This window comes from Nocardia rhizosphaerae, assembly GCF_042650365.1.
Taxonomy (GTDB): domain Bacteria; phylum Actinomycetota; class Actinomycetes; order Mycobacteriales; family Mycobacteriaceae; genus Nocardia; species Nocardia rhizosphaerae.
This window is the reverse complement of record NZ_JBHSBA010000012.1, coordinates 1-48,963: the sequence shown is the minus strand read 5'-3', so window position 1 is coordinate 48,963 and position 48,963 is coordinate 1. Positions and strand designations below refer to the sequence as shown.

The following is a 48,963-nucleotide window of genomic DNA, read 5'->3' as shown; positions in this document are numbered from 1 at the left end:
AGCGGCTCGATAACCGCCCACAACTCATCATCCACGACCCACGGTGCTGCCACGGCGAAACATCCTGCACTACAACATGTCTCACTGCCACCTGACCGAACCCGTTAGGAGCTCTTATCTCGCTGATCGTCCAACGCCGCTCTACCACTCCGACCAAGAGGGATTGATCGCTCGCAGGTCGACGACGCGCTACGTTGATGCTTCCGCGGGTTCGACACGTCCGCAGCGGCCACCACGGTAGTGAACTGCCCATCCTTCCCAAGAAGGCGGTGGGCGCCGAACCCGGGCGGTTCACCTTCGCACACCCGCACTTGTCGGATGGTCCTCATACATTCGCCCCATGATCCGCGAAGAGTCCGGCAACCTCCTCGATGCCGATACCGAAGCTCTTGTCAACGCAGTCAACACCGTCGGCGTCATGGGCAAGGGGATCGCGCTGCAGTTCAAGCAGGCTTACCCGGACATGTTCCGAGAGTATGCCCGCGCAGCGCGAATGGGTGATCTCCACGTCGGCCGGATGTTCGTGTGGGAGACCGGTGCTGCCCGCGGGCCGCGATTGATTGTCAACTTCCCAACGAAGCGGCACTGGCGCTCGGCCAGCCGACTCGATGACGTGTCCGCCGGCCTACCCGTCTTGGCCGAGACGATCGAGCGGTACCGGATTCAGTCGATCGCGATCCCCGCACTCGGGTGCGGGCACGGCGGACTTACCTGGGAGGAAGTGGGCCCGTTGATCAAGAAGGCATTGGAACCGCTGGCCGCCAAGGTCGAGATCAGGCTCTACCCGCCCGTGCCATCCAAGTGACGGCAACCTCCCAGGATTTTTCGCCTTTGCTCAGGTAGGACAGGGTGAACAAAGCTTGCCGACCGGGGGCAGAGCACCCGCCCCACGACCTCAGGCCCTACGGTGGCGGCGGCTGCGTTCAGTGTTGCGGTCGTCCCCGTCTCCGACGAATCTGGCTCAGAGAACTTCCACCTGTGCTGGGTCCGGCAAAGATTGCGGGCGCTCGTCGGTATACCAGGCGTACTCGATGCCGCTGAGCCAACCATTCTCGACCCACAAGATGAGCTCGCCCACAGGAGATCCGTTGGGATCGGTGACAGCGCCGTTGGCGAGAATCCCGTTAGCGGACCCGGCCGCCTGCGGAGCACCCGGGCGCACAACGAGATCGACACTCGGAGATCCTGGCCCCCACGTAGCGACGACCTCGGCATAGGGGATCTGCAGCAGGTACTCACCGACTCCTGCCCCGCAAGCTGACAGCAACTTGGTGACGATGTCCGATTCGATGCCGGTCAGCCCTCGCGGCTCGACAGGTGTGTTGCTCATGACTCTCCTCGGATCCGGTGGTGCCGTTAGGGAATGTATGCGGTGCCAATTTTGAACACCCCGTCAATCATCGCTCCGCGAATATGCACTGTCTCGCCATTAATCGTGCGCACCAGCGGGTTCGAAGCATTGTAGACTCCATTCGGCACACCCTGGACGCTTTCGATGATCTTGGTCATTGTCGCCTCTTCACCGCCCAGCGACTTCACTAGATTATCCAGCTTGTGCTTCGGCACGAAGACATGGCCCATCGCCTCCTTTTCGAGCGCGTAGTCCAACGAACTCTTGAGCTTGTCGCTTGCAGCCTTGGCAATATCGGCTGTGCGTTGCGCGAGAAGGTCGGCGATTCGCTGCATCTCTGCCCGACGGCCCTCCAGATCACCGCCTGTCTGGGCGACCTTGTCAACGAATTTCGCTGCACGCTTGGCGGCGAGGACGCGATCGACGTATGCCTTCATCTTCAACGCCAGTTTGCCCGCCTTTGCGGCAGCAATAGCCGCTGTCCCGAAGCCGGCGGTCAACGCACCTACGATGATTCCGAGAACCACCGTTTCCGTGATCTCCTGCGCAAGATCTTTCGCCAGATCCGCGAGTAGTTGGCCGAGCTGCGCCCGGAACTCGAGAATCGCGGACCGGTGCTCACGGCAAGAAGCGGCAAGATCTTTGTAGAGAGTGAGGACACCTTCTGCGGACTTCTTCAGTTCACGAATATCCTCATCCACGTGTGCGGCGTCGGGAGCGGTTTCGCTCTCGAAGGTTTTAGCGAGCTGGTCCAGCAAGGACGGCAGATTGCCCACGCCCGACTCACCGCCGAACTTCTCCCAGGTGTCGGCGGCGATCTGCAGATCGTCCGGTTCACCGTCAGGCATCGAAACGCCGAAGTCCTCCAGCGCTGACACGGCGAATCCGACATCGTCGAACAGGCCGCTGCCGGGCCCGCCCGCAGCAGGCGGCGGCACCAAACATGGCGTCCACGCAGGAGCGAGTTGAGTCGGCTTCACCGGCTCCGGCCGTCCGGTGCCGGCGACGTAGTCGGCCAGCGCATGGTTGTAGCCGAGCTCTTGCAGGATATTCGAGTAGTTTCCCATCGCAGTGATGAGCAGTTCGGTCATGCTCATTGCGGTCGCGACGGTCGAATCATAGGAGTCTGCCCACGCTTTGGATTCACCGACGTTCCCGCCCATATTGGCGGTCTCGTTCAGGTCCGCTATCCGCGCGGAGTACACCCTTTGGTATTCGGTTGCGTAGGAATGTAGTGATGCCCCCGCCAACGAATATACGGTCGGGTCGACTACCAAGGTTGCCATCGAGTTCTACGCCCTGCCCAGCATCGCCAAGTTCGCCGCGATGGCTGCGTTGTATCTGTCGTGCGCATCCTGGACTACCTGCCGCATAATTTCGATCCCGTCGGCAACATCTGTTGCGCCAGTGTGCCATTCGCGAAACGCAGCAGCTTGAGCATCCGCGGCTGCGCCAGTCCAGTTCTGCTGCACCGCGGACATACGCTGCTGCAACCCGTCGAGACTGTCGTTGAGAAAACCGATGAATCCGGCCACACGGGTAACGATCTGCTCGAGTTCCTCGAGATCGACGCGAAAGGGTTCGGCATTCTCGACCATCAGAACCCCGACAGATTGAGCGTCGCGGCCAGAGCCGAGGTTTCCCCAGCTAGTGCGCGATCTTGCCCATCGAGTGCCGCGCTTGTGACACCAAGTAGCTCGGCCATGGCGGCCAGCGCATCAAGGACGGTGTCGGCCCCCTGCTTGGTTTCGGTCCATCCAGCGCTGAACGAATCAGCGGAGATTCCGCGCCAGTTGGACAGCAAGGTCACTATGTCCGTGTCCAGCGAGGTCAGACCGCTGACGAGAGATTCTGCGACCTGCTGCAAATAGCGTCCCGCGTCGGTGACCTCGTCGGGGACCAAGGCGAAGTCGGTGCTGCTTGCATCGGGCTGGCTAGTCATGGGCAATTCCTCGAATATCACTGCAAGTCATCATAGTTTGACGCGACAAGAGACCCTCCGGTTCCTGCCAGCGATGGTGTCGGTAGTCACAGTGCCGCGTATGACCTCACCGCAGCGGGTCCGCTGCTCCGAACCCGCTGCGGCTCACCCGGCCTGTACCCAAGCCACGGCCATCCGAGCCGCCGGACGGCTCGGTCCTGCGCTTCAACATCGGCAGGTTGAGCATCGCGGATTTCGCATCCGGCGTCACCGATACAAGATCGCGTTGCACTGCCCGTGCGGACCTGATGGACGGTTCATCACCATCGGCGGCACGGTTCAGGATACCGATACCGCGGCCAAGCGAATCAGACGTGCGGCCGATCGCCGCCCCTGTCAGGCCGCGCCAGGCAGGGGCGGCTACGAGGCTCGGCGCTGACCTGTTGGCTATTACACGACGCTGTTGGACGCAGCATCGCCCAGCGCGATGGCAGCGCGTGTGTCCCAGCGATAGCAGCGTCCCTTCCGACGGAGGACTACCAGCTCAACAGTGTCCACCCGGACTGAGATCCGCTCTGGTGTCTGCCGCAGTGCGGCGACCGCGGCGATAACGTCTGCTGCGGCACGGTCGGTGTTGTTGTACGCGATCCCCAGGTGGGGCCGGAACCGTGACGGCACCCCGGGTACGTCGCGGGACGTCGGGTCCGGCGATACCTCTCCTGAGCACACAGACAGGGCTCGATGCAGGTCAAGCAGTGGATCCCACGGGGCGACCGAGAATCTGATCGCGCTTCGAGATCCACTGAGCGGGCCAATGGTCAGGTCGAACGGCTTCACCTCCGAAAGCCGCTCACTGGCACACGAAACCAGCGTCTCGACTTGCTCGTCGGTAACGGCAGTTGTGTCGCCGACGCTTCCGAGCGTGATGTGGAGGCCGTCCGGTGGCACTGCGTCGATTCCGGTGAGGGCGAGTCCGCGCTGACATTCGGCGGCGAAACTGACCAGGTCCGGGTCATCGAAGGTCAGGTACCAGTAGTACCCCGCGCGTCCGCCTGGCCACTGCTTAACGCTCCAGTGGTCGCGCAAATGCTCGATCTCTGCGAAGGCCTCCCAGTCGTTGCGGGCAATGGCCTCCGGATCCGAGGTCGAGTCGGGCAGATGCCGGGGAAATGGGCCACTGGACGTCATCCTTGGTCGGCCTGCCTCTCGATGTGGAACGTTCAGGAGCGGATCCTACGGACCGCCGGCCCGGGCACAAGGGAGCTGCTGGACTTGGCCGAGTGGAGATCCGTCGTCGGCTTGTGTGGACTCCAAGACCATTCGAAGTCATCTGCGCGGCTGCGCTTTAGCCGAAGTCGAACAGCGGTTCCGTAACAGCCGCACGGTGTCATGCGAGATCATGGCAGACCAGTGCAGGTACACCGCTCCAGGAGGTTATGGAACCCGTGACGTCACCGAAGCTGCTGCGCGGACAGAACGTCCCACTTCCCGCCGACGTGCACCGCGTCGACGCCGTCATCGGTTGGGCCGATGCGGCTGCGGACGTGGATGCCTCTGCCCTACTGCTTGGTGTCGACGGGAAAGTCCGCTCCGACGCCGACCTCGTCTTCTACAACCAGCCACGGTCAGCAGATGGATCGGTGCAGTTCGACGGCACCAGCAGTGCGGGCGAGGGCATGCGGGCCCGGATCGTGGTCGAGTTGTCGAGGGTTCCCGCCGATGTTCAGACAGTGGCGCTCGCGGGCAGTCTCACCACGGGGAACTTCGGCGCCCTCGGCGGCCTGAGGTTCGAGATCCGCGACGCGACCGGACGTTGCCTGGCCGAGTATGTCGCCACGGACGCGTCAACGGAGACAGCGTTCGTCTTCGGTGAGATCTATCGGCGCGGCGGCGCATGGAAGGTTCGGGCAGTAGGCCAAGGCTGGGATTCCGGGCTCGCCGGTCTGGCAACGGATTTCGGAGTCGAGGTGGACGACGCGGGTGATGCGCCAGCTGCCGACCCGGCCGGATCTTCCATCGCCCCTGTGGCGTCTGCGCATGCAGCAGGCTCGCCGTACCAGCTGTGGAGTCGGCCGCGGAGCTGGCGCGACTGCGAACTCGAGGTGGCCGACGAACACCTGCCCGCGATCCGAAGCCTCCTGCCAGACTCCCTGCCTGAGGACGGAACCACCCTGACCCCCGAGGTTGAGCTGATCCCCGAACCCGCTGGGCCACGCGGCCCCTGGGCAATCTCGGTGCGCACTGCTGGGCGCACGATCGGATATCTGGACGCCGACACCGCTCGCACATGGGCCGGACCCATCAGGCGCATCGTCGCAGCCGGATTCGTCCCGACGACCTCCGGCAGGATCTGGTACACCGAATACGATGGATGGGACGGAACCGATTCGAGGGCGGCTGTACAGCTCGGACTCGGCGAAGCGTTCGACGCGATCCCGCTGAACGAGCCACCGACGTCCCCCTACACGATCCTTCCGCGCTCAGCCGTCGTCCAAGTGACCAAGGAGCACGAGCACTTCGACGTGCTCCGGAAATTCGTACCGGAGTGTGGGCACGGCGTACTGATCGTCACCCTGCACGAGAACGCGCCCGACTCCGGGAAAGCGAAACCCCACGTGGAAGTGCGCATCGAAGGTCAGCGAATCGGTCAATTGACCCCGCAGATGAGCCAGCGTTTCGCACCGCTGATCCAGCACCTCGAGGCACGCGGCCTCGTCACGGCCTGCTGGGGCGACATCACCGGATCGCCCGTGGCTGCGAAGGTGCGCATCGACGCCGTCAAAGCCAACGAAGCAACGTCGCAGACACTGGACGGGCCGCCCGTCACCTGCCCGCAGCTCGGCCCCGAACTACCCGACCCGACTGCCTACGACCTCACTGCCGCGGGTCCACTGCTCGAACCGTTGCCACTCGTCCAGCCCGTATCCAGGCCACTGCCGCCCGAGCCGCCGGACGGCTCGATCCTGCGTTTCAACAGAGGCAGGTACAGCTATGTCGCGGTACGCCGCGGTGAGCGCTGGGAGACCACGGCGTCCGGGATCGGAGGTGCGATAGACCAGGTGATGCGGTGGGCCGACCTCGGTGCGCGAGTACGGGGCTTCGAAGTGGCTACGGGATTCGCTCCGGTTGCCCGCCGCGACGATCCCCGAGTGCGCCAGTCGCTCGCTGTCGTCCGGTTCACCATCGGCGCCAACTACCTGGCGGCGATCAACATCTGCTCCAGGGGCAGCGAGGAAGGCGACTGGTACACGACGGTGACGGAGTCGACATCACGCCTACTACCCATTTCGGACTATGCGGACTGGTCGGACATTCTGAGGTATGGACAGCACATCCAAGTGGTGTCCGAGTGGACTCCACTCCCCTGATGGACCATCCGCGAACGAATGCCTATCGAACAGTGTGGATTTCGATACCGACCTACGCGGCAATAGCCTCGTATGGCGACGACCTCACCGCGCACAGCCCGTTTCGACTGCTCGCCGACATCCACGGGCTGCGGTGACTGCCTTCGCTTTTGTCTCGGTCCAACGCCAGTGAGAGCGCGGCGGACCAGGTCAGTCTTCGAATAGCGTGCCTACGCGGTGAGGTTCCGCGGACGTGGGGATGGGAGGCGTTGTAGGTGCGACAACGCTGCCAGGCCGCGCCGCTCACGGTCACACCGATCACCGCGACGAGCCCGGCGTGGGCGTAGGAGGTGACCAGCTCGGCGTTCGAGGTCCTGGCGGCGGACCGACGGCAACGGGCATAGTTGCCGAAACTGTCAGTGGCACAACGTATCTTGACCCTATGCAGATGCCTCCGGAACACGAACTTCGAGACTATCTCGTTCATCATCTTGATCTGATCGAGCCCGGCCTTCGCCCGGTCCAGACCAAGGAGTATCGCCTGCCGAACTCGGTCGGCGCCCACGGCCAGGTTGACATCCTGGCGAGGGATCGGCATGGCGTGTGGGTAGTAATTGAACTGAAGCGCTCAACGACATCGTCACGTCAGGCGTTGCATGAGGTCGCGAAGTACACAGAACTACTCCGCAGGGAGAAGCAACTGGCCGCTGACCGAATCCGCGCGATCATTGTATCTACGGACTGGCACGAGTTGCTCGTTCCTGTTAGCAACATGGCGAGAGATTGGACCCACGACTTACGCGGCTACCATCTTCAGCTGAATAGCCAAGGAACGCCAGCCTGCGCCGAACGTGTTTCGCTGCTTCAACCGTCATTCGAGCACCGCATATCACCTATTCATGTGATTTACACCTGTTCGACCGAGGCGAGCAGGAGAGAAGCCTGGCAGCTAATCAGCAGTCACGCGCGAACAATCGGCGCTGACGACATTCTTGCCGTAGAGTTCGCAAGGGTTGCGAATTTCAACTCTGCGGCATACCACTACGGAATATATTTCGCAATAGGAAGGGTCGATCGAACTGTCGAGAATTACACACTTGACGACCACTACGACGGACCTGAACCGTTCGCGGCCGAGAACCCAGCCGAGTACGACGCGCTCTGCAAAATTTGCAACTACCTTTCATATCATCGAACCGGATTCGGCGAGCTCGAGGGAGCTGTACCCGGCAGCCTCAGAACGATTGCCGAAGACCCATCGTGGAAACTTGAAAGATATCATGGAACTGGCGCATTCAACACACTCGACGCGTATGAGGAGAGCGATCTGTTCCGCCTTCTTACCGGCGACGATCGAGGACAGAGCCAAATCCAATTCAGTAGCACTGCAAGCCCCGCGATCCGCTCACGTTGGAACGGATTCAAACAGGAGGTCGAAACCAGTCTCTCCGGAAATGCCGCGTGGCACGCCATCTTTACCAGCTGGCTGAGCGATGCGGCTAGCCACGCCGGGGAGGGCGACGTAGCGTTGCACATATACAATCCTTGCGACCTTCTGCAATCCATTGTCACAGGCTGGCCGGACAATCTGGACAAGTACTTACCGATGGTTCAGGGAGTCGTCCAAGCCGAGAACGGATACTCCAATTTCATCTACGGACACCTGGCCTGGGACGGCACATCAACGGACCTACGAGACGCCGTCAAGATCGTCTACGGCGAAAGGCTAAATTGGATTGCCAAACAGTTTGGAGGTGTTACATGGATTGACGATGAACTACTATTAGAACTCGTAGGCCTTCGCTATGTGGCAACCGAGTTGGTAGGCGTCAACCCCTCAGGCGATCTAGCAGCCGAGAAGCGGATCTGGTTATTCGACGGCAAGAGCGCCCAGGTCTATTCGTCACGTCACCAGCCGCAGCACTTCGGACGGGCCCTCAATGAAATCAGCCGCAGCGGACGCCTCTTCGGAGCTAAAGATTTCCTTAGACTTCACCATGCCAGCACCGAAGAGATCTTTCTGGATTACAAAGGCTGAGCCTGATCAACGGCGATCCTCATGAAGCAGACCCGGGCTACGACCGCGCCGCGGCTCGTAATCAACATCCGGCGAACCGGCACGAGCGCTCAGCCAGCCGCTTCAAAGAACATACGACATAAGGGTGTACGGTTGATGCAACATTTCGATGCGCTCAGGTGTCCACATATAGTCGGCTGAATTTATTTCTAGACAGCCTGCACGGCGAATCGCCCAAACGTCGCCGGATTCCAAGAAGTATACGATCATGCCGTCGGATGTAGCCGCAAATAGTTTGGTCGCAATGAACAACATATCGGTAACTTGAGCATCGAGGACTTCGGTCTTATCCAATCTTAAAAATATTGACACCGTGGGCTTGAATCCGAATTCCTCCTCTATGGGGTCACCCCACGTTGGGGATCGGGCCGTGCTTACGCGAATAAATAGCCCACGCCGAACCGAAACACCATCAATGAGGCTGGTCGCAATTGCCTCACCGGAAATATCGCCTGAGAAGCAAGTCGAGTTCACCAATGCGGAAATTTCGGACACGCTTCGATCTGTTGCGAGCGCCACCATGTAGTCGAGTGCCATCTAGGGCCTCATCAATCGGGGCCGGCCCACCGGTAAGTGACCCCAACTTCTCTGGTGCCACCGCAACTCCAGTGCGTGTTGGAGAAACGCCAGCAATGACTTTGCAAGCATCCTGACCTCCGGGTGACCTTCCTGATACGCGAATACTGCGGAGGAGTTGGGTTCGAAAAAATACACCTTGTAGCCTTGATGATGGCCAAAGAAGAATCGATTTTCGAGAGAGAGCGACTCGCCGCCCTGGCTGGCGACATCGATCGCAGCTTCTCGAGCTTCCAGCAATCTGGGATAGAAGATGTCGGTACCTTTGAACAGGTTTCCGGCCCTCCTGCCCATTACCTGCAAGAATGCAAGATACTGATCTGGTAAACGGAATGAACCGGCACTGGAAGATACATCTTCCATTTCGCTGGCCGAACATCCCACGATCTCATCTTCTGACGCGACTCCGGAAGCAAACAATTCTTGACGCAGGTCCTTTATGTCTTTGACACTCCTACCACTGCACACTGGTTACTCTACCTTCACTCCGGGAATTGTTGTTCACCATCGCGAACTCCGGGTCGCTGCTGGCCTTCAACCGGGCAAGTTTGCGTCCCTCTTCTGGCGTGAGAGGCCTAGCGAAAACATCCGACCTCCGACTTCCGAGCCACCGGCACCACCTCCACCGGCAGCGTCACCGATCGACCGCAGATAAGCAACCCGCCGCCCGGTGCAGGATTTCCACATCAACCTTATCGGGGGCGGTCCACATTCAGCCTCTCCAGCACTCCATCATAACTATCTATGTACACTAGATACGCATTTTCCTTGGGATCCCCCAATAATGTCATCAGATCAGCCAGTGCGTCACGCTCGGCCAGGCCGACCAAGATTTGATCTTTCACTAGGCTGGCGCACAGATTGTCAACCAACAGCGTCCACTCACCGACCTCACTGAAAGTTCGGCACTGCGCCAGCACTCCGGGCCGCAAACGGTCCGCGAATTGTTCTAGTAGCTCCCGGGAATCAGCACTAATCTTCGCAAATTCGGCCTTCTGCTCCGGAGTGAGTTTTCGCCGTTTACGCCTCGCGCTAGGTCTATCAGCAGAGTCCATCTGTGGCACTTAACTCCTACTTGATCGGGTCGACATTTTCGTCATTCTTTTACACCGCCGGGACCACTTTCCGTATCCGAATTCTTAACAACATCCTGAACCATCGCCGTCGAGGGTTCGGCATCGACCAGTGGCCTGGCCCCGCTGTGATGGGCCGTGGACACGGACTGCTACTTCTCGCGGGTCGGCGTCACCAGCTTCAGGAGGTCGAGCAGCTCCCTCGCATCAGCCAGCTTCTGGGGCTCGTTTTCGGGCGCGTCGATGTTCCAGTGTGCGATTTCGTTCCGGTACTTGGCGACCGCGCGCAGCCGTTCGACGAGGCGCGGCTGCTCGAACGGCCAGCCCAGCCACTTCCATACCTCCGCCCTATCGAGCAGGTACGAGTAGTTGCCCAGTGTGAGATCCTCGGGCTTCTCGACCTTCTTCTTGCCGCCGGACTGAAGAAGCTGCTGCGGCAGACCGTGGATCGCCTGCCGCAAGCGACGTTCCAGCTCCTCGAGCACCATGAACGGGGTAACCCGCGCTTCGAGCTCATCAGCCAGGTCCGCCGCGGTCACGATGCCGGTGACCACGTTCTCGGAGTCGACCACGATGACGAACCCGAACTTGCGGATATCGTCCATGCGGCTGAACAGTTCTTGCTCACTGTGCGCGGCCGGCGGGTATTGGGCCGCCCGCGCGTTCCACAGGTCGTTGGCCGCACCGGTGATCGACTTGTGGGCGATGCTCTCCCAGGTCACCACGCCGACCAGTCGGTGGTGTCCGTCGACAATTGGCAACTGCGACAGGCGTTTCGTCACCATGAGCTCGATCGCCTTGTGGAGCGAGTCGGTCTGCTGGACCGCCACCACCGCCATCTGCTGGCGAACATTGCCGACCCGCCAGGTGAGGTCGTTCTTTCCTGTCTCGACGACGTCGCTTCCGCTCACCGCGGGGGCAGCTTCGGCGTCTTCGGGATCGTTCGCCACCACGGTGACGATGCTGTCGAGCTGGACGGTCGTGAAGTCCGGGCGTACGGCAAGGCCGTTCTCTTGCAGCGCCGTGCCGACCTCTTCGAGCGCGTCGGCGGTTCGGCGACCGAAACCCCACAGGCCCAGCAGGTCTCGTACCGACAGCTGACGCGAACCGGCCGTGTCCACATCCGATACCAGCGCAGCGATGTCGGAGGGTGCTGCGATGGCGCCGGAGTATCCGGGGTCGATCCCGGTCTCGGCCAGTGCCTTCACGCGCTCAGCCGCGTCGCGGCGGCTCAGCTCGCTGACGGTGAGCAAGGTGCCCATGCTGTCTCGGAGGTCACCGGAGATGGCTGCTCTTTCGACGGTGTTGAGCCACTTCACTGGCCGGATATGCCGGTACCCGGCGGGCTGGTCAGCTCTATAGCTGTAGCCGCCCATGATCTGGCCGATCTCTACGACATCCCGGTACTTCCGGGGCATCACGACGAAGTCCCCGACCGCGATCTCGTGCAGGAAGCGCCAGATCTGATGCGCCCAGTTCTTCCGTGTCCGCTCGCTCTCCGCGGGATAGCACTGATCGAGGAGGGTGCAGAGGTCGTCGAAGGTCTCCAGGTCCGACAGATCGTGACGAACTTCGGACCACCCTGCGATCGCCGCGCCGATCGCCAGTGCCGTCTCCTCACGGTGACCGTCCCATCCACCGCGTACTGTCCATGCCCGCACTGTGTTCCCCTCCGGTCCACCCTGTGATGCGCCTATCATTCCATCTCGGCGGGGCATTTGCGTCGAGCCTCCCGCATTCACAGATCACCGATCAAGCTGTTCAGCACCGATTCCTCATGCACCGCTTGTTCGGCGCGTTCCATCGCAGCCTGCAGATCTGGATCCCACGGCGTCGCGACTGAGCGTCCCGCGAGCGGAATGCGGGGTATTCCCGCTGAGACCGCCTCCTGATAGTCCCGCGAGCCCATCCGCCACGGCTCAGCGCCGGCCGCGATCATGCGAGCAGCGATCGCAACACCGGGCCAATCGAAGTCGCCGTGATAGCGGAGTGCGACGCGAGCGGCCAACAGCTGCCCCGCCGACGAGGGGTTCCCACTGAAGCAGGCCACCGGCCGATCGATTCCGGATTCGGCGATCCGCTGCAGGACCTGCGGGTTCTCACAGCCACTGACGATCTCCCGAGTGGGGACGAGAGCGTTCGGAGCGACGGCGAGCTCCGCCATTGTCATGTGGCTGATCAGACCGAGGTCGGCGCGCATCTGCATCATCCGGGACCAGGCGTCTCGCCCTGGCGGCCGGAAGGCCCAGATCAGGACGGTACCGGAGATCCTGTCGACCGAAACCCCTACCTGTTCCCACAGTTCGATTCTGCCGCGGGGTGTCTGCGGGTCCTCGACGCCGAGTGCGAAGCCCAAGCCGCGCAGAGCGATTCGACCGGCGAGCTGGTCGGCGTCGAGTGCGTGCGAGGATCCGCCGACGGTGTTGGCCAGTTCGCCGAGCATTCGGCTGGTCCCCGGTTCGGCCAGCACAATCGCCAACGCTCGTGCGGCCACCTCGAACTCCGCGACCGCGGCGTCGCCTCCCCGGACGAGCAGCGTCGACTGATGCAGCCAGGAAATCCAGGATCGGGCCCAATCGGCGGTGCCGAAGCCGTTCGCATGCAGCGCCCGCTCGACGCCATCCCACAGCTGTCGCACCGTTTCGGCGCGCTCGAGGCGTTCCGAGGGGCGGTCACGGAGTGGCCCACCGGTGAGGTCTGCGACGACCGGAACCAAACCCGCCTTCGCCGCGCTCCTTCTCAGCGCTTCATCGAGCTCGGCCAGCTTCAGGCGGCGCTGTCCAGGACGGACAGCTATCCCCGGCAGGCCCGACAGTCGCTGCGCTGCAGCACTATCCAGCTCGACAGTGACTGTGCCGACCGCGCGGTGGCCGTTGGTTTCCAGCCGCTTTCGGACCTTCTGCCAGACCTCGGCCAACGAGGCGTCGGCCAAGTAGGTCCTGGTCTTCGCGGGCATACTCATGCGGACGGCACCATCTGCATATAGGTCTTGTTGCGACCGTTCCATTGGATCCAGGTCGGGATCACCGCGCTGCCGCCGATCCTTCGGATCTCGTAGATATCGAGTGCGGGGACTTCGGGCACGGTGCCCCACAGCGCGTGCCCGGTCATCACGAAGTCGATATCGAGGCGCACCAGCAGCCCCATCAACTCTCCGATCGCTCGCTCGTCGACCTTGGCGAACGCATCGTCGAGGAGCACCAGGCGCAGAGCGCGATCGCTCTCCGGGAGGCCGGACAGGAAGCCGTCGGCAGCGACGAACAGGGCCACGTACGACACGAACCGTGTTTCGCCTTGGGAGATCTTGGCTCGTCGTGAGATCTGGCGCCGCTGCCCGGGATCGGGTCCGAGGATGGTCACCTGCACGGTGTGCCAGGACCGGTAGTCCAGTGCGGCACGGAGATGTGCCGCGTAGCCGGCGGAGGAATCGGCCGTGTGGAGTTGTTCGACGCGGCGCCGGATCAGCCGGACGAGCTCCTCGTCGCTGTCTTCATCGCGGAGGTCGTCGACGATCCGGATGAGGTCCATGACGCGCCGCAGCTCGGGGTCCGTGGTGTCGAGTGCCCAGGCGATGGATACCCCGATGCCGTGACTGGTGCGGGTGCCGGACAAGCTCTTGTCCATTGCCGTCATCAACTCATCCGCCTGATCGACTCGACGCCGGAGCTCATCGGCGACGCCGCCGAGAACGAACTCGGTGAAGACCTGGCGCTCCCGCTCGGACAGGGCAGCACGTCCCTGTTCATCGCGTTCGGTCAGGTACCTGAGCACAGACGTGCAGTCGTGGTGTTCCTCAGCCCCCTCGATATGCACCAGATACGCATCGGATTCGACCGATGTGGCGATATCCAGTTGGCCGCTGACTCCGGCCTCGAACCGCTTCAACGCGGTGATGAGCGCGTTCAGGTCGGCTGGTTTAGCCACCTTCCATGCGGCTCGGGCACTTCTGACGACCTCTCGAATGCGGTCCAGGTCCGTGAGGTCGTCGATGCGTTCCACTGAGGTCGCGGAGGCGGCGGCGGCCAGACCGGGCAGCCGCAACCGTGCGTCGTATGCGGCGGTGGCCGCGCGCAGTTCGCTATGACGCCGCTTCACCGTGGCAGCCGACTCTTCTCGGTCACGTTCGGCCACTGCCAGCCGGCGAGCGATCTCGGTTTCGCGACTGCGCTGATCAGCCAGCCTGCTTTCGGTGTCCTTCAGGGCAGCCGTGCTTCGTTTGAGTTCATTCGTCAGCTCCTCCACGGTGAGGTCGAGTGCGGCGTGTCTGGCAGCGATCTCCGCCGCCTCGACCACCCACTCGGATCTGCACCGTTCGGCCTCGCTCTCGGCCGCGATCCGCTGCTCTCCCGCCTCGGCGAACCGCGATGGGAGATCACTCAGCCTGCTGACGGCATCGACAACATAGGCGATCGCGCGTTCCAGTTCCCGGCAAGCTTCTCGGGACTGCGTGCACAACTTCCCGATGCCTGTCAGCGCGTCGGCCGCGACCGGCAGGTCCGCGCTCTCGCACAGCTGACTGTGCGTGTGGTACTCGCCGCTCCACACCTGGCGTGCCGCTGCGGCCGCCTTTCGCTGAGCCAGCGCGTCGGCTTCGGCCTTGGTCGCTTCCTCCTCCGATGTGCGCGCGGCCTGCCGCTTCAGCTCCAACCCGAGCGTGCGCGGAGCGGTGACCAAGTACGCATCGAGAGTGGTGCGATGCGCATCGAGCTCGTCGATCAGCGATGCGCGGTGCGCCTTCGCGGTGTCCAGTTCGGCGAGCTCTGCTTTGATCTCTTCCAGTTCGCTCGCGCGTGCGGCAGCTCTCGCTGCAGCGCCGATGTATCTGGCGGCGAGCTGACTGTGTCGGCCGGTAAGAACCCCGTTTCGCCAGCTTCCGTCAGTGCCGATCGACGCCACACTCTCGGGATCGTGCAACCCGACACGGCTGAGTACTGCGGCGATCACATCTTCCGAAATGCTCGCGGCTGGGTCAGGGCGCAGGACTGCCGATATCGGCGAGCCGCAGACCGCTGCCGACGTTGTCAGGAGCACTTCGCCGTCCGCGGCGCGGACCGTCGCATCAGCTGTGACCGTTGCGGTGAGAAGGCCCGAGGCGAGCAACGCTGCCTCGATACCGGCGCGGTCTTCCGGGTTCACCTGCGGTTGGAAGTCGACGCCCACCCAAAGCGGAACACCGGAATGCCCTGTGTGCCACGGCGCGTACGGAGGTTCCGGATCGCGTTTGGCCTCGAGGTCGGTGCGACGTTGCGCCAACTCGTCGTGCCTGCTGTCGTCGGCGCGCTGTTCGTTGGTCAGGGTCTGGCGGCGCAGCGCCAACTTCTCCTTGACCTGCCCGGCCACGCGCTCAGCGGTAGACGAGAGCTCCGACAGGACAGCGTCGTCAGGATCGGCATCACCGCAGAGCACTTCGTCATCAGTGGCGAGCACGTCGCGAATCACTGCGGGCCAGGTGACGTCCGGCAGCAGGCGAGTGGTTTCGGATGCCGAAACCCATTCGCGCCATCGCTGATTCAACAAAATGGCCAGTTCATCGCGGGCGTCGGCATCTGCGATGGCCGCGGCCCTGCGCTCTTCCGCTGCTCGAGCAGCCTGCTCGGCGCGATCCTCCTGATCATTGACCCGACCGAGATCACGGTCGAGCCGATGTGCCTCGTCGGTTCGACGTTCGATTACTTGCCCTCGCTGGAAAGCCGCCTCACCGCAGCGCGCGGCCGCATCGGCAACCACCCGAGGGTCTGGCGGGTCCAAGGCCATTGCACGCAGAACAGGCCTCGCTATCGAGACCGGCGGACCATCCAAAGTATTCTGGATGGTCGCAGTCGGCGCGGGCCCACTCTCCTGGTCGCAACTGATCACGTCGGGAAGTTCACCGAGGCCGAGCCTCGAGGCGATCAACCGGTCTTTGGCGATGCCGAGCAGCTCGGCCGCTGTACCAACGGTCTCTGCCACCTTGTCGATCTGCTGCGTCATGACGTCAGCTGCTTGTTGCTCGGCCGATCGAGCCGACTGGGCCGCGTTCAAGGCGGTCTGGGCGGTGGAACGAAGCAATACGAGCCGGTCATCCCGCAATTGCAGCTTCTCGGCATCGGCGAACTCCGGTCGTTCGCGCAGGACCTCGATGGCGCCGACGAGTGTTCCTCGCTCCTCTTCGTGCTCGCTGATCTTCTCGGCGACCGTCGTGGCGTTCTTTGCCAGGGTGGCGACCTCGTCGTCCGCTTCTACCCGTGCCGCCTCCGCCGTGTGGACCGCGGCCAGGCACGACTCCACTACCGCGGCACCCTTGCTCAGCGTCGTTGCCGCATACCGCTGATAGACCTGGTGAAAGGCTCGCACATGCTCGAGTGTTTCCGACAGCCGTTGCTGGGCGTACCGGGTCTCGGACAGGTCGTCGAGCCGCTCGCCTGCGGCATCGAGCATCTGCTCGCTCAGCGGCGGTAGCGCATCGGACAGAATCTGTGGGAGTTTGCCCTCGTCGATGCGGTTGCCGACGTCCGGTGATCGCAACGTGTGCAGCAACTGCATCAGGCCGGTGAAACGGTCACGCCCGGTTTCGCCATGGAGGCCGAACACCTTGGTGCGCACAGCTTCCCGATGAAGATCGGCGTCGCCGACCCTGGCGGCTCCGACGAGCTCGATGAGCTTCTCCCTGGGCAGTGGATCCCGGTTCTCCCCGATGAGAATCAAGTCGTCCCCGACACGCAGATCGGTCGTGAAGAACCTGACTTCACTCCGACGCGCGGAGGCGCTGTATTTGATGTGCGCACCGAGGGTGAGGTATTCGCCAGGGCGGGACAGTTCCAGCCACAGATAGCCGACCCGGTTGGTCTGAGAACCGATACCGGTGTGCATGAGCTCGTCCAGGCTCACCTTCTGCGAGCCGGTGGCATCCATGCGACGGCGGTCGGCATCGAGCAGGAACGGAAGCAGCATCTCCAATGCTCTGGACTTTCCGGAACCGTTGCTGCCGCGCAGGATCAGCCGCCCACCTGACATTATGAATTCGGTGTCGATGTAGTGCCAGACGTTCACCATCCCGGCGCGCGAAAGCCGCCACCGGTCCTCGAAATGCTTCATGGCCAGTGCGTTCATGGCATGCTCCTCATTCGAACGCCAGCTGGGTGCCGGTGGAGTTGGGCCTGGGCCGATAGCGTGCCGCAGCAGCATGGAGTATCAGTGTGTCCGGAGTGGTCTCGGCCAGCCGAAGCGAGACAAGCAGCTCAACAGCATCGTCTCGCAAAGTTCTAGGTACTCCGGCATATTCACTTCGCCAAGCCCGTCCATGTGCACGCAGTAGTCCGGACACCACAGAGTCGACCAGCAGCCAGGTGAACTCCATCGCCGCCGCATCGTCATCGACCGAATCGAGCAACCCACTGATCAGCAGCAAGGCAGCCTGCTTGACCGTCCCAGACCCCGGAAACTCTATGTCCGACAGCGCACCACCCGGGTCATAGCCGAGCGCGCCCTCGGCCCGCACCTCCAGCACCAGGCCGAACGCGTCGCTCAGCATCCGGGTGAGCTCGGATCGTTCGCGCGAAAGGACATCGAGCTCTTCCGGTCCGAGATCGGACCGCAGCACGACCGGTTCCTCCACGAGCCGCCGCCGGAGCGACCGGCGCGGCGCATCAGGTTGGGGCGCAATCACATCCGCGGATGCGGTACCCGGTCCAATCGACTTGACGAGCAGGTGTGGCAGGAGCGGGCGACAGATCGTCAGCAATGCCTCGTCACCCGATTCTCCCCATTGCGCCAACGTCCCGTCTACCTCGGTCAGCACACCCCACTCGAGCAGAACCGCCAAGGCGGCCACCAGCTGCCGGCGATCACCGATCCCATCCGACAAGGGAATCCCCTGCTGGGCGGCGTCGGTGCGGATCTGCGTCACCAACGTCGACAACAGGATCTGCTCCCCAACCCCAGGAGCCAACAGCGCTGCTCCCGCGAGTGCGATCAAGGTGTAGCCCCTGGCGCCGAATCGCGTTCCATTCCGACGAGCCAGGCTCCGGGCAGCAGCGTGTGGTTCCGGCGGCAGTTTGGCAAGACGCGCGAACCCCGACTCCACCACCAGGTGATAGCCGATATTCACCGCGAAAAGCCGACGCAAGGCAGTCGCATGCTTGCGGATCAACGCCATCGCTTCCGGGGCACGTGCCGCAGTCACGATCGGTGTCCGCAGCAGGATCCGCGCGGCTTCCCGTGTTTCCGCCGCGTCCTGCTTGTCCGTTGCGAGAGATCTATCCGACGTCACCATCGCGTTCTTCCACCCAGGCCGGTGCTACCGGACGGCAGCTGAGCTGATACCCACGGACGATCAATGAGCCATCGGGCGAGTCGACCGTCGTCGACCCGCCCGGGGCAGCGTGCAGCACCACACCGAGGTCGTGATTGGTGATGGTGGATGTGTCGGCAGCGAGCAGGCGAGCAAGCTCATCCAGCAGTGCCGTTCGGGCCTGTGGTGACAGGTGAGCACCGTCGAGGTGCCCGGCCGCGGACAGTTCGGCGGCGACCAGCGCATTGCGCTCTGCCTCCATTCGCGCCGCGGCTTCGACGACCGCGCGGTCTCGGCTGATGTCGGGCACTCTCGCCGATCGGCCCTTCGCAGCCCGAGTACCACGCTCCCGCAGAGAAACCGGGACATCGATCGGATCGGCGGAGATCCACGATGTCATCGGACCCACGCGGGGGTCCGGCTCGTCCGGGCCGAGGGACAGGTGTCGGGTCGACCAGACGCCGAAGGCCGCGGTGAACAACTGGTGCGCCTCGTCGTCGCTGGAGTGCTGAAACCAGCCGGCCAGACGCAGCAGATCGGCGCGGCGGGAGAATCCGGTGGAGGTCGAATGGAGCATTCGCTTGGCATTGGCCAACAGCTGCCCCAGCGCCTGCCCCGCCGCGGCCCGCAACTGTTCCGGCCCGGAGTCCTGCCCCGAGCCGGTGTACCACTGCTGCAGTTGTGCCCAGTCCGATCGGCTTCGGCCGCCTGCCCTTTCGACAGTCGCCAGATCGCCCAGTTCGAGCCGTGCCACCGAGTCGAGGATGGACAGGAGTTCGTCGAGGCTGTGCGACACGATCGCGAGACGTTCGGCGATCAAGGGCGCGTGACGGTTCACATCCGCGGTGATCAGATCGACGTAGTCGAGAAGCAGGCCTTTGAACTGCGCGTACTCGTCGCCGTGCAGGTCGAACCGGCTGAGCACGCCGGCGATATAGGCGTAGAAGTCGGTGACGCTCGCGGTGAAGAGCCGCTGGTTGTTGAAGATCGTCGTGACGACGCCGGCCAGCTTGTCCGCCCGGTCCGCCGACCGCGGCAGTGTCGTGATCGCGATGACCTCCGCCAGCGAGTCCGCGATCTCACCCAACAACTCCCGAGCGACTTCACGAGCGCCGTCTGCGGCTTCCATGATCTCCACCGCACCGCGGTGCACGCGGCCACCCAAACTCGAAACCTGATATCGGGAGCGAGCGCGGAGGTAGTCCCGCACCGAGCTCACTCGCGCGTCTCGCAGCGAGGGCACCAGATTCCCCCAACGGACGAGCTGCCTGCACCTGGCCTCGACCATGTCCGAATCCAGCGACAGACCCTCACGATCGAGCAACTCGACCACAGTCGACGCCGACATGTCGGCCAATAAAGACGCGGTGAACCGCGACATGATGGCGATGTAGTCCATCCGTTCGTCCGCGGCGAGGTAGCGGAAGAGATCGAGATGCGCCGCGGTGTCGCGTTGATCAGTCACGAGCTAAACCTGACCGCGCGTTTCGTCCAGGCAATCCGATCCGGACGATACGTCCAGTCGGAGCTGGCGAACCAACCGCTCCATCTCCTTCTCCCATCCGGGAGTCCCACCACCAGCACTATGGATCGCAGTGCGCACCGCGGCGGTACCCCGGGTGCAAGCCTGGAGCAGGTCGTCTGCCCGGACCTGCAGTTCGACCATGATCTGGCCCTCGCGGTGATCGAGCCGGGCGGATGAGATGTGGTCCAGTGTCTGCAGATTGGACCACAACTCCTCGATATGGGCAGCGAAGTCGGCCCGATCCTTGATGCCGTCGGCGCTGATCGAGGCCCGGAAGCACACCGACCACGCCCGCTCGGGCGATCCACCTCGATCCATGAGGTGGCGCTTCACCCGCGTGCCGACGGCGTCGAGTCCGGGTGCCCCACTGATCGTTTCGGAGTCGAGCCGCACGCGATAACCGAGTGCGTGCATCATGCGAGCCAGGCTTCGCAACGTCAGGTTGCGTCTGCCACTGAGTCGCTGGCTCACTTCCGTCGGCGTCACCTCGAGCAGTTCGGCCAGCTGCTTCTTACTCATGCGCTTCGCGTCCAGCGCGCCGTGCACCATTTCGGTCGCCGACAGCAGCAGACGCTCCTCCGCGAACAGCGCCTCTGCCTCCGGCGTCCGCCGGAACCATGTCGTCATTGTTCTTGCGCCTCCTTCCAGATCCCCCGTGCCCGCTCGGCCTGCGTGCATACCTTGCGGTCGGACGGCTTGACGGCGCCGTGGGTCGCCACCCAGTCCTGCCTCGACCTGATGACGTAGAGCCGATGTCCCGACCTTGTCTTGATCTCATGAACTGGTGGCTCGCCGTGGCATTGCAGCGGGCGCATCTCTTCTGGGCTCCGCAGGAAGCCCACCTCCGTCAGCCTGTCCAACCTGGCCCGGAACTGAACCTGCGGTTGTAGCGGTAGGCCGGCCAGCCAGGCCGAAGCGAGGCATCCGCGACCAGGCACCACTACGCCGAACACTGTCAGTGCGCGACCTTCATAGATGACCTCCAGCTCAAATGAAGACATAACTTCACTTTCTTGGCAGTGTACTGCCCCGATCCAGAAACGCGTGAACTTTGACGCAAAGATGTGACTGGGAGCGAAACCCGCTGCGATCCCCCGCTGCGATCGATACCGTACTCGAACTCGACCGCCCCGACCAGTGCCCGTTGCCGTCCAGTTCGACCCCGCACTGCTCGACGGTCTTCACCGCGATGCACCGCACCCAATCACCCTGGATGTCACCGGAAGTCGGGCGGCTCACCGCAGCGAGGGCCACATCGGTCGGCGCCGAGGCCCTAGGAAGACGCCCTTCATTCGTACCACTCCAGCTTGAGCAAGCGCAGCTCAGTGAAAACATCGTCAATCATTGACATGCCTTCGCGAGTCGGTTAGCATCGACCCCGAACCGGCGGCCATCGTGTCGCAAGATCTTCCGGCCGGAATCATCCGGTCGACTAGCATCCGACAGACGTGGCGAACAGCGACGACCAGCCACGACAGCTGACCGAACACCCGAGGAGCACACGTGGGGGCCTTGCTTCCGACCCTGCAAGCCGAGCGGCTGCGGGAAGGGTTGACCGACTATCTGACAACGACCTTCGCGCTGACCGACCCGGATACCCGGGGCGCCCTCACCGACTTCATCGGACATCCACGCGACGGCATGTTCAAAGGTCCCTACGTCCGGCTGCGCCTCCCTTTCGCCCCCGCACGCGGCAATTGGGGCATGCATCTGAACTGGTGGCCCAAATACTTCGAGCCCTATGGACATCAGGCAGCGGCGTTCGAACGGCTGTCGAGCAAGTTCCATCCGCGACCGCAGCCGACGCTGGTCACCACGGGTACCGGCTCCGGCAAGACAGAGTCGTTCCTGATCCCGATCCTCGATCATGTGCTGCGAGCCAAGAAGGCTGGCGTATCGGGGATGAAGGCACTGGTCATCTACCCGATGAACGCGCTGGCCAACGACCAGGAACAGCGGCTCGCGAAGATGATCACCAGCCACCCGGAGCTCGCGGGAGTCACGGCCGGGCTCTACACCGGCGAACAGTCCTCGGGTGGGCGGACGCTCGTCTCCGAAGCGGGCTTGATCACCGATCGGCGCCTCATGCACGATTCGCCGCCCGACATTCTGCTCACCAACTACAAAATGCTCGACCACATGCTGCTGCGTTCGGATCGGGCGCCGATGTGGCGGCAGTCGGCGACCTCGTTGCAGTACGTGGTGCTCGACGAGTTCCACACCTACGACGGCGCGCAGGGTACCGATGTGGCGATGCTGTTGCGCCGGCTAGGACTCACGCTCAAGTCTCATTGGACGACGCAGTCACCGGTCACCACGGAGGACCGGGCGCGGCCGCTGGGCAAGATCACCCCGGTGGCGACGTCGGCGACGCTCGGGTCGAAGGGCGAACCGACCCAGATGCTGGACTTCGCCGAAACCGTGTTCGGCGAGCCGTTCAGCAAGGAAACCCTGATCGGTGAGACACGGGTCGATGTCGAGGAATGGCTGGGCAACCGGAGCACCGCGCTCGACCGAACCTTCTCGCCGGTGGAGCCGGTCCTCAGCGAGGCTGTCGCCGAGCTGGATCGGGCCGCTGCGAAGGCGCTCACCAACAAGCGACTCACCGCCGCGGTGCTGGCCACCCTGTTCCGCCACACCTCCGACATCGACGATACGCCCGAGCGGATCGCGGCCGGGCTGCACAAGCTCGACGAATCCGAGATGCTCGATCTGGTCAAGAGACACGGAACCGTCGCGCGCATTCTGCGCAGTGCGCTCGACGTGATCTCGGTGAAAGAGCTGGCTGCGACGGCGCTGCCCGCACTGACCGGCGAGCGGGATCTCGGACGCAGTCTCGCGCACCGTGAACGCTATGTCGGGTATCTCTTCGCCGCGCTCTCACACCTGCGCGCCGAAGTCGGGCGGTCGGCATTGAATGTCGATGTGCACCTGTGGTTTCGGGAACTGTCCCGGGTCGACAGGGCCGCAGCGGCGACGCCGATGTTCCGCTGGCCCGACGACGGCGCTCTCGACGACACCGGCACCGACTACTACCCCTCGCTCTACTGCCGGCACTGCGGCCGCTCTGGTTGGGGCGTGCGGCTGGCACCGACGGGTACCACCCTCGACACCAGCGATGAGGACATCCGCAGCCACCACGCCTCGGGCGGTCTGCGGTTCCGCGCGCTGATCTCCGCACCCACCGAAGCTGAACTGGACGAATCCGTCGAGGGCTTGCGGTGGTTCCGGGTCGACGACAGGGAAATCGTCGATCAGCGCCCCGAGGCCGACAGCGCGGAGCTGCTGGATGGCCGGGTTCTGCCGGTGCTCTTCCTCAGCGGGCCCGATGCCGACGAGAACTCGCGCAAGGATCTGTGCCCGGCGTGTGGTGCCGACGACGGAATCCGGTTCCTCGGTAGCGCGATCGCCACTCAGCTGTCGGTGGCCCTGTCGAATCTTTTCGGCGACGCGCACCTCGACAACGGTGAGAAGAAGGCCCTGGTCTTCACCGACAGCGTGCAGGACGCAGCTCATCGCGCCGGGTTCGTCCAGGCCAGGTCACACACCCTCAGCCTGCGCTCGACACTCCGAAATGCCCTGGGTGACAGGGTCAGTGGCGAACAGATGCTGACCCTGTCAGAACTACGCGACGCCGTACTCGAACGCGCGGGCGAGGATTCCGGTCGGCGCTATCACCTGCTCGCACCGGACATCGTCGAACACGAGGCCTTCGCCCCGTTCTGGCAGCCCGATACCCCGGCGGCTCTGCGGCGCAAGGCCGCGAAGACGGTGGCCCGGCGCGTACAGTTCGACATCGATCTCGAATTCGGTCTGCAGTCCAGGCTCGGTCGCACCCTCGAACTGACCGGCAGCGTGGTCGCGGAGGTGGATCTCGGTTCACCGCAGCGGGTTGCCCAGCTCGGCACCACGGCGCTCGAACGGACCGAGCATCAGCTGGCTTTCTCCGAACCCGACCCGACCGCCGTCACGCAGTGGGTGCGTGGTGTCGCGGAGCGGATGCGCACCCGCGGGGCGATCGCGCACGAATGGCTCACCACCTATGTCCAGCGAGATGCCAACCGGCGGTGGGTATGGGGCGGCCGACCGAGAGGTCAGGGGATGCCCGCGTTCCCGAAAGGCCGACCGGCACCGGCCTTCCCCGCTGTCGGCGGACGTACCGTGCCCGAGGGCTTCGACCCGATCACGGCGTCCTCGTCGTGGTACGCACGGTGGGCCGCGCAATGCCTGAATGTCTCGCCCCACGAGGGCGGATTCCTGGCCAGGGCACTGTTCGAGGTGCTCGCCGAGGAACGGGTCGTGAACACTGTCAGCACCGAGAAGTCGCTCACCGCCTACCAGTTGACGCACGACACGGTGATGGTCGGCGTTCCCGACGCCGACGGGCTGAGCGGGATGAAGTACCTGCTCGTGTGCGATGTCTGCCAAACCCCGACGCCGGGCAGCGCGGCCGTGATCACCCAGCTCGACGGAGCCCCATGCCTGCTCACCCGGTGCCCCGGCCGCCTCGTCAGGGCGGCCGAACACAACAACTTCTACCGCGACCTCTACGACAGTTCGGAGATGAAGCGTGTCGTCGCGCGCGAACACACCTCGCTGCTGCCGACCAAGACCCGCCTCGAGTACGAGACGAAGTTCAAGACAACGGCCGCGGACCCTACGGCACCGAACGTGCTGGTCGCGACGCCGACGCTCGAGATGGGTATCGACATCGGCGACCTGTCGACGGTCATGCTCGGATCGATGCCACGGACCGTGTCGTCCTACCTGCAGCGGGTGGGCCGCGCGGGCCGTCTCACCGGCAACTCACTCGCGTTGGCGTTCGTGCGTGGCCGCGGCGAACACCTGCCGAAGCTGGGTGACCCGACCTCGGTGATCCAGGGCGAGGTGCGCCCGCCCGCCACCTTCCTCACCGCCGAAGAGATCCTGCAACGGCAGTACGTCGCACACATCGTCGACCGGCTCGCGCGAAAGGCCGGTGCCGAAGATCCCGGCAGCGCGACCAATGTGCTGTCGAGCTTCGACGACGGAACATGGATGGGCACCCTCATCGAGGTCGCCGACGACGACGCCGATCTCCTGCTCGACGAATTCCTCGGGCAGTTCGGCGATCTCCTCGGGGAGGCCACGACCACGAGCCTGCGCACCTGGGCGACGCCACCCGGGCTTGGCGAGCACAGCGGGCTCGGAACCCTCCTGCGTGAAGCGGTCCATCGCTGGAACCGCGACGTCAACGAGCTGCGCCATCGGCGTACGGCCGTCGACGCGGCCCTCCCGGATTTCGAGCAGCGCGCCGCCTCCCCCGCCGCGACCGACGACGATCGCCGCGACCTGCGCACCGCGCGCGGCACCCTGCGGCTGCTGTCCAAGAGCATCAATGACCTCACCACCGAGCACTGGGTGGGCGTGCTCGAACGCTATGGCGTGCTACCCAACTACACCCTGCTCGACGACGCCGTTTCCCTCGATGTCGGCATCACCTGGATCGACCCGGATACCAACGAATACGCCGAGGACACCGCCAGCTATCAGCGCGGGTCGCGGGTCGCGCTGACCGAGCTCGCACCGGGCGCGACCTTCTACGCACAGGGTCTGGCCGTCGAGATCGATGCGGTCGATCTCGGGGCCGGGGAATCCGCGATCCACACCTGGCGGGTGTGCCCGTCCTGCGGCTGGGCCGGGATCAGCCATGGCGCCGACCCCACCCCGCCACCGATCCAGTGCCCCCGCTGCCACACCGCCGCGATCGCGGATGTGAGCCAGCAGCTGCGGGTGGTGGAGATGGCCAAGGTGTCGGCCGAGGTGCGGCGGGACGAAGCCGCGATCAATGACATCAGAGACGAGCGGCGCCAGGAGTCGTTCACCGTGCTGACCGCCGCCGATATCAACCCGGAGAACATCACCAAACGCTGGTTCGTCGCCGAGCAGGACTTCGGCGCCGAATACTTGCGGCGCATGGATATTCGCTGGCTCAATATGGGCAGGCGTAACTCTCAGGGCAGCAAACGCCTGGTCGCGGGCAACTCCACCACCGGTGGGCTCTTTCGCGTGTGTTCGGGCTGCGGACAGCTCGACAAGGTGGCGGGCCGCAACGAGCCGCACGAGCATCGGAGCTGGTGCAAGTACCGAAAGGCCGACGACGAGAAGCACGTTCGCGAGATCGCGCTGGCGCGGACATTGCGGACACAGGCCGTGCTGCTGCACCTGCCCGGCTGGCTCGAATACGACTCGTTCGCCCATCCGAGCCTCAGCGCGGCCATTTTGCTCGGATTGCGGCAAGTGATCGGCGGCTCGCCGGAACACCTCGATGTCACCGCGATCACCGATGCGCTGCATGCGCCCCATCAACGAGCGCTGCTGATCCACGACACCGTGCCCGGCGGCACCGGCTACCTCGCCGATTTCGCCGACCCGCGCAAGGTGTGGGAAGTGCTCGCGGCCGCTCGTGTCATCGTCAAGAACTGTGACTGTACGGACCGGCTCGCCTGCCACAAATGCTTGCTGCCGTTCGCCCCGCCGCGCGAACTCGACAAGGTTTCGCGCGTCACCGCCGCCAAGGTGCTCGACGACCTGCTCGCCTGCCAAGGAGGAGAACCGGATGCGGGCCGGTGGCTGGAGTCCATCACCGAGGAGACGCCGGCGAGCCCGATCGGCAGCCCTGAGTCCCCGCTCGAGCGCGAGTTCTACAAGGCGTTCACCGAGCGGCTGACAACCATGGGCGCGACCATCACCGAACGACCAGGCACCTACGGTCCCACCGCGACGATCACCTTGCCCGGCACCAAGATTCGGACCTGGCAGCTGGAACCGCAGGTTTTGATGGGCAACAGCCAACCCGACTTCCAGCTCCGCACCGGCGACCCCGACATTCCGATCATCGCGCTCTTCGCCGACGGGCGGAAATACCATGCGGCGCCACCCAACAACCGGGTCAGCGATGATGCGCGCAAACGCGAGATCCTCCGCTCCGGCGGTGTGCTGGTGTGGGCGTTCGGTCACGACGACCTGCGCAGGTTCATCAGCGCCCAGCCCGAACAACCCAGTTGGTTCACCGAGAAACTCGCGGGGCTCACCCGGAAACAAGGCAATCTGCGGCCCGCACTGTTCAACCTCCTGCAGGCCGATCCGATCACCCAGTTGATCGAGTTCATGGTGGACCCGGACCGGGACGCCTGGGCTGCCGTCGGCCGGTGGCTCCCCTTCATGTTCTTGCAGAACGGAAGGACCAAGGGCGACAGTGCGGCGATCGGCGACTGGGCGCTTGACCTGATCAATGGCACCGGCACCCCGATCAGCGAGGGCGAGTACCACTGCTGGTCCTACACAGACGGACCATTGACCGTCACGGCTGCCGTGCCCGCGAAAATGGAGACCATCGATGCGGTCCTGGCGCTGGACGACCGCGACGAAGCATTGGAGATTCGCGAAGGCCACGCATGGAAGGAATGGCTGCGCCTGTCCAATTGGTTCGGCCTCGACGGACACACCATCACCACACGCACACTGCTCGATTCCGGCAACGGCAATATCCGCGCCGACGCACCGGGCACCTCATCGCGCACCGGTAGCTCTCGTGCCACCGCGACGGAACTCACGCCGCAGTGGCGAGAACTCTACGACGACACCATTTCCGACGCCGAGCGCGAGCTCGTGCTCGGTCTGGCGTCGATCGGTGCACCGGTGCCGGTGCTCGGTGTCGAAACCGACCGTGGCGATGTCATCGACATCGGCTGGCCGGATGCCCGGATCGGGGTCCTCCTAGGCGATCCCGACGCGGCTCCTACGATGACCGAACAGGGGTGGACGATCTGCCCGGCTGATCCAGCCGAACTCGTCGACGCGCTGAAGACGAACGGGGTGATGTGATGGCGCACATCGTGATGACCAGCCAGCGGAAGTCGGGTAACGATCTCGACGGTCCGGTCAAGCGGCGAGCATTCGATTTTCTCGACACGCTGCAGAACAATGAATCGGCAGCGATCCCCCTGATCGAATCCGTTCCGGGGGCTCGCGACGACCGGGTCCGAGTCAGCCGAATCGGGCTGGGGCACACAGCGATCCTCTTCTCGGTGACGCCAACGGGCGGCGGCGAAGCCTCCTTCGTCTACATGGGCGCATGGCCGGACGAAGCAGCTGCGAGATTGGCACCCCGTGCCGGTTTGCAGGTGAACCCGGTCAATGGTGTGCTCGACCTCATCGTCCACGAGGACCAGCCCGCCGCAGTGACCTCCGGTCCCGAACATGCTCGCCCCCAGGTCGATTCCGGGTACCTGCGGCGATTGGGGTTCACCGCCGAACAGCTCACCCAGGAACTCGGCCTCGATGCCACCCTCGTCGATCGTGCGCTCGCCGCCGCGGACGACCACGTGATCAACGCGATCGCCGCCGATGTCGACGGGTGGCAGGGCGACGCACTGCTCGAACTGGCCTGCGGCCTCGGGATCGACGACATCCGGGAGAAGCTGCGTCTCACCGAGAATCCGGTCGACCCGACGCTTGCCGAGGACGACCAGATTCTGCAGGCGCTCGAACACCCCGCCAGCCAGATCCAGTTCACCTACATCGGCGCCGACGCCGACGAACTCCGGCGCGTTATCGAAGGCGGCAGCTTCGCCGCGTGGCGCACGTTCCTGCACCCCGAACAACGTACCTATGCCGAAAAGCACTACAGCGGCGCATTCCGGCTGTCCGGCGGCGCTGGCACCGGCAAAACCGTGGTCGCGCTGCACCGAGCCCGCAATCTGTGGCGACGTAATCCGAACGCCCGCATCGTGCTCACCACCTTCAACCGAACTCTCGCCCGCCAGCTGCACGCCGACCTGCAGACCCTCGAACCCGGCATCACGATCGCCGCGAAGCCCGGCGACACCGGCGTCTACATCGACGGCGTCGACAAACTGGCCAGTGATGTACTCCTCCGTGCCCGCGAGCTGGCACCGGTTGCCGAAGCGGTGCTCGGCAGTGCCACCGAGCTGTCGCCGCGACGGACCGACACGGTGAAAGTGTGGCGAGAGATCACCAAGTCGGTGGATACCGACCTGGATCCGCGCCTGGCCACCCCGGCTTTCCTCGACAACGAATACACCGCGGTGGTGCTGGCGAACCAGGTCACCACGGTCGCCGACTATGCGAAGGTCGCCAGGGCGGGACGGGGAGTACGGCTGAACCGCTCGCAGCGCATCGCCGTCTGGAAACTCGTCGAGGCATTCCGGCGCCGCAGCCGAATGGACGGTACCGTCAGTTTCCCGGAGGTACTGGCGCTGGCGGCAGAGTATCTGCGTCGACGCGGCAATGCGGGCGAGCCTTTCCTGGCCGATCACGTGATCGTGGACGAGGCCCAAGACTTGCACGCCACCCACTGGGCGATGCTCCGAGCGCTCGTCGCCGAGGGACCCGACGACATCTTCATCGCCGAAGACTCCCACCAGCGCATTTTCGGACAGCCGGTGGTACTCGGACGGCTCGGCATCAAGATCGTCGGACGGTCGCGACGTCTGACGCTGAACTACCGCACCACCGCACAGAACCTCCAATTCGCCATCGCCATTCTCTCCGGCGCCGAGTACCACGACCTCGAAGAGGCCGCGGAATCCACGCACGGATATCGCTCGGCACGCACCGGACCCGAACCCAGGCTGCTCGCCTGCACCTCGCTGTCCGATGAGCTCGACCAGGTGGCCACCCGCGTTCGTTCCTGGCTCGACAAGGGAGTCGAGCCGTCGAGCATCGCGATCCTGACGCGCGGCAAGAACGATCGCAGCCAATTCGTCCGGGCATTGGGTGAACGCGGCATCGAGGCCCGCGTGCTCGACGACAATCCGGCCGGGCCGGGGCACGTACAGGTACTGACCATGCATCGCTCCAAGGGCATGGAGTTCGCGAAGGTTGTTCTCGCCGGTGTCGACGAGGCCCACGTGCCCGCCAGATCGGTTCTGGCCGAGGCGCCCGAGGAGGAACGGGCCGAAGCCGAGTTGCGGGAACGGTCGCTGCTCTACGTCGCGGCCAGTCGCGCACGCGACGAACTCGTTGTGACGTGGAGCGGGCGGCGATCCGTGCTGCTCCAGGCCGTTCCGCGATAGTCGTCGGCCGACTCATATCGACCTGCAATAACTTCGGCGAGCGGTCGCCGATCGAAGGAACTGAGGTGTGCCGTGGCAACCGTCGTGTTGGCGACGAACAACAAGTCGATGCCGAAGCTCGACGGATCGGTCAAAGACAAGGTCTACGACTTCTTCGAGAAAGTCCGCGCGGACGATACGGCCCCGGGGCTCCACATCGAACCCATCAAGGGCTCAGCCGATCCCCGAGTACGCACCGGGCGTGTCGACCTGAACTACCGAGCGCTCATGTTCCGCATCGCTGACAAATTCGGCGACGCCACCTACATCTACCTCGGTACCTGGAAGCACGACGTAGCCAACAAGCTGGCCGAGAAGTCCACCCTGCGGGTCAATCCCGTCAACGGCGTACTCGAAGGCATCGTCGGCGAACTCGACGGCAACGCCGATCGCAAGAAGCGATCGGTCGTGCCCGATCCCCTCGGCGTACTCGCGGCCATGGCCGCACAACCAGCTGTCGGCTACCTGAGCCACGCCGGGTACGTCCTCGAACAGCTCACCGACCGTCTCGGTCTCGACGAGACGCTGGCGAGTGACGTGCTCACGGCGCCCGATCAGGACGGCGTATTCGCTGTGGCGCAAACCACCGAGGTGGCCTGGCAGCAGAATGCCATCCTCGAACTAGCGGTCGGCCGTTCCATCGACGACATTCGCGACACGCTCGGCTTCACCGAGCGGCCGGTCGACGAAACCCTGGACGAGAACGAACAGATTCTCGCCGCCCTGGAACATCCCGCCACCAAGATGCAGTTCACCCTGGTCGACGACAACGACGAGCTCCGCCGCGTGATCGAAGAAGGCGATTTCAAAGCCTGGCGGACCTTCCTGCACCCCAACCAGCGCCGGTTCGTCGAGAAGCATCAGCGGGGCGCCTTCCGGCTCTCGGGCGGAGCCGGTACCGGTAAGACCGTGGTCGCACTGCACCGTGCCCGCTACCTCGCCAAGCAGAATCCGGATGCACGGATCGTGCTGACGACCTACAACAAGACTCTCGCCAAATCACTACTCGATGACCTGCAGGCACTCGACGCATCCCTCACCATCGCCGAGGAGCCCGGCGACCGCGGTATCTACGTCGCCGGAATCGACAAGCTCGCGGCCGCGCATCTGCGACGCAACAAGGATTGCGACGAGGCGTTCGCCATGATCTTCGGTCCCGGAACCTCGACCCGACGTGGACGTACGGTCAACGCCGACTTCGGCTGGTCGGACGTGGTGGCCGGAGTACAGAACACGCTCGATCCACGGCTGAAGCATCCCGCCTTCCTCGCCGCCGAATATGTCAGCGTGGTTCTGGGGAATCGAATCACCACCCAAGCCGAGTACCTGAAAGTCCCACGCGCTGGACGTGGCGTGCGATTGAGCCGACCGCAGCGGGCCGCGGTGTGGCAGCTGATCGAGGAGTACCGCAAGATCGGTCGCGGCGCGGGTCGCGTCAGTTTTCCCGAGATCCTCGCCCTGGCCGCGGCGGACCTGCAGTGGCGAGCCGAATCCACCGGTCACACCGTCGCTGATCATGCGATCGTCGACGAGGCCCAGGACCTGCACGCCACTCACTGGGCGTTGCTCCGCGCGCTGGTCGAGGAGGGGCCCAATGATCTTTTCATCGCTGAAGATTCGCATCAGCGGATCTACGGCCAACCAGTAGTCCTCAGTCGGCTCGGCATCAATATCCGCGGCGGACGATCGAACAAACTCACCCTCAACTACCGAACCACCGCGCAGAACCTGCATTTCGCCGTGAGCATCCTCGAAGGCGCGACCTATCGCGATCTGGAGGAAGGCGAGGAATCGACCGCGGGCTACACCTCCGCCCGCCTCGGGCCCGCGCCACGACTGGTCCCCTGTGCTTCGCTCCTCGAAGAACTGACGGCAATCGCCGATCAGCTCGGCGAATGGATCGCAGACGGCATCTCCCCAGTGGACATCGCGGTCCTCACTCGCGGCGCCCGCGAACGCGATCTCCTGGTTCGCGCCCTGAAGGACCGGGGCGTCTCCGCGCAGGTCCTCGATGACGACCTGCCGACCGCAGGGCACGTCCAAGTGCTCACCATGCACCGGTCCAAGGGAATGGAATTCCGATGCGTGGTTCTTGCCGGCATCGATCGCGACCACGTGCCGTCACAGCACCAACTTCGTGGTGTGCCCGAAGAGGAACTCAGCGAGGCCGAGCAGCGAGAGCGCTCGCTGCTCTATGTGGCGGCCAGCCGAGCGCGCGATCAGCTGGTGGTGACATGGAGTGGCCAGCTTTCCGAACTATTGAAGAAGTGATTCTCGCGATAGACTTCGGCAAACGCTTTCTAACACAAAGCTCGTCGCGGTGCTCGGCGTGGCGGTCGCGGTGACGGTTTCGCTCTCCGGTTGCAGCACACCGAAGCCGGCCACCCAGCCACCGACGACCACCACCGTTGCCGCACCCTCGACCACCGACCCGGCTACCGTCGGCGGGTCCAGAATCGGTCCTGGTCCCTACCGAGTCGAGGCGACAATCGCCGTGGGTGACGACCCGCGCAGCGTTGCGATCGATCCCGGCACGCACAGGGCATATGTCGCCCACTTCGCAGACTTCACCGATCAGCAGTCAGTGTCGGTGATCGACACCCGCACCCGGGACGTCACCGCCGACATTCCGGTGAGCCAGGTGTTTCCACAAGGGCCCCAGTCGATCGCGGTGGACCCAGTCACCCATCTCGTCTACCTGGTCTGCGGCAACGGGGCTGGCCGGCTGTTTGGTTATCAGTCCCGATACCAACACCGTTACCGCGACAATCCAATTCGACGGTGACCCCAGCGCAGTCGTGGTGGATCCGGCCCGCAGCACTGCCTACGTCGCCAATCGCTTCTCCAGAACTGTGACCGCGATCGACACCATCACTCGAACCGTCCGCGCAACGATTCCAGTGAACGGCCTTCCCAGCGGCCTGGCGGTCGATCCGAACACGCACCACCTGTGGGTCGTCAACGGGGACGACGTCTCGATCATCGACCCCACAACTTACACCGTCAGCACCACTCTCCAGGTCAGACACCGCCCCGCGCACATCGCGATCGACCCGCACACCGACACCGCCTACCGTAACCCACTTCAATGGGCACTCGGTCTCACTGGTCGATACCGCAAGCCGCACGCTGACGGGCAGCGTCTCGCGGGGCGAACGAGGGACCGGCTACGCGGCCGTCATCGATCCGGCCGAGCACACCGTCTATCTCACCGGCCTGGCGTTCAGAACTGTGTCGATGATCGATACACGCAGCCGCAAGCTCACCGCCGAGCGCGACTCCGGCGTCACCCCGTCGACCGAATACGGTTCGACCACCTGGGGAGCCGCCGTGGACCCAACCACGCACCGCCTCTACGTGACCAATTCTGATATCGGCCGGATCGAAGTGATCGCTCATCGGTGAACGACCGCCGCGTTGGCGCCGACCATTGTTCTCGCTCAGTCCGCCCGACTCGATGTGCCGCCAGGATCGATCCCGGCCGACCGGCGAAGGCTGGCCAATCCGTAATCGGGACGCATCAAGCCGAGCGGTTTCGTTTCACTGGGAGGGTGTAATCCGCTCGTGCCGAATCGGTTTCAGTATCGATTCCAGTCGGTATCATTCTTGCATGACGGGCGGGGCGGCGGCGCTGTTGAGAAGGCCGATTCCGAAGGCCCACTAACGATCGGCAACCGGGGGGTCCGACCGGGCGGCAGCCATGGAGGCATTGGCGAGCCTGCCGCCGCCGAAGGACTTCGAGCTGGCGCACGCTGACGACATCGCATCCGAGACAGCTCGAACCGGGATCAACTGAAAACATCGTTAACCTATTGCAGGCTTGACATCCTACTGCTAACGTCTAGTCGTGGCAGCGTCATCTTCCCGACGCCAACGCCCTGCAGCCGTCTCCGGACCGCGTCCGCAGCACCCCACCCCACAACAGCTCAACCCACTGCGTCACTCCAACGAGAAGGGTTTCACTGGCATGCACGATCCCGGGACCGACACCATGGACCTCGCACCGTGGGTCGCCGAACAGCTCGACAGTGCCGCACTCAGCGATGACGTCGGGCTGCTGATCCTCAGCGCGCTCGAAGGCGACGACGCCCTCGACGAATTCCTCGGCGGCTCCGGACGACTCAGCCGCCCGGAGCGGGCACTCGACGCGGCCGGGAACGAAGCCCGCGGCACCTTCCTCACCTCCGTGCGGGTCGAAGGTTTTCGTGGCATCGGTCCGGCCACCACGCTCGACCTGCGCCCCGAACCCGGCCTGACCATCGTGGCCGGTCGCAACGGGTCGGGAAAGTCGAGCATCTCCGAGGCACTCGAATTCGCGCTCACCGCGAGCGCTTTCCGGTGGGCAGGCAAGAAGTCCACCCAGTGGCGCGAGCAGTGGCGCAATCTCCACCACGACACCGCGCGCATCGCCGTGCAGCTGGTGGAGGAAGGCAGCGAACCGGTTACCGTCGCGATCGAATGGTCGGACGACGAGTCCGAGGTGGATCGGCACCGCACCCGAACCCAGCGGCGCGGCGAGAAGATGCACGACGGGCGCGGCGATCTCGGGTGGGACGGCCCGTTGCAGCGGTTCCGGCCCATCCTGTCCTATGACGAGCTGGGCGCGATGCTCAACGGCACCCCGAGCGACCTGCACGACGCCATCTCACGGGTACTGGGAGTAGAGCAGCTCACCACCGCGATCAACCGCATCGCCACTCGGCACCGCGAACGGAAGGCCCCGGGGGACGAGCTCGGCAAGCTGCGGCGCGAGCTTGCCGAGGCGGCAGCCGCGCTCGACGATCCCCGTGCCGCCGCGGTGGCTCCGCTGCTCAAGAAGACAGCACCCGACATCGCAAAGCTACGGGGGTTGTTGCATGAGAACGAAACCGCCGACGGTGGTCGGATGGCCCGGCTGCGCGAGCTCACCGGCCTGCGCTCGCCGGTCGACGTCGAGGGCGCCCGCGCTATCGCGAAACGACTCCGCGAGGGTGTGGACCTGTTGGTCGAGCTGGGTAACACGGCAGACCAGGGCCGGTCGGCTACCACACACCTGCTCGAGCAGGCGCTGGCCGTGCACGCCGAACACGGTGACATGGCGTGTCCGGTCTGCGGTACCGGCGCCCTGGACGCGACCTGGGCCGCCGCCGCCCGCGAGTCGGTCGCCGAGGACCGCGCGCGGCTGACCGCGCGCACCGACGCACGCACGTTTATGGAACTGGCGCATGCCGAAGCGCTTCGTGCGCTCACTTCCCCACCTGCGCTTCTCGACCATTGCCCGGTAGCGGAACTCGAACCCGCGCTGGCTACCGCGCGCACGGCCTGGACGCATTGGGCGGCCATCACCCGTGGCTCCGAGGCGCCGACGATGACGCAGCTCGCCACGCACCTCGACACAGGTGTCGGCCCCCTGTGTGAGTCGATAGACGCACTGACCGCCGCCGCCACCGCGCATCTCGCCGAGGCCGAAGACCGGTGGCAGCCGCTGAACTCCCGTCTGCACGACTGGTGCACTCGGTGGGAGGCGTGGCTGGCGGCGAAACCGCTCATCGACCAGCTCGCAGAAGCGAAGAAGTGGCTGCAGGACAACGACCTTCGGCTGCGCAACGCACGGCTGGCGCCCATTCGTGACGGTGTCCGCCACGCCTGGTCGGTCTTGCGTCAGGAAAGCAATGTCGAGATCAGCGATCTCAGCCTGGAAGGCTCGGCCAACCGGCGCAAGCTCCGCATCGACTCGCTGATCGACGGTGTCGCGGCGGGCGGGCTGACCGTGCTCAGCCAGGGCGAGCTGCATGCGCTGGCGCTCGCGCTCTTCCTTCCTCGGGCCACCATGGCCGAATCCCCGTTCCGCTTCCTGGTTCTCGACGACCCGGTCCAGGCGATGGATCCGGCGAAGGTCGACGGTCTGGTTTCCCTGCTGAGCGAACTCGCCAGGAACCGGCAGGTCATCGTGCTCTCCCACGACGATCGACTGCCCGCCGCCGTGCGGCGCGGGAACTACGCGGCGACCATCATGGAGGTCACGCGCAGCAAGGACTCCGCCGTGTCGATCACCACCCTCACCGATCCGGCCCGCCGCTACCTCGACGATGCCAGGGCGCTGGTCCTGGAATGTGAGAACGCGAAGCTGCCGCCCGAGGCGATGCGACGCACCTTACCCGGCATGCTGCGTTTCGCGGTGGAAACCGCGGCCAAGCACGGCTACCTCAGCCACAACATCCAGCGGGGTCGCTCCCTCACCGAACTCGAAACGGAATGGGACCGAGCGACGACAACACGGGCGAAGGTGGCGCTCGCCGTCTTCGGCGAACCGCGCGAGAACCACGCGCTGGACCAGTGGGCGCGGGCGGAGTATCAGAAGGCGGCCCTGCGCACCGTCGGGCCGAAAATGCACGACGGACTCCCTGTGGCGGTCGATCCCCGGCTGGCTACACGCCAGGTGACCCAGCTGGTCGACGACATCGAAAGGACCGCCCGATGACGCTGCTCGAGCTCGCCGCCATTCAGATCACCGGGAAGTCCCCGCACAGCAATCGGATGGCCGCCTGGCTGACCCGCACCGCGCTGGAACAGACCGTGAGCGAGCTGCTGCAGGCCCGCGGTGTGGAACCCGGCCGGGCAAGCGGCCGAGCCCGGCTCGCCTGCCTCGAAGTGGCCTACGACGACAGTCCCGACATCGCCGCCCGCGCCCAATACGCGTGGACCCGGCTGTCCGAGGCATGCCATCACCACGCATACCAGCTCTCCCCCACCTACCAGGAAGTGCAGCACCTGCTCGAGTCCGTCCGTGTGCTCCGGGCGACGCTCGACCCGGAACCCGAGTGAAAGGCTCCCGATGCGCGGATTCGCCATCATCGATCGGCAACCCACGGCGGACGCCACCGCGGTATGGCTGACCAGTCGCACCGACGCCACCACGGTCGGTCACACCAACGCCGTCGTGCTGGCCGACGACGATCCCGGATATGTCACCAAGGTCCGGTCTCTCGCGACCGGCCGTTCGGTGATCCTGACCTCGGGGTCCGAGCCACCGTTGCCCTTCGTCACCGTCAACCATGTCGATGTGTTCGACGAGTTGATCGCACTCACCCGCAGGTATCAGGAACGGATCGGTGCCGCCGTCCAGGAGTACGCGGGTCGCACGCGAGGCAAGCTCGTCACGCCGCGCTTCCTGCCGGAGCCGGAACTGGCACAGCCCGAGGGAGATGAGCCGCGGTATCGCGCGCTGGCCGTCGCCGACTTCGCCGCCGCGGTGTGGTCGGCCTGGTTGTTCACCGACGAACAACGGCTGCGCCGTACGGTGTCGCCGAAGACGCAAGTCACCCCGTGGATCATGCCTCCAGATCTGAATGATGCCGCCATCACCGATTTTCCGGCAGAGTTCGCGTCTCAAGTGAAGCCGGAACCACCCGCGTGACGGGCCGTCCACTCACGATCACGCCGGAATTCGCCGAGGGCCTGACCCGCCTCGGCAACGGCGAGAACGTCTTCCTCACCGGGCGGGCGGGCACCGGCAAGTCGACGCTCGTCCGTCAGTTCCTCGCCACCACGCCCCGGCGCGTGGTGGTCGCCGCGCCGACGGGGATCGCGGCGCTCAATGTCGAGGGATACACGATCCACCGGCTGTTCTCATTTCACGCCGGGACCACCCTCGACGAAGTCCGTTCGGCGAGGTACTCCCCGCGCCGGTTCGCGAAGACACTCGGCAACCTGGACACCCTCATTCTCGATGAGGCATCGATGGTGCGCGCCGATCTGTTCGATTGTCTGGCCGTCGCACTGGAAAGGTTCGGACCGAAACCCGGCACCCCGTTCGGCGGCGTGCAGGTCGTCTTGGTCGGCGACCTGTTTCAGTTGCCGCCGGTGGTCACCGAGGGCGAGAAGGAGTTCTTTCAGACGCGCTATTCGTCGCCGTACTTCTTCGCCGCCGACGCCTTCGACCATTTCCCGGTGATCGAACTGACCACGGTTTTCCGGCAGATCGGCGACACCCGCATGGTCGAACTCCTCAACGATGTCCGCGAAGGGGCGTTGCTGGACGCCGCACGCCAAGAGTTGAACGCCCGCACCGAGCCCGACTTCCGGCCACCGATCGACGAATTCTGGTTGACCCTGACCACCACCAATCCGATCGCCGCCGCGCGCAACCGAGAAACGCTGGCGCTACTGCCGGAACCCGAGCTCAGCCATCGCGGCATCACCGCGGGTGAGCTGGACGGCTTCGAGCTGCCCGTCGCCGAACAGCTCACCTACAAAGTCGGTGCCCAGATCATGCTGGTCACCAACGATCCAGCGGACCGGTGGGTGAACGGCACGATCGGTCGCATCACCGCGCACCGGATCGACCAGGGCCGACCCGTCGCCCGGGTGCTCCTCCCCACCGGCCAGGAAGTCGAGGTCGGTCCTCACACCTGGGAGATCACCCGGCCTGTCGTCGAGGGCGCCACGCTGCGGCACGAGATCGTCGGCACCTACACCCAGCTGCCGTTCCAGCTCGCGTGGGCGATCACCATCCACAAGAGCCAGGGTCAAACACTGGACCGTGTAGTCGTCGACCTCAGTGGCGGTACCTTCGCCGACGGCCAGCTATATGTCGCCCTCAGCCGATGCACCTCACTCGGCGGCCTCGTGTTGCGGCGTCCAGTACAGCCGCGAGACCTCAAGACCGACCATCGCATACGGAGGTTCCTGCTCGCCGGGCGCCCGCGCGCACGATCGGTGGGCAACGCCTATCTCGCTGTCTGCGTGGTCGGCGAGGAGGGTCGCATGTGGCGTCCGCGACCGGTCGAACTCGCGGTGGTCACCGACGACGGGCTGGAGCTGACCACACTGATCAACCCCACGCGGGATCTCGGAACCGCCCGAACGGAATTCGGGATCAGCGCCATCGATGTGCGGCTCGCCCCGCTCTTGACCGAGGCGTGGGCAGCGCTCGCGCCGCGGCTGGCCGGGCGGGTGCCCGTCGGAGTCGACATCGACCGCCAGCTGCGTGATGTCGACTACGAGTTCAAGCGCAACGGGTCCGTCGTCACCATGCCGTTGGGAGTAGAGCTCGAAACCCATGGCGTGTCAGCAGAGAACATAGCGAGATCGGCGGCAGGAACCGCACTGGAACGCGCCAAGGCCGTCCGCGATATCGCCCGAAGCACCCACCCCTATATGGGTGAGACCGTCGAGGTGTTCCCAACTGTTGACCACGGCGGCGGATACCTGCTCACGCGGGGTGGGAGGGCGGACTGCTTCCACCCGGGCGCCACAAATGACGTGCTGATCCACGACCTTCGTGCGAAGGCGGGTGGCGGCCCACTGGACCGCGAGTCGACAGCATTGCTTCGAGACGTCGAGAACCGCCTCGGTTGCCAGCTGATCGACCCCGACATCGTGGGCGAGGCCGCCGACATCGCCACCGTCCTGATCCCGGGAGCCCGAATATGCTTCACCGGCACCGTGCTCGATGACGCGGGACGCGAGGTCACTCGTGGCGATCTGGAGGCACTCGCCGAGAGATGCGGTCTGCAGCCCGTCGCGTCGGTGACCAAGAAGCGCTGCGACGCATTGATCTGCGCGGAGGCCGGGACGATGTCCGGCAAGGGCCGCAAAGCCGCCGAGTACGGCAAACCCATGTTCACCGCGAAAGAATTTCTCTGCTGGGCCGACCCGCAGTGAGCAGACGCGCGACGGCACGCCGTCAGGCGCCGCCGTCCGTAGTCGGTGCGAGCACACCCGCGGTCAATCCGGTGCCGATCAATTCCGCTGCCCGCAGCGCGGCCTCGGACGTTTGCGTGGCCGCCACCCGCAACAGGTGCAGCTTCCGGAAGGCCCGGCCGTAGTGCTGTTGTTCGTCGAGGCGCAGGATGGGGATGCGCAGGCGGGCGGGGTCGAGGCGGATCGTCGTCGAGCCGAACATCGCGGCGGCATTGTCGGGGCTGCCGATGAAGCCGGCGAAGAACCAGGGGTCCATGCGGGTGGGGTCGGTGCGGAACACGATCACACCGGCACCGGGGACGGCTCCCACATCGGCGCCGTCGGCGACCCTGGCACCTCGAGCCGCGCCGTGATCGTCACGGAAACGCGAGACCAGGACATCACCCTCACGTATCAGTTCGGTGGGCAGAGACGCGCCCGCCGTGGTGAGGCCGGAAGGGCCACGGCCGGAGAGCAGGTCACGCCCGGACAGGACCGGACGTTGCGGCGCGTCGGCGGCGGCGGCCTCGGTTGTGGTCGCGACCAGGCGGACCGCGCCGCCGCGCTCGAGGTCGCCCACGGTGGCAGTGTGCAGCGCTGTGGGCTTCGTGGCGGTCCAGTCAGCGACGGTGTCGGCGACGGCACGCAAGCCGGCGAGGTGTTCACCGAGTAGGTCGATCGCCGCGTGTGCGGCTGCGGCAACACCCACGGGGTCGACGGCGGCGCGGACGCGACGGGCGGGAGTGAGGTCGATGTCATCGTCGAGAATGTCGACGATGCGCACGACGGCGGCGAAGTCGGCGACCGTCGCCGCGTCGGTGTCACCGTGGTCGAAGGCGCGCCACGAATCGACGACACGTTCGGCCAGGACCGACCAATCCTGTTGCGCCGCACCGTGTCCGGACAGACGCGCGGAGTCGATGAACAGCACCGACTCGGCGTGCGCGGAGTCGGGTTTGCACAGTACCCAGATCTGCAATCCGACCTGCCGGGGCGTCGAGGCCCCCGCCGGGAGTGCGATCACCGCGCGGAGTGCGCCTGCCCGCAACAGTTCCATACGGATGCGGCGGCCCGATGTTCGTGCCGCCACCGCGGGAGGTAGCAGGGCGATGGCGAAACCACCGGGCCGCAAGTGGGCGAGCATGTGCTGAACCCAAGCCAGCTCGGATTCACCGCGCGCCGGTACCGAGTACTCCCAGCGCACATCGAGAGCCAGCTCGGTGGCCCCCCAATCACGTTGCGCATAGGGCGGGTTGGCGAGAACAGCGTCGAACTCCATGCCGGGAAAAGCGTCGGCCAGCAGGCTGTCGCCGGCGCGGACGTCGACCTTCGTGTTCGGCAGAGACGAGCGAAGTAACACCATGGTGCGTGCGGCCTGCACGGGGAGGACGTCCTGGCCCGCGAGCGAGGTGGCGCCGATCCTGGCCGCCTCCACGAGCAGGGTGCCGCTACCGCACGCCGGGTCGAGCACGCTCACCGGCGTTGCCGACGCGGCGAGGAGATCGGCCATCAGGGCGGCGACCGGCCGCTCGGTGGCATACACACCCGTGGTCGGCACGGCGTCGAGTCCACGCTCGGCGAGCACGTCGAGCACCTGCCTGAGGTCGGTCGCCACTACGGCGTCGCGCACGGCGGACTGCAGGGCGGTGGGCTTGCGCACCGTGCCGTCGACCGTCTCGATCAGCTCCGGCACAGCGGTTGGGGCGACCTCGATGCGCAGCAGCGTGCGCAATCGCTGCAACGGAGAGTCCGCAGCCTGCACACCGTGGCCACGAAGCCAGGTCTGCACCTCGCCGAGATCGAACAACGGACGCGCTTCGGAACCGCCGGTGACCGGCGCCGGGAAGTCCGCATGCCTGCGGCGCCAGTTGCTGACGGTGGCCCGGGTGACGCCGGCGAGCCGGGCGATCTCGGCGGCGGCGACGGTGGGTGTTGAGTCCGACATGAGCCTCCCTCTCGACCGACACGCAGCGGCGCGGGTCGTCAAAGCAAAAGTAGCACGGTGCACTGTTGACGATGTTTTCAACATGATCTACCACCCTCATCATGTCGCCAACCGGGATCGGCATTGAAAACATTGCCAATCTGTTAACAACAGATTGGCAATGTGTACTTCTAGGTATCGGCGGAGCTTCACGTCGAACGTGGGGACGCATCACCCTCCACGCCGATCCCCGACTTCCCGAACGGCCTTACACGGCCGCTATTCGCCATGCCGCGCGACAGGAGAGCGTAGGTCCACCCACCGACAGACCCGGCACCGTCGGCGGCGTACCCGAGCTGCCCGCACGCTCACCGTGCGCCACGGCAACCAGCTACGCGGTACATCGCTGCGGACTCCGACGACGCGGTGCTTGCACGGCAAGCGCAGGTACTTCACGCAGGCGGACGCAGAGCTGGTCCTCGGCGCGTTGCACACCTCTCGCGACCCGCGGCGACGCGAGGTGCGCAGCTATCTGTGCTCGACGTGCCACGGATGGCACCTCACCAGCACGACCATCGAGCAGTACACCGCCGCCCGCACCGCTCGACGCGCACCGATCACGCTAGCGGTTCCCGAAACTCGCGACCCGATCCCGACACCGGCCGAACTCGCGGCCCGCCTCGGCGCCCACCCCGCACCGGCGACGCCCGCTGCGACCGGACGTCTGCTGACCGCTCTCACCCGCCTGCGTCGCAGGCTCGCCCGCCTGCGCAAGCGCTGACCACCCAATCCACCGACGCCGGGCCAGCTCTGTCCGGCGCGATCCCGCACGCCTCGTGTCCCGTGGAGGAGATCCGATGATCTTGTCCTTCGCCGCTTTCGATGTGGAAACGGCCAACCCCGCCAGGGGCAGCATCTGCTCGCTCGGTGTCGCCGTCGTTCGCGACGGCGTGCGGGTTCGCACCCATTCCCTGCTGTGCAGGCCCCCGGCCGCCGTCGGCGATTTCGCACCGTTCAATGTGCGGATCCACCGAATCACCCCCGCCAGGGTCGCCGATGCGCCGACATTCGCCGAACTCGCTCGGCGCAACGGCTCGCCGCTGACCGTGCTCGGCGGCATCGCCCGCTGACAACCCTGACCCGTTCTCTCCAGGAGCAAACTCTCATGACACAGCCTTACGAAAACGACACGCTGCCTGCCGCGTACCCGCCGCCTACGGCACCGGAGACGAATCCGCCTGCGCTGCCCGACCCGGCGAATTTCGCACCGCCGCGGCCGGTCTATCCGCAGCCACAGTTCCAGCCGATGATGCCGGTTGTCAATGTCACGCAAAACAATATGAGCGGCGGCGGGTTCGTCAACATTCGACGCGGACCCAACCATGGCCTGCATCTCGTCCTGACCATTCTGACGTGCGGAATGTGGGCGCCGGTGTGGATCGCGGTGTGGATCATCGACGCTATAGGCTGCAGATAGTGCTGATCGTTGCAGCAAGCGATCCTACCGACGGTTCAGTGACCCACCACGGCCATCCACAACCTCGCTACCAGCAGCGATAGAACGCGGATCACCAGGAACCGGAATTGCCTGTGCAATTCAGGGCAGACCCCAAGTTCCGGTTAGCGGTGGGAGAACATGCGTACCAAGAATCCCGTGTCCGGATTATCGTAGAGTGGGCGTAATGAGCTACGTATTCGATGTCGACGACCAGACGGTATGGAGTCCGTCTTTGCGAGTGGGCGATCTGTTCGTTCGTATGCACACCGACATCTGCTCGGTCTTGAACTTGATGACCGGAATCACAGCCGTCGCCGGCGATATGTACGAGATAGATATAGATATCTTCGAGGAGACCACGCTGGCAGTTTTCAACGAATATTTCTCATCGCAGAACACCGCTTTCAAGGCGATGTTGGGGGCAACACTTGGGCCGGCTGTCAACATCCTCAACTACTGCGGGCGTCCGCCGACGCCGAGGTCGAATGACGAGCAAGTCTTTATCGCCTGGGCGACGAGTATCGGAATGCCGAGGTAGCACTCGCCACGCCCGGCCAGCATGATCCAGCGGCGGGCAAGGTCGTCGGCGACGTCATAGAAGCCACCCGCAGCCAGGCCGAAGCAACCCAGCTCGCGCGAACTCGTCCCGCTGCCCGCGCCCGGGTGCGAACCCGCTGCCCCAGCGACGTCGACCAGCGCAATTCCGAGGTCACCTGCTGCTCGAGAACTCAACGGTTACGGGATCGTTTGCACCCTGACCAGCATCCGCAGGTGAATCGCCTACCTGACCGAGGAGATCATCGCGGCACTGGCAGCAAGCCATCGTGTCACCGACGCGGTCGAGGCGGCCATCGCGACGCCGCCTCATGGTTGTGGTTCGTGCCCACGCGTCTACGAGAACCGTCGGCAAAGACATGCGACGATGACACCCGTGCCTACGATTGCCACGATCACTCCCACCGAGGGCGGATGGCTCGTCCGTGTCCCCACCGGCGCGGAAGCGGTGGTCGATGACATTCGTTACGCCGCATTCGATGCCGCCAAGCTGATCGATCCCGATCGCTGGTTCGAGATCACGCGTGACCTCGTGTTCGTCGATGCGAGCGGCACACAGGTGCACGCCTTCACCCTGTTCTTCGACTGGAGCAACGACGAGGCGGACCTCGGCGCGATCGCCGAGGACCTGCCACAGGGCTGCCGGTGGTATCCCGAAGGACCGGGCCTGCACTGTCTACGACCCGGCGCAACCAGATTCGACGCGATCGCCACCCTGGCCGCCGAGATCCGCGGAAAATTCGGTATCACAGTCGATTTCGGCTACGAGAAGGATGAGTGGGACAACGAGCCGGATCGGATCGCGCACCTGCTGCTGAACGCTGTCAACCGGGCAGGTTCGAGTGGCGTCGATGAGCATCAACTGCTCCGATTCGTCACGCAGGCACTGGGCGGTACGGTTACCAGCGCTACCACGGACGCGGGCGAGAAGTTCACGAGTTGTCGGCTGCCCGACCGGTAGCAGCAGGCCTGCCGATCTGACGACCTTCGCCGTCCACCGCGCAGTCTGCCTACAGGTCCGCGGTGGACTCCAGCCAACCCACCGATCACCGCGACAGAGCCGACCCGACGCGCACGGCGTGCCATGTAGTGAAGTTCGCCCAGCGACACCGCCGCTCGCCGTTCAGCCGAGACAGCTCACGACGAACGTCTGCCGTGCCTCGCTAGTCGAGAAAGTATGCGTCGATCTTATCCTCGGAATCCAGGATCTCGTCCGATGCCACTCCGAGTGTGACCGCCAGCTCAACCGATCCGGCGAGCGCGACCTGCACGTCAGGAGAGAAGGCTCGCTCGAGCAATCCGAGGTAGTTCGACATGCCCCGGTCCAGTTTGGCCAGCAGCGCCTGATATTCGGTGGCAAGTTGCTCGTCGAGCGCACGCTGCTCATCGAGATAGCGCTCGATCAGCGCTGCGTCGCGCTTCGTCAACGACGACGCGACCGCCTTGTACATCACAGTGCCGACCGTGTTGCCGATGATGGCGCCGAGGATCGGGATAGGGATGGCTGCCTGGCCGACGAAACAGGACAGTGCGCGTACCGCGGCCTCCAAGGCGATCAGCTCTGAGTTCTCGATGAACTCCAGTTCATCGATCTCGTCGCGGCGCAGCTTGTTCGCTTGCTCGGCGATGCTGAACGATGTGGCGACGATCGAGCTGGCGACCGCCGCAGAGGTTGCGGTGAAGTTCGTGAGCGCATAGATGCTCAGGCCGCGGACACCGCCCTTGCCGATACCGACGCCGGTATCGGCTGCGATATCTTGCCAGTCCTGCCCACTGAACTCGTTGAGCCTCTTACCTTCCCGGCGCTTCGCGAACACGGCCAGGACGAAGGCAGTTCCGCCCGCGGTCGCGGCAGCCGTGAAAGCGACCGTGCCACCTTCACGGAGCGTCGGCCGACTCAGCTGGTGAGCATCGTCGCGTAGGGACCGATCCGTCGCACGGAGCGAGTCCTTCTCCGCCGCCATGGTCGAGGCGTAGACATCGCGCTGCACCTCGTCGTATCTGAGCGTCGAGGGTTCGAGCGATTCGATCCCGACCGATCCGTCCTGGAAGAACGTCTGGACCCGCTGCCAGTCTCGCAGGGAAGGTCCATCGCCGCCGCGGGAAAGCAGCTTGCTCGCCTCGCCATGCGACAACGCACGCATCCGCTGGATCATCTCGAAGTGATCGCTGGGGATTTGATACATGCCACCATTGGGCACGTACTCGGGGTATTTCTGGGAATGCTCGGCGATCGCGCTCAAGGAGAATCTACCGCCCGCTGCGACGAACTTCTGCTGGATCTCGACACTTCCGCGCATCAGGTCGACGGGTCCGTTGTCGTTGACCCACCGATAGTCTGCCTCGTGACCGGCGATCAGCCTGCGGGCGTTGCCGATTCCGACCTCCGCTATCTCGGCGATGAAGCCGTGCATCCCGCGCTGCCCGCCGCGGTTGGCGGCGACCACCTCCAGGTCGATCCTTCCCATGGCTTCGTCAACGCTGGTGAGTGCGTCCTGAAGGTTCTGGTCCTGTCGGCAGAGCGAGCTCAGGAGATTATCAATCCGGAGCTGATTGAGATAGCTCACCCAGGATGCGAGTGCCTGCTCCTGGGTGCTCGTGACGAGCTCGGCAGCATCACTCACCGTCGGAGTCCTGTTCGATGCGCATGCTCAGCATGGCCGCGCAGGACTTCGTGTTGTTCACCAACGTAGCGAGTGTCAGCCGCTCGGCGGGAGCGAGCGCGTGGAAATCGGCACGGAAATGCACCAGTGCTTCGCCGTAGCCTTGGACGAGACCTTCGCGAAGCGAGGTCGTACGCTGGAGCAGGTCCGCGATCTGCGCGTCCATACCGTTGACGAGGGCGGTGTTTCGTTTGATCGCAAGCAGCGCTTCGTGCTTGGCCTCCCGGTTCTCGAACTTCTTCTTCGCGAACAGCGCGATCGACGCGAGCAGGGTTGCGCCCGCGATACCCCAGCCGATCGGGCCCGCCAGTGCCAGCAAGGTGCTCCCGGCAGCGGTGCCGCCGCCACCGGCCGCCAGCGCACCACCACCGAGCCACGCCAGTGCTGCCTGGCTGGCCGCGGCACCGGACAGGGTTGAGATCGCGGAGCCGGTCGACGCCGTCCCGAAGGTAGTGGCGACCCACATCGCCGCCGACGGCCCCAGGCCCGCTACCGCGGTGCCCGCCGCGAACCCCGCGCCTGCGCCGGACGCTGACAGACGCGCTGCTTCCAGCTCCTTCTGGGCGAACTCCTCCGCGTTCAGGAAACGCGCCCGATGCACCTCGACCTCGTCGAAGTCGGTGTCGAACGATTTCGGAGTGTTAGCGATGCTGTTCACCAACTGCTCGACCAGCTCGATCAAGTCGGTCGACCGTTCGCGCTGACGCAGCAGCGACAGACCACGGTCAGCCATCGCAGTGAAGGCGCCGTTGTATTCCGCCACGGCCACTTCGTACGGGTCCGGCTTTTTCACAGTCAGCTTCTCGACTCTGCCTCTGGCGGCGTCCTTGACACTGCCGACCTGTCCGACGAGCTGGGTCGACGCGGTTCGCGCGGCCTTCCCGATGCCGTCGACGGTCCTGCCAATGCCTTCCTTGGCACTACCTACCGTGAGCTGTTCTGCCATCGCACCCTCCGAGATCGTCTCAGTCCGACTGCGTATCGGAGGATATCGACCAGTTGTGACACATCGCATGGAGTACCGGCTCGCGCTATCACCGGATGAATCGTAGACGAGCTGGTGAACTGTTCTGATAGGCAGCCAGTTCCACATCGGACAGTCCCTGTCATGGTGCGCGATCCGAACGTTCGGGTGTCGACACCCGTACCACGTCATGGCCGGGAGCGACGCAGCTCATTTGCGACAACGACCAGAGCATCGGCACACCTGGGCATCGTCGGGATCGCTCGGCCGTCGCGGAGGACAGTCGGTGCGGTGGTTTGGCCGCTGAACTATGTTGGTAGATCGCGTGTTCCACAATCTCGCCTGATGGGCAGGATCGGGGCATGGGTGAGGACGGTCGTGCGTGGCATGCGTGGCTGGTTCGGGTCGGAAGCAGTGGCAGCGGAGCGGGTAGCGGAGCCGGTGACAGAGAACCGACACGACTCGCCAATTCGGCACGCTGGCAAAACCGTTCGTGCTCATCGAGGAGGCCGAGAACCGATTGCGGCGGCGGCGCGGATCACCATGCCGAGGACTACAAGGCGGCGGCGCCGAAGAGCCGGCGGGAGTTTGTGAGCGAGCCGGAACATCTGACGTTCGGTGGGTACGTGCATCTGCTGCAGAGTCCGGCGAGCTGGCGCAAGCTGGGGTGGCGGCTGGATCAGAGTCAGGTGATCGAGCTGGTCGAGCAAGTGCGAAAAGTTCGGAACGAACTGATGCACTTCGCGACTGATCCGCTGTCGGCCGGGCAGGAAGCCGCGGTGCATGGGCTGCTGCAGGTGTTGCGGACTGCGGAACCCAACCCGTGATGCCGAGTCGAACCGCGGCCAACCGCTGACGGAGAACGGAAACAAGGACGGCTCGCACGCAGTGGTGCGAGCCGCCCGAACCCCGGACACAGCGAAGCCTCAACTCCGCACCGTGGGTCTACTCGGAGCTATCCTCGCTGGAACCGCTCAGCAGGTAGCTCAGGATATTCGGGCACGGGCTCGGGGAGCAGGAGCCGTCGAGGGGGATTTCGACGGAGCCGAGGTCGATCGCAGGGTTGGCCACGTCGGCCAGGGTCCCGGAGCTGCCTGTCAGCAGTCCCGAGACCGGTGCGGCGGAAGCTGCACCTGCGATGACGAACTGGGCTGGTGCCACCACTGTGGCGGCGACGACGGCAGCAGTGGCTAGAACGCGCTTCATGGGGACCTCTCGGAGTGGAATCAGCGTTCCGCGAGCCTACGCTGACCGGCGTGGACCGCCGAGGGTTTCTGAAATACTCGCGCCTCAGTTCTGGGGAATCGCCGTCATCCCACGCAAAAAAGGCCCCCAGCATCAGCTGGGGGCCTTTCGCAACAGTTTGTCCGGCGGTGTCCTACTCTCCCACACCCTGTCGAGTGCAGTACCATCGGCGCAGGTGGCCTTAGCTTCCGGGT

General features: G+C 64.6%; 36 protein-coding genes and 1 pseudogene. 19 read left to right on the top strand and 18 right to left on the bottom strand.

Translation table 11 applies throughout. The features are described 5' to 3' along the window. Nucleotides 1-340 precede the first annotated feature (340 nt). Complete coding sequence (locus ACFOW8_RS20145) at nt 341-805, top strand: macro domain-containing protein (RefSeq protein ID WP_378552513.1); 465 nt, start codon at nt 341-343, stop codon at nt 803-805. 156 nt (nt 806-961) lie between these two features. Here ACFOW8_RS20145 and ACFOW8_RS20140 read toward each other — a convergent pair whose 3' ends face one another. The 5 genes from ACFOW8_RS20140 to ACFOW8_RS20120 form a co-directional block, all read right to left on the bottom strand. Next, nucleotides 962-1,330 (bottom strand): hypothetical protein, encoded by a 369-nt coding sequence (locus ACFOW8_RS20140; RefSeq protein WP_378552511.1) that lies wholly within the window; start codon nt 1,328-1,330, stop codon nt 962-964. A 26-nt stretch (nt 1,331-1,356) separates the two neighbouring features. Next, nucleotides 1,357-2,442 carry a hypothetical protein gene (locus ACFOW8_RS20135; protein WP_378552509.1) on the bottom strand — a complete coding sequence of 362 codons (1,086 nt, stop codon included), beginning with the start codon at nt 2,440-2,442 and terminating at the stop codon, nt 1,357-1,359. A gap of 201 nt (nt 2,443-2,643) precedes the next feature. Further along, on the bottom strand, nt 2,644-2,949 hold the full coding sequence (locus ACFOW8_RS20130) for a WXG100 family type VII secretion target (RefSeq protein WP_378552508.1): 306 nt from the start codon (nt 2,947-2,949) through the stop codon (nt 2,644-2,646). Next, nucleotides 2,949-3,293: a WXG100 family type VII secretion target gene (locus tag ACFOW8_RS20125; RefSeq protein WP_378552507.1), complete on the bottom strand. Its 345-nt coding sequence runs from the start codon at nt 3,291-3,293 to the stop codon at nt 2,949-2,951. Before ACFOW8_RS20125 ends, ACFOW8_RS20130 begins: the two co-directional genes overlap by 1 nt. 429 nt (nt 3,294-3,722) lie before the next feature. After that, entirely contained in the window at nt 3,723-4,460 is a 738-nt protein-coding gene (locus ACFOW8_RS20120) for a 2'-5' RNA ligase family protein (RefSeq protein WP_378552505.1), read from the bottom strand. A gap of 248 nt (nt 4,461-4,708) precedes the next feature. Between ACFOW8_RS20120 and ACFOW8_RS20115 the strand changes: the two genes are divergently transcribed. Then, nucleotides 4,709-6,640 carry a TerD family protein gene (locus tag ACFOW8_RS20115; protein WP_378552503.1) on the top strand — a complete coding sequence of 644 codons (1,932 nt, stop codon included), beginning with the start codon at nt 4,709-4,711 and terminating at the stop codon, nt 6,638-6,640. Nucleotides 6,641-7,061: 421 nt separating this feature from the next. Continuing rightward, on the top strand, nt 7,062-8,657 hold the full coding sequence (locus tag ACFOW8_RS20110; RefSeq protein WP_378552502.1) for an endonuclease NucS domain-containing protein: 1,596 nt from the start codon (nt 7,062-7,064) through the stop codon (nt 8,655-8,657). Nucleotides 8,658-8,759: 102 nt separating this feature from the next. On the opposite strand, the gene ACFOW8_RS20105 is transcribed toward ACFOW8_RS20110, so the two are convergent. The 9 genes from ACFOW8_RS20105 to ACFOW8_RS20065 all read right to left on the bottom strand — a co-directional run bounded on the left by ACFOW8_RS20105 (nt 8,760) and on the right by ACFOW8_RS20065 (nt 21,140). After that, the gene (locus ACFOW8_RS20105; RefSeq protein ID WP_378552500.1) at nt 8,760-9,233 is read right to left on the bottom strand and encodes a SitI3 family protein; all 474 of its coding nucleotides are present in this window, start codon (nt 9,231-9,233) and stop codon (nt 8,760-8,762) included. Further along, complete coding sequence (locus tag ACFOW8_RS20100) at nt 9,234-9,656, bottom strand: hypothetical protein (protein ID WP_378552498.1); 423 nt, start codon at nt 9,654-9,656, stop codon at nt 9,234-9,236. 841 nt (nt 9,657-10,497) lie between these two features. Continuing rightward, on the bottom strand, nt 10,498-12,006 hold the full coding sequence (locus ACFOW8_RS20095; RefSeq protein WP_378552496.1) for a CBS domain-containing protein: 1,509 nt from the start codon (nt 12,004-12,006) through the stop codon (nt 10,498-10,500). 77 nt (nt 12,007-12,083) lie between these two features. Next, the gene (locus tag ACFOW8_RS20090) at nt 12,084-13,307 is read right to left on the bottom strand and encodes a DUF2399 domain-containing protein (RefSeq protein WP_378552495.1); all 1,224 of its coding nucleotides are present in this window, start codon (nt 13,305-13,307) and stop codon (nt 12,084-12,086) included. Further along, on the bottom strand, nt 13,304-17,434 hold the full coding sequence (locus tag ACFOW8_RS20085; RefSeq protein WP_378552494.1) for a TIGR02680 family protein: 4,131 nt from the start codon (nt 17,432-17,434) through the stop codon (nt 13,304-13,306). Before ACFOW8_RS20085 ends, ACFOW8_RS20090 begins: the two co-directional genes overlap by 4 nt. 10 nt (nt 17,435-17,444) lie before the next feature. Continuing rightward, nucleotides 17,445-18,596, bottom strand: coding sequence for a TIGR02678 family protein (locus ACFOW8_RS20080; protein WP_378552492.1), 1,152 nt, complete (start codon nt 18,594-18,596; stop codon nt 17,445-17,447). Beyond that, complete coding sequence (locus ACFOW8_RS20075) at nt 18,580-20,079, bottom strand: TIGR02677 family protein (protein WP_378552490.1); 1,500 nt, start codon at nt 20,077-20,079, stop codon at nt 18,580-18,582. Before ACFOW8_RS20075 ends, ACFOW8_RS20080 begins: the two co-directional genes overlap by 17 nt. 3 nt (nt 20,080-20,082) lie before the next feature. Further along, nucleotides 20,083-20,766: a helix-turn-helix domain-containing protein gene (locus ACFOW8_RS20070; protein ID WP_378552489.1), complete on the bottom strand. Its 684-nt coding sequence runs from the start codon at nt 20,764-20,766 to the stop codon at nt 20,083-20,085. After that, complete coding sequence (locus ACFOW8_RS20065) at nt 20,763-21,140, bottom strand: hypothetical protein (RefSeq protein WP_378552486.1); 378 nt, start codon at nt 21,138-21,140, stop codon at nt 20,763-20,765. The genes ACFOW8_RS20070 and ACFOW8_RS20065 overlap by 4 nt, the downstream gene beginning before the upstream one ends. A 502-nt stretch (nt 21,141-21,642) precedes the next feature. Between ACFOW8_RS20065 and ACFOW8_RS20060 the strand changes: the two genes are divergently transcribed. The 10 genes and pseudogenes from ACFOW8_RS20060 to ACFOW8_RS20015 all read left to right on the top strand — a co-directional run bounded on the left by ACFOW8_RS20060 (nt 21,643) and on the right by ACFOW8_RS20015 (nt 39,902). Further along, complete coding sequence (locus ACFOW8_RS20060; RefSeq protein ID WP_378552485.1) at nt 21,643-28,005, top strand: DEAD/DEAH box helicase; 6,363 nt, start codon at nt 21,643-21,645, stop codon at nt 28,003-28,005. Then, nucleotides 28,005-30,218, top strand: a complete 2,214-nt coding sequence (locus tag ACFOW8_RS20055) for a 3'-5' exonuclease (RefSeq protein ID WP_378552483.1) — start codon at nt 28,005-28,007, stop codon at nt 30,216-30,218. Before ACFOW8_RS20060 ends, ACFOW8_RS20055 begins: the two co-directional genes overlap by 1 nt. A gap of 72 nt (nt 30,219-30,290) precedes the next feature. Continuing rightward, nucleotides 30,291-32,528 carry a 3'-5' exonuclease gene (locus tag ACFOW8_RS20050; RefSeq protein ID WP_378552482.1) on the top strand — a complete coding sequence of 746 codons (2,238 nt, stop codon included), beginning with the start codon at nt 30,291-30,293 and terminating at the stop codon, nt 32,526-32,528. A gap of 49 nt (nt 32,529-32,577) precedes the next feature. Next, nucleotides 32,578-33,042 (top strand): YncE family protein, encoded by a 465-nt coding sequence (locus ACFOW8_RS20045; RefSeq protein WP_378552480.1) that lies wholly within the window; start codon nt 32,578-32,580, stop codon nt 33,040-33,042. 13 nt (nt 33,043-33,055) lie between these two features. Beyond that, nucleotides 33,056-33,178: pseudogene (locus ACFOW8_RS20040) on the top strand (hypothetical protein); the annotation flags it as partial. Nucleotides 33,179-33,494: 316 nt separating this feature from the next. Beyond that, the gene (locus tag ACFOW8_RS20035; RefSeq protein ID WP_378552515.1) at nt 33,495-33,662 is read left to right on the top strand and encodes a hypothetical protein; all 168 of its coding nucleotides are present in this window, start codon (nt 33,495-33,497) and stop codon (nt 33,660-33,662) included. A 562-nt stretch (nt 33,663-34,224) separates the two neighbouring features. Further along, on the top strand, nt 34,225-36,717 hold the full coding sequence (locus ACFOW8_RS20030) for an AAA family ATPase (protein WP_378552478.1): 2,493 nt from the start codon (nt 34,225-34,227) through the stop codon (nt 36,715-36,717). After that, the gene (locus tag ACFOW8_RS20025; protein ID WP_378552477.1) at nt 36,714-37,061 is read left to right on the top strand and encodes a hypothetical protein; all 348 of its coding nucleotides are present in this window, start codon (nt 36,714-36,716) and stop codon (nt 37,059-37,061) included. Before ACFOW8_RS20030 ends, ACFOW8_RS20025 begins: the two co-directional genes overlap by 4 nt. Before the next feature lie 10 nt (nt 37,062-37,071). Continuing rightward, on the top strand, nt 37,072-37,653 hold the full coding sequence (locus ACFOW8_RS20020) for a hypothetical protein (RefSeq protein ID WP_378552476.1): 582 nt from the start codon (nt 37,072-37,074) through the stop codon (nt 37,651-37,653). Beyond that, the gene (locus tag ACFOW8_RS20015; RefSeq protein WP_378552475.1) at nt 37,650-39,902 is read left to right on the top strand and encodes an AAA family ATPase; all 2,253 of its coding nucleotides are present in this window, start codon (nt 37,650-37,652) and stop codon (nt 39,900-39,902) included. Before ACFOW8_RS20020 ends, ACFOW8_RS20015 begins: the two co-directional genes overlap by 4 nt. A 22-nt stretch (nt 39,903-39,924) precedes the next feature. Here ACFOW8_RS20015 and ACFOW8_RS20010 read toward each other — a convergent pair whose 3' ends face one another. Beyond that, the gene (locus ACFOW8_RS20010) at nt 39,925-41,865 is read right to left on the bottom strand and encodes an N-6 DNA methylase (RefSeq protein ID WP_378552474.1); all 1,941 of its coding nucleotides are present in this window, start codon (nt 41,863-41,865) and stop codon (nt 39,925-39,927) included. 409 nt (nt 41,866-42,274) lie between these two features. On the opposite strand from ACFOW8_RS20010, the gene ACFOW8_RS20005 reads away from it, so the two are divergent. From ACFOW8_RS20005 to ACFOW8_RS19985, 5 genes are all read left to right on the top strand, one after another. Beyond that, nucleotides 42,275-42,625, top strand: coding sequence for a hypothetical protein (locus tag ACFOW8_RS20005; protein ID WP_378552472.1), 351 nt, complete (start codon nt 42,275-42,277; stop codon nt 42,623-42,625). Between the two features lie 76 nt (nt 42,626-42,701). Continuing rightward, the gene (locus tag ACFOW8_RS20000; RefSeq protein ID WP_378552470.1) at nt 42,702-42,974 is read left to right on the top strand and encodes a hypothetical protein; all 273 of its coding nucleotides are present in this window, start codon (nt 42,702-42,704) and stop codon (nt 42,972-42,974) included. A 35-nt stretch (nt 42,975-43,009) separates the two neighbouring features. Further along, nucleotides 43,010-43,321: a hypothetical protein gene (locus ACFOW8_RS19995; RefSeq protein ID WP_378552468.1), complete on the top strand. Its 312-nt coding sequence runs from the start codon at nt 43,010-43,012 to the stop codon at nt 43,319-43,321. A 205-nt stretch (nt 43,322-43,526) separates the two neighbouring features. Further along, on the top strand, nt 43,527-43,880 hold the full coding sequence (locus tag ACFOW8_RS19990) for a DUF6086 family protein (RefSeq protein ID WP_378552467.1): 354 nt from the start codon (nt 43,527-43,529) through the stop codon (nt 43,878-43,880). Between the two features lie 393 nt (nt 43,881-44,273). Then, nucleotides 44,274-44,858, top strand: coding sequence for a hypothetical protein (locus ACFOW8_RS19985; protein WP_378552466.1), 585 nt, complete (start codon nt 44,274-44,276; stop codon nt 44,856-44,858). A 202-nt stretch (nt 44,859-45,060) separates the two neighbouring features. On the opposite strand, the gene ACFOW8_RS19980 is transcribed toward ACFOW8_RS19985, so the two are convergent. Continuing rightward, nucleotides 45,061-46,521: a hypothetical protein gene (locus tag ACFOW8_RS19980; RefSeq protein WP_378552465.1), complete on the bottom strand. Its 1,461-nt coding sequence runs from the start codon at nt 46,519-46,521 to the stop codon at nt 45,061-45,063. Next, a complete protein-coding gene (locus tag ACFOW8_RS19975) occupies nt 46,514-47,506 on the bottom strand; it encodes a hypothetical protein (RefSeq protein WP_378552464.1) in 993 nt (330 codons plus the stop codon). Before ACFOW8_RS19975 ends, ACFOW8_RS19980 begins: the two co-directional genes overlap by 8 nt. A gap of 380 nt (nt 47,507-47,886) precedes the next feature. Between ACFOW8_RS19975 and ACFOW8_RS19970 the strand changes: the two genes are divergently transcribed. Then, nucleotides 47,887-48,351: a hypothetical protein gene (locus ACFOW8_RS19970; RefSeq protein ID WP_378552462.1), complete on the top strand. Its 465-nt coding sequence runs from the start codon at nt 47,887-47,889 to the stop codon at nt 48,349-48,351. Nucleotides 48,352-48,469: 118 nt separating this feature from the next. Here the strand turns inward: ACFOW8_RS19970 and ACFOW8_RS19965 are convergent, their stop codons facing one another. Beyond that, the gene (locus ACFOW8_RS19965; RefSeq protein WP_378552460.1) at nt 48,470-48,730 is read right to left on the bottom strand and encodes a hypothetical protein; all 261 of its coding nucleotides are present in this window, start codon (nt 48,728-48,730) and stop codon (nt 48,470-48,472) included. Nucleotides 48,731-48,963 lie beyond the last annotated feature (233 nt).

Bases quoted from the DNA above. Each gene is read 5' to 3' on its own strand.
- ACFOW8_RS20130 (WP_378552508.1), bottom strand. From the start codon at position 2,949: ATGGTCGAGAATGCCGAACCCTTTCGCGTCGATCTCGAGGAACTCGAG.
- ACFOW8_RS19995 (WP_378552468.1), top strand. From the start codon at position 43,010: ATGACACAGCCTTACGAAAACGACACGCTGCCTGCCGCGTACCCGCCG.
- ACFOW8_RS20125 (WP_378552507.1), bottom strand. From the start codon at position 3,293: ATGACTAGCCAGCCCGATGCAAGCAGCACCGACTTCGCCTTGGTCCCC.
- ACFOW8_RS20105 (WP_378552500.1), bottom strand. From the start codon at position 9,233: ATGGCACTCGACTACATGGTGGCGCTCGCAACAGATCGAAGCGTGTCC.
- ACFOW8_RS20065 (WP_378552486.1), bottom strand. From the start codon at position 21,140: ATGTCTTCATTTGAGCTGGAGGTCATCTATGAAGGTCGCGCACTGACA.
- ACFOW8_RS20030 (WP_378552478.1), top strand. From the start codon at position 34,225: ATGCACGATCCCGGGACCGACACCATGGACCTCGCACCGTGGGTCGCC.
- ACFOW8_RS19965 (WP_378552460.1), bottom strand. From the start codon at position 48,730: ATGAAGCGCGTTCTAGCCACTGCTGCCGTCGTCGCCGCCACAGTGGTG.
- ACFOW8_RS20035 (WP_378552515.1), top strand. From the start codon at position 33,495: ATGATCGATACACGCAGCCGCAAGCTCACCGCCGAGCGCGACTCCGGC.
- ACFOW8_RS20135 (WP_378552509.1), bottom strand. From the start codon at position 2,442: ATGACCGAACTGCTCATCACTGCGATGGGAAACTACTCGAATATCCTG.
- ACFOW8_RS20145 (WP_378552513.1), top strand. From the start codon at position 341: ATGATCCGCGAAGAGTCCGGCAACCTCCTCGATGCCGATACCGAAGCT.
- ACFOW8_RS20025 (WP_378552477.1), top strand. From the start codon at position 36,714: ATGACGCTGCTCGAGCTCGCCGCCATTCAGATCACCGGGAAGTCCCCG.
- ACFOW8_RS20140 (WP_378552511.1), bottom strand. From the start codon at position 1,330: ATGAGCAACACACCTGTCGAGCCGCGAGGGCTGACCGGCATCGAATCG.
- ACFOW8_RS20055 (WP_378552483.1), top strand. From the start codon at position 28,005: ATGGCGCACATCGTGATGACCAGCCAGCGGAAGTCGGGTAACGATCTC.
- ACFOW8_RS20080 (WP_378552492.1), bottom strand. From the start codon at position 18,596: ATGGTGACGTCGGATAGATCTCTCGCAACGGACAAGCAGGACGCGGCG.
- ACFOW8_RS20000 (WP_378552470.1), top strand. From the start codon at position 42,702: ATGATCTTGTCCTTCGCCGCTTTCGATGTGGAAACGGCCAACCCCGCC.
- ACFOW8_RS19975 (WP_378552464.1), bottom strand. From the start codon at position 47,506: ATGGCAGAACAGCTCACGGTAGGTAGTGCCAAGGAAGGCATTGGCAGG.
- ACFOW8_RS20070 (WP_378552489.1), bottom strand. From the start codon at position 20,766: ATGACGACATGGTTCCGGCGGACGCCGGAGGCAGAGGCGCTGTTCGCG.
- ACFOW8_RS19970 (WP_378552462.1), top strand. From the start codon at position 47,887: ATGGGTGAGGACGGTCGTGCGTGGCATGCGTGGCTGGTTCGGGTCGGA.
- ACFOW8_RS20115 (WP_378552503.1), top strand. From the start codon at position 4,709: ATGGAACCCGTGACGTCACCGAAGCTGCTGCGCGGACAGAACGTCCCA.
- ACFOW8_RS20085 (WP_378552494.1), bottom strand. From the start codon at position 17,434: ATGAACGCACTGGCCATGAAGCATTTCGAGGACCGGTGGCGGCTTTCG.
- ACFOW8_RS20010 (WP_378552474.1), bottom strand. From the start codon at position 41,865: ATGTCGGACTCAACACCCACCGTCGCCGCCGCCGAGATCGCCCGGCTC.
- ACFOW8_RS20090 (WP_378552495.1), bottom strand. From the start codon at position 13,307: ATGAGTATGCCCGCGAAGACCAGGACCTACTTGGCCGACGCCTCGTTG.
- ACFOW8_RS20020 (WP_378552476.1), top strand. From the start codon at position 37,072: ATGCGCGGATTCGCCATCATCGATCGGCAACCCACGGCGGACGCCACC.
- ACFOW8_RS20110 (WP_378552502.1), top strand. From the start codon at position 7,062: ATGCAGATGCCTCCGGAACACGAACTTCGAGACTATCTCGTTCATCAT.
- ACFOW8_RS19990 (WP_378552467.1), top strand. From the start codon at position 43,527: ATGAGCTACGTATTCGATGTCGACGACCAGACGGTATGGAGTCCGTCT.
- ACFOW8_RS20120 (WP_378552505.1), bottom strand. From the start codon at position 4,460: ATGACGTCCAGTGGCCCATTTCCCCGGCATCTGCCCGACTCGACCTCG.